Source organism: Mesobacillus subterraneus, from assembly GCF_023715485.1.
Taxonomy (GTDB): domain Bacteria; phylum Bacillota; class Bacilli; order Bacillales; family Cytobacillaceae; genus Mesobacillus; species Mesobacillus subterraneus_B.
The window spans coordinates 57,672-114,111 of record NZ_JAMBOF010000006.1; the positions used below are offsets into that span (position 1 = coordinate 57,672).

General features: G+C 41.2%; 70 protein-coding genes and 1 other annotated feature (1 of these 71 running past the window's edge). Of the genes, 57 read left to right on the top strand and 13 right to left on the bottom strand.

Going from position 1 to position 56,440, the window contains the following annotated elements; translation table 11 throughout:
* Positions 1-161: 161 nt before the first annotated feature.
* Complete coding sequence (locus tag M3204_RS10075; RefSeq protein WP_251481100.1) at positions 162-1,211, bottom strand: M42 family metallopeptidase; 1,050 nt, start codon at positions 1,209-1,211, stop codon at positions 162-164.
* 151 nt (positions 1,212-1,362) lie between these two features.
* Between M3204_RS10075 and M3204_RS10080 the strand changes: the two genes are divergently transcribed.
* The 21 genes from M3204_RS10080 to selB all read left to right on the top strand — a co-directional run bounded on the left by M3204_RS10080 (position 1,363) and on the right by selB (position 22,525).
* Positions 1,363-2,262, top strand: a complete 900-nt coding sequence (locus M3204_RS10080) for a superoxide dismutase (protein ID WP_251481101.1) — start codon at positions 1,363-1,365, stop codon at positions 2,260-2,262.
* An 89-nt stretch (positions 2,263-2,351) separates the two neighbouring features.
* Positions 2,352-2,663, top strand: a complete 312-nt coding sequence (locus M3204_RS10085; protein ID WP_251481102.1) for a DUF3892 domain-containing protein — start codon at positions 2,352-2,354, stop codon at positions 2,661-2,663.
* A gap of 183 nt (positions 2,664-2,846) precedes the next feature.
* Positions 2,847-4,022 (top strand): acyl-CoA dehydrogenase family protein, encoded by a 1,176-nt coding sequence (locus M3204_RS10090; protein ID WP_251481103.1) that lies wholly within the window; start codon positions 2,847-2,849, stop codon positions 4,020-4,022.
* Positions 4,023-4,070: 48 nt separating this feature from the next.
* Complete coding sequence (locus M3204_RS10095; RefSeq protein ID WP_251481104.1) at positions 4,071-4,835, top strand: beta-ketoacyl-ACP reductase; 765 nt, start codon at positions 4,071-4,073, stop codon at positions 4,833-4,835.
* Positions 4,836-4,852: 17 nt separating this feature from the next.
* Positions 4,853-5,302: a MaoC family dehydratase N-terminal domain-containing protein gene (locus M3204_RS10100; RefSeq protein ID WP_251481105.1), complete on the top strand. Its 450-nt coding sequence runs from the start codon at positions 4,853-4,855 to the stop codon at positions 5,300-5,302.
* On the top strand, positions 5,299-5,706 hold the full coding sequence (locus M3204_RS10105) for a MaoC/PaaZ C-terminal domain-containing protein (RefSeq protein ID WP_251481106.1): 408 nt from the start codon (positions 5,299-5,301) through the stop codon (positions 5,704-5,706). The genes M3204_RS10100 and M3204_RS10105 overlap by 4 nt, the downstream gene beginning before the upstream one ends.
* 243 nt (positions 5,707-5,949) lie before the next feature.
* Positions 5,950-7,092: an acyl-CoA dehydrogenase family protein gene (locus M3204_RS10110; RefSeq protein WP_251481107.1), complete on the top strand. Its 1,143-nt coding sequence runs from the start codon at positions 5,950-5,952 to the stop codon at positions 7,090-7,092.
* 54 nt (positions 7,093-7,146) lie between these two features.
* Positions 7,147-8,352, top strand: coding sequence for an acyl-CoA dehydrogenase (locus M3204_RS10115; RefSeq protein ID WP_251481108.1), 1,206 nt, complete (start codon positions 7,147-7,149; stop codon positions 8,350-8,352).
* Between the two features lie 13 nt (positions 8,353-8,365).
* On the top strand, positions 8,366-9,139 hold the full coding sequence (locus tag M3204_RS10120) for an SDR family oxidoreductase (RefSeq protein WP_251481109.1): 774 nt from the start codon (positions 8,366-8,368) through the stop codon (positions 9,137-9,139).
* Positions 9,140-9,154: 15 nt separating this feature from the next.
* The gene (locus tag M3204_RS10125; RefSeq protein WP_251481110.1) at positions 9,155-10,324 is read left to right on the top strand and encodes a thiolase family protein; all 1,170 of its coding nucleotides are present in this window, start codon (positions 9,155-9,157) and stop codon (positions 10,322-10,324) included.
* Positions 10,325-10,354: 30 nt separating this feature from the next.
* Positions 10,355-11,422: a phosphotransferase family protein gene (locus M3204_RS10130; protein WP_251481111.1), complete on the top strand. Its 1,068-nt coding sequence runs from the start codon at positions 10,355-10,357 to the stop codon at positions 11,420-11,422.
* A gap of 19 nt (positions 11,423-11,441) precedes the next feature.
* Positions 11,442-12,170, top strand: coding sequence for a 2-phosphosulfolactate phosphatase (locus tag M3204_RS10135; RefSeq protein ID WP_251481112.1), 729 nt, complete (start codon positions 11,442-11,444; stop codon positions 12,168-12,170).
* Between the two features lie 34 nt (positions 12,171-12,204).
* Positions 12,205-13,158 (top strand): alpha/beta hydrolase, encoded by a 954-nt coding sequence (locus M3204_RS10140; protein ID WP_251481113.1) that lies wholly within the window; start codon positions 12,205-12,207, stop codon positions 13,156-13,158.
* 20 nt (positions 13,159-13,178) lie between these two features.
* Positions 13,179-14,849: a long-chain fatty acid--CoA ligase gene (locus tag M3204_RS10145; RefSeq protein WP_251481572.1), complete on the top strand. Its 1,671-nt coding sequence runs from the start codon at positions 13,179-13,181 to the stop codon at positions 14,847-14,849.
* Positions 14,850-14,899: 50 nt separating this feature from the next.
* The gene (locus tag M3204_RS10150; protein WP_251481114.1) at positions 14,900-15,763 is read left to right on the top strand and encodes a branched-chain amino acid ABC transporter permease; all 864 of its coding nucleotides are present in this window, start codon (positions 14,900-14,902) and stop codon (positions 15,761-15,763) included.
* Entirely contained in the window at positions 15,763-16,788 is a 1,026-nt protein-coding gene (locus M3204_RS10155) for a branched-chain amino acid ABC transporter permease (protein ID WP_251481115.1), read from the top strand. Before M3204_RS10150 ends, M3204_RS10155 begins: the two co-directional genes overlap by 1 nt.
* Positions 16,789-16,790: 2 nt before the next feature.
* Positions 16,791-17,555 carry an ABC transporter ATP-binding protein gene (locus M3204_RS10160; protein WP_251481116.1) on the top strand — a complete coding sequence of 255 codons (765 nt, stop codon included), beginning with the start codon at positions 16,791-16,793 and terminating at the stop codon, positions 17,553-17,555.
* Entirely contained in the window at positions 17,548-18,255 is a 708-nt protein-coding gene (locus M3204_RS10165) for an ABC transporter ATP-binding protein (RefSeq protein WP_251481117.1), read from the top strand. Before M3204_RS10160 ends, M3204_RS10165 begins: the two co-directional genes overlap by 8 nt.
* An 88-nt stretch (positions 18,256-18,343) precedes the next feature.
* Positions 18,344-19,540 (top strand): ABC transporter substrate-binding protein, encoded by a 1,197-nt coding sequence (locus M3204_RS10170; RefSeq protein WP_251481118.1) that lies wholly within the window; start codon positions 18,344-18,346, stop codon positions 19,538-19,540.
* Positions 19,541-19,736: 196 nt separating this feature from the next.
* A complete protein-coding gene (coaW, locus tag M3204_RS10175) occupies positions 19,737-20,543 on the top strand; it encodes a type II pantothenate kinase (protein ID WP_251481119.1) in 807 nt (268 codons plus the stop codon).
* Positions 20,544-20,641: 98 nt separating this feature from the next.
* Positions 20,642-22,525, top strand: coding sequence for a selenocysteine-specific translation elongation factor (gene selB / locus M3204_RS10180; protein ID WP_285856797.1), 1,884 nt, complete (start codon positions 20,642-20,644; stop codon positions 22,523-22,525).
* A 112-nt stretch (positions 22,526-22,637) separates the two neighbouring features.
* On the opposite strand, the gene M3204_RS10185 is transcribed toward selB, so the two are convergent.
* Positions 22,638-23,180, bottom strand: coding sequence for a DUF3231 family protein (locus M3204_RS10185; protein ID WP_435367695.1), 543 nt, complete (start codon positions 23,178-23,180; stop codon positions 22,638-22,640).
* Between the two features lie 157 nt (positions 23,181-23,337).
* Between M3204_RS10185 and M3204_RS10190 the strand changes: the two genes are divergently transcribed.
* The 3 genes from M3204_RS10190 (at position 23,338) to M3204_RS10200 (ending at position 25,076) form a co-directional block, all read left to right on the top strand.
* A complete protein-coding gene (locus M3204_RS10190; RefSeq protein ID WP_251481120.1) occupies positions 23,338-23,937 on the top strand; it encodes a YdcF family protein in 600 nt (199 codons plus the stop codon).
* 123 nt (positions 23,938-24,060) lie between these two features.
* A complete protein-coding gene (locus M3204_RS10195; protein ID WP_251481121.1) occupies positions 24,061-24,879 on the top strand; it encodes an MBL fold metallo-hydrolase in 819 nt (272 codons plus the stop codon).
* 23 nt (positions 24,880-24,902) lie between these two features.
* Positions 24,903-25,076, top strand: a complete 174-nt coding sequence (locus M3204_RS10200; RefSeq protein ID WP_251481122.1) for a hypothetical protein — start codon at positions 24,903-24,905, stop codon at positions 25,074-25,076.
* Positions 25,077-25,135: 59 nt separating this feature from the next.
* On the opposite strand, the gene M3204_RS10205 is transcribed toward M3204_RS10200, so the two are convergent.
* Positions 25,136-25,339, bottom strand: a complete 204-nt coding sequence (locus tag M3204_RS10205; protein WP_251481123.1) for a thioredoxin — start codon at positions 25,337-25,339, stop codon at positions 25,136-25,138.
* A gap of 240 nt (positions 25,340-25,579) precedes the next feature.
* Here M3204_RS10205 and M3204_RS10210 point away from each other — a divergent pair, with 240 nt between their 5' ends.
* From M3204_RS10210 to M3204_RS10245, 8 genes are all read left to right on the top strand, one after another.
* On the top strand, positions 25,580-26,176 hold the full coding sequence (locus tag M3204_RS10210; protein WP_251481124.1) for a class I SAM-dependent methyltransferase: 597 nt from the start codon (positions 25,580-25,582) through the stop codon (positions 26,174-26,176).
* A 123-nt stretch (positions 26,177-26,299) separates the two neighbouring features.
* Positions 26,300-27,421: a DNA polymerase III subunit beta gene (gene dnaN, locus M3204_RS10215; protein WP_251481125.1), complete on the top strand. Its 1,122-nt coding sequence runs from the start codon at positions 26,300-26,302 to the stop codon at positions 27,419-27,421.
* Between the two features lie 25 nt (positions 27,422-27,446).
* The gene (locus tag M3204_RS10220) at positions 27,447-28,163 is read left to right on the top strand and encodes a class I SAM-dependent methyltransferase (protein ID WP_251481126.1); all 717 of its coding nucleotides are present in this window, start codon (positions 27,447-27,449) and stop codon (positions 28,161-28,163) included.
* Between the two features lie 6 nt (positions 28,164-28,169).
* On the top strand, positions 28,170-28,673 hold the full coding sequence (locus M3204_RS10225) for an NUDIX hydrolase (protein ID WP_251481127.1): 504 nt from the start codon (positions 28,170-28,172) through the stop codon (positions 28,671-28,673).
* Positions 28,674-28,777: 104 nt separating this feature from the next.
* Entirely contained in the window at positions 28,778-29,161 is a 384-nt protein-coding gene (locus M3204_RS10230) for an HIT family protein (RefSeq protein WP_251481128.1), read from the top strand.
* Positions 29,142-29,417: an NUDIX domain-containing protein gene (locus M3204_RS10235; protein WP_251481129.1), complete on the top strand. Its 276-nt coding sequence runs from the start codon at positions 29,142-29,144 to the stop codon at positions 29,415-29,417. Before M3204_RS10230 ends, M3204_RS10235 begins: the two co-directional genes overlap by 20 nt.
* An 8-nt stretch (positions 29,418-29,425) precedes the next feature.
* Positions 29,426-29,614 carry a hypothetical protein gene (locus M3204_RS10240; RefSeq protein WP_251481130.1) on the top strand — a complete coding sequence of 63 codons (189 nt, stop codon included), beginning with the start codon at positions 29,426-29,428 and terminating at the stop codon, positions 29,612-29,614.
* Positions 29,615-29,616: 2 nt separating this feature from the next.
* Positions 29,617-29,787 (top strand): hypothetical protein, encoded by a 171-nt coding sequence (locus tag M3204_RS10245; protein WP_251481131.1) that lies wholly within the window; start codon positions 29,617-29,619, stop codon positions 29,785-29,787.
* Positions 29,788-29,832: 45 nt separating this feature from the next.
* Here M3204_RS10245 and M3204_RS10250 read toward each other — a convergent pair whose 3' ends face one another.
* From M3204_RS10250 to M3204_RS10260, 3 genes are all read right to left on the bottom strand, one after another.
* Positions 29,833-30,573 carry a class I SAM-dependent methyltransferase gene (locus M3204_RS10250; RefSeq protein ID WP_251481132.1) on the bottom strand — a complete coding sequence of 247 codons (741 nt, stop codon included), beginning with the start codon at positions 30,571-30,573 and terminating at the stop codon, positions 29,833-29,835.
* A 272-nt stretch (positions 30,574-30,845) separates the two neighbouring features.
* Positions 30,846-31,286 (bottom strand): hypothetical protein, encoded by a 441-nt coding sequence (locus M3204_RS10255; RefSeq protein ID WP_251481133.1) that lies wholly within the window; start codon positions 31,284-31,286, stop codon positions 30,846-30,848.
* A 169-nt stretch (positions 31,287-31,455) separates the two neighbouring features.
* A complete protein-coding gene (locus M3204_RS10260) occupies positions 31,456-31,593 on the bottom strand; it encodes a hypothetical protein (protein WP_251481134.1) in 138 nt (45 codons plus the stop codon).
* Between the two features lie 280 nt (positions 31,594-31,873).
* On the opposite strand from M3204_RS10260, the gene M3204_RS10265 reads away from it, so the two are divergent.
* From M3204_RS10265 to argS, 4 genes are all read left to right on the top strand, one after another.
* Entirely contained in the window at positions 31,874-32,419 is a 546-nt protein-coding gene (locus tag M3204_RS10265) for an RNA polymerase sigma factor (RefSeq protein ID WP_251481135.1), read from the top strand.
* The gene (locus M3204_RS10270; protein WP_251481136.1) at positions 32,403-33,311 is read left to right on the top strand and encodes a hypothetical protein; all 909 of its coding nucleotides are present in this window, start codon (positions 32,403-32,405) and stop codon (positions 33,309-33,311) included. Before M3204_RS10265 ends, M3204_RS10270 begins: the two co-directional genes overlap by 17 nt.
* Positions 33,312-33,427: 116 nt before the next feature.
* Entirely contained in the window at positions 33,428-33,901 is a 474-nt protein-coding gene (locus M3204_RS10275; protein WP_251481137.1) for a GNAT family N-acetyltransferase, read from the top strand.
* A gap of 41 nt (positions 33,902-33,942) precedes the next feature.
* Positions 33,943-34,157 (top strand) — a binding site (T-box leader).
* Between the two features lie 42 nt (positions 34,158-34,199).
* On the top strand, positions 34,200-35,897 hold the full coding sequence (gene argS, locus M3204_RS10280) for an arginine--tRNA ligase (RefSeq protein WP_251481138.1): 1,698 nt from the start codon (positions 34,200-34,202) through the stop codon (positions 35,895-35,897).
* A 48-nt stretch (positions 35,898-35,945) separates the two neighbouring features.
* On the opposite strand, the gene M3204_RS10285 is transcribed toward argS, so the two are convergent.
* Positions 35,946-36,242, bottom strand: coding sequence for a HesB/YadR/YfhF family protein (locus M3204_RS10285; RefSeq protein WP_251481139.1), 297 nt, complete (start codon positions 36,240-36,242; stop codon positions 35,946-35,948).
* Between the two features lie 1,010 nt (positions 36,243-37,252).
* Positions 37,253-38,413: a TIGR04053 family radical SAM/SPASM domain-containing protein gene (locus M3204_RS10290; RefSeq protein ID WP_251481140.1), complete on the bottom strand. Its 1,161-nt coding sequence runs from the start codon at positions 38,411-38,413 to the stop codon at positions 37,253-37,255.
* A 312-nt stretch (positions 38,414-38,725) separates the two neighbouring features.
* On the opposite strand from M3204_RS10290, the gene M3204_RS10295 reads away from it, so the two are divergent.
* The 9 genes from M3204_RS10295 to gloA2 all read left to right on the top strand — a co-directional run bounded on the left by M3204_RS10295 (position 38,726) and on the right by gloA2 (position 44,184).
* Positions 38,726-39,196 (top strand): hypothetical protein, encoded by a 471-nt coding sequence (locus M3204_RS10295; RefSeq protein ID WP_251481141.1) that lies wholly within the window; start codon positions 38,726-38,728, stop codon positions 39,194-39,196.
* A 129-nt stretch (positions 39,197-39,325) separates the two neighbouring features.
* Entirely contained in the window at positions 39,326-39,529 is a 204-nt protein-coding gene (locus tag M3204_RS10300; protein WP_251481142.1) for a DUF1657 domain-containing protein, read from the top strand.
* 57 nt (positions 39,530-39,586) lie between these two features.
* A complete protein-coding gene (locus tag M3204_RS10305) occupies positions 39,587-39,790 on the top strand; it encodes a DUF1657 domain-containing protein (protein WP_251481143.1) in 204 nt (67 codons plus the stop codon).
* 14 nt (positions 39,791-39,804) lie between these two features.
* Complete coding sequence (locus tag M3204_RS10310) at positions 39,805-40,665, top strand: DUF421 domain-containing protein (RefSeq protein ID WP_251481144.1); 861 nt, start codon at positions 39,805-39,807, stop codon at positions 40,663-40,665.
* Between the two features lie 105 nt (positions 40,666-40,770).
* The gene (locus M3204_RS10315; protein ID WP_251481145.1) at positions 40,771-41,193 is read left to right on the top strand and encodes a hypothetical protein; all 423 of its coding nucleotides are present in this window, start codon (positions 40,771-40,773) and stop codon (positions 41,191-41,193) included.
* A 545-nt stretch (positions 41,194-41,738) separates the two neighbouring features.
* Positions 41,739-42,758, top strand: coding sequence for a LysM peptidoglycan-binding domain-containing protein (locus M3204_RS10320; RefSeq protein WP_251481147.1), 1,020 nt, complete (start codon positions 41,739-41,741; stop codon positions 42,756-42,758).
* 256 nt (positions 42,759-43,014) lie between these two features.
* The gene (locus M3204_RS10325; protein ID WP_251481606.1) at positions 43,015-43,380 is read left to right on the top strand and encodes an STAS domain-containing protein; all 366 of its coding nucleotides are present in this window, start codon (positions 43,015-43,017) and stop codon (positions 43,378-43,380) included.
* Positions 43,381-43,384: 4 nt separating this feature from the next.
* Positions 43,385-43,786 carry an anti-sigma regulatory factor gene (locus tag M3204_RS10330; protein WP_251481149.1) on the top strand — a complete coding sequence of 134 codons (402 nt, stop codon included), beginning with the start codon at positions 43,385-43,387 and terminating at the stop codon, positions 43,784-43,786.
* 11 nt (positions 43,787-43,797) lie between these two features.
* A complete protein-coding gene (gloA2, locus tag M3204_RS10335) occupies positions 43,798-44,184 on the top strand; it encodes an SMU1112c/YaeR family gloxylase I-like metalloprotein (protein ID WP_251481151.1) in 387 nt (128 codons plus the stop codon).
* Between the two features lie 115 nt (positions 44,185-44,299).
* Here gloA2 and M3204_RS10340 read toward each other — a convergent pair whose 3' ends face one another.
* The gene (locus M3204_RS10340; RefSeq protein ID WP_251481153.1) at positions 44,300-44,434 is read right to left on the bottom strand and encodes a BA3454 family stress response protein; all 135 of its coding nucleotides are present in this window, start codon (positions 44,432-44,434) and stop codon (positions 44,300-44,302) included.
* Positions 44,435-44,630: 196 nt separating this feature from the next.
* Here M3204_RS10340 and M3204_RS10345 point away from each other — a divergent pair, with 196 nt between their 5' ends.
* Together M3204_RS10345 and M3204_RS10350 are read left to right on the top strand one after the other, a co-directional pair.
* Positions 44,631-44,780 (top strand): hypothetical protein, encoded by a 150-nt coding sequence (locus M3204_RS10345; protein ID WP_251481155.1) that lies wholly within the window; start codon positions 44,631-44,633, stop codon positions 44,778-44,780.
* A 174-nt stretch (positions 44,781-44,954) separates the two neighbouring features.
* On the top strand, positions 44,955-45,557 hold the full coding sequence (locus M3204_RS10350; RefSeq protein WP_251481157.1) for a hypothetical protein: 603 nt from the start codon (positions 44,955-44,957) through the stop codon (positions 45,555-45,557).
* A 38-nt stretch (positions 45,558-45,595) separates the two neighbouring features.
* Here M3204_RS10350 and M3204_RS10355 read toward each other — a convergent pair whose 3' ends face one another.
* The gene (locus M3204_RS10355) at positions 45,596-46,489 is read right to left on the bottom strand and encodes an ABC transporter permease subunit (RefSeq protein WP_251481159.1); all 894 of its coding nucleotides are present in this window, start codon (positions 46,487-46,489) and stop codon (positions 45,596-45,598) included.
* Positions 46,486-47,439, bottom strand: coding sequence for an ABC transporter permease subunit (locus M3204_RS10360; RefSeq protein ID WP_251481161.1), 954 nt, complete (start codon positions 47,437-47,439; stop codon positions 46,486-46,488). Before M3204_RS10360 ends, M3204_RS10355 begins: the two co-directional genes overlap by 4 nt.
* A gap of 345 nt (positions 47,440-47,784) precedes the next feature.
* Here M3204_RS10360 and M3204_RS10365 point away from each other — a divergent pair, with 345 nt between their 5' ends.
* The 3 genes from M3204_RS10365 (at position 47,785) to M3204_RS10375 (ending at position 49,053) form a co-directional block, all read left to right on the top strand.
* Entirely contained in the window at positions 47,785-48,168 is a 384-nt protein-coding gene (locus tag M3204_RS10365; protein ID WP_251481163.1) for a hypothetical protein, read from the top strand.
* The gene (locus M3204_RS10370; RefSeq protein WP_251481167.1) at positions 48,165-48,302 is read left to right on the top strand and encodes a hypothetical protein; all 138 of its coding nucleotides are present in this window, start codon (positions 48,165-48,167) and stop codon (positions 48,300-48,302) included. The genes M3204_RS10365 and M3204_RS10370 overlap by 4 nt, the downstream gene beginning before the upstream one ends.
* A 286-nt stretch (positions 48,303-48,588) precedes the next feature.
* Positions 48,589-49,053 (top strand): STAS domain-containing protein, encoded by a 465-nt coding sequence (locus M3204_RS10375; protein WP_251481169.1) that lies wholly within the window; start codon positions 48,589-48,591, stop codon positions 49,051-49,053.
* A gap of 216 nt (positions 49,054-49,269) precedes the next feature.
* Here M3204_RS10375 and M3204_RS10380 read toward each other — a convergent pair whose 3' ends face one another.
* Positions 49,270-49,695 carry a CBS domain-containing protein gene (locus M3204_RS10380; RefSeq protein ID WP_251481171.1) on the bottom strand — a complete coding sequence of 142 codons (426 nt, stop codon included), beginning with the start codon at positions 49,693-49,695 and terminating at the stop codon, positions 49,270-49,272.
* A gap of 136 nt (positions 49,696-49,831) precedes the next feature.
* Here M3204_RS10380 and ltaE point away from each other — a divergent pair, with 136 nt between their 5' ends.
* Positions 49,832-50,857, top strand: coding sequence for a low-specificity L-threonine aldolase (ltaE, locus tag M3204_RS10385; protein WP_251481172.1), 1,026 nt, complete (start codon positions 49,832-49,834; stop codon positions 50,855-50,857).
* A 46-nt stretch (positions 50,858-50,903) separates the two neighbouring features.
* On the opposite strand, the gene M3204_RS10390 is transcribed toward ltaE, so the two are convergent.
* Entirely contained in the window at positions 50,904-51,692 is a 789-nt protein-coding gene (locus tag M3204_RS10390; protein ID WP_251481174.1) for a GNAT family N-acetyltransferase, read from the bottom strand.
* A gap of 191 nt (positions 51,693-51,883) precedes the next feature.
* Between M3204_RS10390 and M3204_RS10395 the strand changes: the two genes are divergently transcribed.
* The 6 genes from M3204_RS10395 to M3204_RS10420 form a co-directional block, all read left to right on the top strand.
* Entirely contained in the window at positions 51,884-52,189 is a 306-nt protein-coding gene (locus M3204_RS10395) for an antibiotic biosynthesis monooxygenase family protein (protein ID WP_251481176.1), read from the top strand.
* 5 nt (positions 52,190-52,194) lie between these two features.
* Positions 52,195-52,551 (top strand): hypothetical protein, encoded by a 357-nt coding sequence (locus tag M3204_RS10400; protein ID WP_251481178.1) that lies wholly within the window; start codon positions 52,195-52,197, stop codon positions 52,549-52,551.
* A 14-nt stretch (positions 52,552-52,565) separates the two neighbouring features.
* The gene (locus M3204_RS10405) at positions 52,566-53,228 is read left to right on the top strand and encodes a cobalamin B12-binding domain-containing protein (protein WP_251481180.1); all 663 of its coding nucleotides are present in this window, start codon (positions 52,566-52,568) and stop codon (positions 53,226-53,228) included.
* Complete coding sequence (locus M3204_RS10410; protein ID WP_251481182.1) at positions 53,215-53,961, top strand: hypothetical protein; 747 nt, start codon at positions 53,215-53,217, stop codon at positions 53,959-53,961. The genes M3204_RS10405 and M3204_RS10410 overlap by 14 nt, the downstream gene beginning before the upstream one ends.
* A 736-nt stretch (positions 53,962-54,697) precedes the next feature.
* On the top strand, positions 54,698-55,972 hold the full coding sequence (locus M3204_RS10415; protein WP_251481183.1) for a S8 family peptidase: 1,275 nt from the start codon (positions 54,698-54,700) through the stop codon (positions 55,970-55,972).
* 187 nt (positions 55,973-56,159) lie between these two features.
* Positions 56,160-56,440, top strand: the start of a protein-coding gene (locus tag M3204_RS10420; RefSeq protein WP_251481185.1) for a helix-turn-helix domain-containing protein. It continues 940 nt past the right edge of the window; only the first 281 of its 1,221 coding nucleotides appear in the window; its start codon is at positions 56,160-56,162; its stop codon lies beyond the right edge, outside the window.

The following is a 56,440-nucleotide window of genomic DNA, read 5'->3' on the forward strand; positions in this document are numbered from 1 at the left end:
CTGCATTGCCCGTAATTCCCTAAAGCGGTAAAAGCAACTATACCTGATTATTAATTCGATTCTTTTTAACTAAAACAGCTTTCATCTTGTCGAGAATGAGGTGTACGAACCAAAAAAGGTGATCGCTTCATCAAATATCAGAAGCTGATCACCTTTTATCTTTATAATATCATTTCAGACAGTACGTAGTGGTACAGCAGTTTGGCTGTATTTTCAATTGAATCTTTGTGTGTTCGTTCGAATGCATGGGATGAATCGATTCCCGGTCCAATCAAGCCATGAATGATGTCATGTCCTGAACGGATCGCGGCTGATGCGTCTGATCCGTAGAAAGGATAGATATCGAGTTTGTAGCCGATTCCATTGTCGACGGCAAGTTGTGTCAGCCTTTTCCTCAGCTCGTAATGGTAAGGTCCGCTCGCATCCTTTACACAGATGGAGACGGTGTACTCATCCGTTGACTGGCCATCACCCATTGCCCCCATATCGACCGCAAGATACTCAACGGTTTCCGGTGTAATATTCGAGTTGCCTCCATAGCCAATTTCTTCGTTATTGGAAATCAAAAAGTGTGTTGTGTATGGCAATTCGATGTTTTCATCCTTAATTTGTTTGATCAACTGAAGCAGGATGGCGACACTTGCCTTGTCATCAAGGTGACGGGATTTGATGAAACCTGATGGAGTAATCTGTACCCGCGGATCAAATGATACAAAATCGCCCACTTCGATGCCAAGTGACCTGACATCTTCAGCATTAAGAACTTTTTCATCAAGACGGACTTCCATATTATCCTGGTTGCGTTCTGCTTTCCCGGCATCCTTATATACATGGACAGAGGTTTGATGCATTAATATTGTGCCTGTGAACTTTTTGCCGCTCGAAGTTTCAATTTCACAGTATTCGCCTTCAATGGAGTTGTATTTAAAACCGCCAATCAAATCAAGCTTAAGTCGTCCGCTCGGCTTGATTTCTTTTACAATCGCTCCAAGTGTATCGACATGGGCAGTCAGCATTCTGTGATTTTGCTGGTCCTTCCCGGGAAGAGTCGCAATCAAGCCGCCTTTGCGATTCCTTTTCGTTTCCACCTTCATTTCATTTAAAAACTTTTCTACATATGTAATGACTTCGTTTGTGTTTCCCGAAGGACTTGGAATGCTGACTAATTCCTTCAATAAGCTTATTGTTTCATTTGTGTTCGGGTATGCCATTTTAAAACTCCTCTCATATAAAATCTTCCATGTAAATCATATTATAAACTTTTTTCCTGAATCAAAGTAACCATTTATATTGTATTCCTGTAATCACAAACCTGGTCTATTCATATTTTGATTATGGATGCAGTTTTGGGGAGGGATTAAAATGAATGGATATTGGTTCAGGTATTCGTTGCTGGAATGGTGCAGGGAGATGGAAGCGGAATGGGCTTCAGTAAAAGGGCAGCTTAGAGAATCAGAGGAAGAACAAGCATTAAAACTATGGGAAGAGAACCTTTTAACACTTAAAACAAAAGCGGAAAATTCCATGGAAGAGGAAACGTTATACGCTGAAGCAAGAAACTTATATGATGAGTTTGCGAATTATTTGAGCGGTCCTGAGGCAGAAAATGAGCGTCAGCAAGGCCAAAGGCTGCAGCCAGTCCCTATCGGAGGACACAAATTGCCGCCCTTGCCATATGCGTATAATGCACTTGAGCCTGTCATAGCAGAGGAAATCATGAGGCTGCACCATTCAAAGCATCACCAGAGCTATGTGGATGGATTGAACAAAGCTGAAAACGAGATGCAGAAAGCACGGCAAAATGGAGATTTCGGGTTGATTAAACATTGGGAACGGGAAGCAGCTTTCCATGGGGCCGGCCATTATCTTCACACCATCTTTTGGAGCATCATGAGTCCGAATGGCGGGGGAACCCCTAAAGGGCAGCTCGGAAAAGCGATCAATGATTCTTTCGGCAGCTTTGAAAAGTTCAAAAAGCATTTTTCAGAAGCCGCTAAAAATGTTGAAGCTGTTGGCTGGGCAATCCTTGTTTGGTCTCCTCGTTCGCACCGGCTGGAAATCCTCCAGGCAGAAAAGCACCAAAACTTATCGCAATGGGATGTTGTACCGTTACTTGTGCTCGATGTTTGGGAGCATGCTTATTACCTGCAATATAAAAACGAGCGGGCTAAATATGTTGATAACTGGTGGCGGATTGTCAATTGGAATGAAGTCGAACAGAGGTTCAACAAGGCACGCACAATCGCATGGCAGCCATTTTAGTAAAAGGAAGGGTGACATGATTCCATCCTTCTCTGTATAAAAAACCCCTTCCTGCTTAAACTAAACATATGTTCGGGAGGTGTTTTTTTATGGAAAACAAGGACTTTAACCAGATTTACAATGAATACAAGGAACAAAGCATGGGGCAAGCGGAGTTGGAAGCCAACGCACAACTATCAGGAAAAGAGCAAATAGTAGCCGTCAGGAAAAATGATGACGGCGACCTGATCGCATTTAAAACAGAAAGCGGCAGGGAGCTCGATTATATTTCTGCGCTATCTGAGGCTAAAACGGGAAAGCTGGCACATGTTGATGTATTCCATAAATATGGCCGTGATATTCTCAGGAGTGAACCTGATGGAATTAAAGAAAATAACCTTGATAATTTACCACATTTCTAGCAGGGAGGAATCCCTGCAATTTTTTTGTTCGTTTCTCCTATAGATTAACAAATAACTTGATTTTTCTGAAATTTCAATCTAAAATTAAAGGTAACATACCAACCGGTAGGTATGTAATACGTAGTTATGACATACATTTTTAATAGACTATCAGAATTGAAGAATAAGATGGGAGTGACTGGAATGCATTTACGGCTTACGGAAGAACAGAAAATGGTGCAAAAGACAATTCGACGATTTGTAGAAAAGGAATTAATTCCGCTGGAAAATGAAGTACTTAGAAATGAAAGAGAAGGACGTCCAAGCCTTCCTCCTGGAAAAATGCATGAACTACAGATGAAGGCTAAAGAAGCAGGGTTCTGGGGAATCAATACACCGGAACAATATGGAGGTGCAGATCTGGGGCAGATGATGATGGCCATCGTCCTCATGGAGGTATCCAAGACATTTGTTCCTTTCCAGTTTGGTGGGTCGGCAGACAACATTCTTTATTATGGCAACGAAGAGCAAAAACGGAAGTATCTGATCCCAACCATCAACGGGGAGAAAAAATCGTGCTTCGCGATGACAGAGCCAGGTGCTGGCTCGGATACAAGAAATATTAAAATGACGGCTGTGAAGGACGGCAATGAATGGGTGCTAAATGGCGAAAAAACTTTCATAACAGGCGGAAATGAAGCTGACTTTGTTATGGTCATCGCGATCACCGATAAAGAAAAACACCGGGCAACAGGGCGTGATGGTGTGACTTGTTTTATTGTCGACCGGGATATGGGCTGGAGATCAGAATTCATACATACGATGGGCGAATGGGGGCCGGCGGGGCTGGTGTTTGATAACGTCCGCGTACCAGAGGAAAATATTTTGGGAGAAGTCGATGGCGGCTATAAATTGGGACTGGAATGGATCGGTTTTGCAAGATGGGTAGTTGGCGCCAGAGCGATCGGATCCGCGGAACGCTTGCTGCAAATGGCGATTGACTATTCAAAAGAGCGAATCACGTTCGGCAAGCCGATTGCTGAAAGACAAGCTATCCAGTGGATGATTGCCGATTCAGCAGTCGAAATCGAAGCCGCAAGATGGCTCGTGCTTAATGCCGCTTATACACTTGATGCCGGTGAAGATAACAGGCATATGGCATCGATGGCAAAATTGTATGGCTCCAACATGGGGAACAGGGTTGTCGACCGCGTCATGCAAATTCATGGCGGCATGGGCTATACAAGGGAATTGCCAATCGAGCGCTGGTATCGGGAAGCGAGACTTTGGAGAATTTACGATGGAACTGATGAAATCCAGCGCATGATCATCGCCAGGGACCTATTGAAAGGGCATGTGAAAATCGGCCAGTTTGTATAACCAACAAATGAAAGCGTTAACAGTTTAGTGGATAGAGGAGGAACTAGAATGGCAGGAAGATTTGATGGAAGAGTTGCTTTTGTGACAGGAGGCAGCAGAGGAATCGGAAAAGGAATTGTTCAGCTTTTCGCAGAGGAAGGAGCAAAGGTTGCATTTATAGACTTGAATGAGGAAGCATTAGCAGAAACAACGAACGAGTTACGTGAGAAAGGTTATGAAGTTTACTCCAAAGTAGCAAACGTGACAGATTATGAGCAGGTGGAACAAGCAGTTAAAGAAGTACATGACACTTTTGGTTCTGTTGATATCCTTGTGAACAACGCGGGAGTTATCCGCGATAACCTGCTTTTCAAAATGACGGATTCCGACTGGCAAACGGTCATGGACGTCCATCTGAAAGGTTCATTCAATGCAGCGAAAGCAGCTCAGAAGTATATGGTTGAACAGAAATATGGCCGGATCATCAATATTTCGTCAACGTCCGCACTTGGAAACAGAGGGCAGGCAAACTATGCAGCGGCAAAGGCAGGTCTCCAGGGTTTCACTAAAACACTTGCAATCGAACTTGGTCGTTATGGAATCACAGCCAACTCGGTCGCTCCAGGTTTCATCGAGACGGAAATGACGAAAGAAACAGCAGCGCGAATCGGTATTTCGTTTGATGACCTGATTAAACACAGTGTCGCGAGCATTCCGGTCGGCAGGAGCGGTAAACCGGCAGATATCGCCAACGCAGTTGCTTTCTTTGCTGATGAAAAATCTTCCTTTGTCAACGGCCAGGTCATTTATGTGGCTGGCGGTCCGAAAAATTAATGTGAGGTGAAAAGTCAGTGTTTAAAGAGCATATTGGCAAACAGTCCAATAAAGTAAAAAACATTGTGGAACGTGGCGCTGTCAAGAAATTTGCTGAGTCCATCGGAGATCTACACCCCATTTTCATTGATGAGGAAACCGGCAAAAACTCTCGCTATAACAGGAACATTGCCCCGCCTACTTTTCCGAGGGTTTTTGATTATGGAACAATACAGGGACTAAATCTTCCTAATAAAGGCTTGATCCATGGGGAACAGACTTATCATTACGAACGCCCTTTACTTGTAGGTGAAGAAATAACTTGTTATTCGGTAATCAAAAATTATTTTGAAAAGAAAGGAACCCAGGGTGAAATGGGCTTCCTTGTATTAGAAAGCTTTGGTGAGGACGAAATGGGAAAGGTTGTTTTTACCTCCACACAAACCGTCATTATTACGGAAGCCGTAAGGAAGGTGCTAATCGGATGAGTAATTTAGCAGAATTGAAGGTAGGCGAGGCCCTGAAGGAAATTCAGCTGGATCCGGTTGACCGGATAACTCTGATTAAATACGCCGGTGCATCAGGAGATTACAATCCAATCCATACAATCGATGAAGAAGCGAAAAAGGCTGGCCTGCCGGGGATCATCGCTCACGGCATGTGGACAATGGGCAACCTGGCTAAGCTATTTACCGAATTTTATGAGGAAGGATTCATTCAAGACTATACGATTCGTTTTAAAGGGATGGTATTCCTGAATGACGTCGTCACCCTCCAGGCAGAACTTGCAGAGGAAAATGAAAACATCCTCACATTCAAAGTTCGTGCGGTCAATCAAAATGGCAATGAAGTCATTATGGGAGATGTGCTGTATCATCGGTATGCTTCTTAATAACCAAAAACCCGGCAGAGATTTGCTGGGTTTATTGCTATAGCATGGGCTTTGAATGCCATTTAGGAATATAACGGGATTTTAAGGAATAAAAAGAGTGATTTCAGGAATATATCGAAAAACTAAGGAATAAAACTGCAACTTTCAGTAATAAACACAAATTTTAAGGAATATCGGCTTTTGATTATGTAGTTGTATCTGGAATTTCTAATTCAAAAAGAAGAAACGAGGTGTTAAACACAAGTGAACTTTGATTTTGACGAGGATTTACTGGCTTTAAAAAGAAATGTCCGTAATTTTATCCAGAGTGAAGTAGAGCCTTTTGCGATGCAGATCGAAGAAGAAGACAAAATCCCTGAAAACATCATTCAGTTGTCCAAGGAAATGGGCCTCTTCGGACTAAGCATACCGGAGGAATACGGCGGGCTGGGAATTGGCATGGTGGAGAAATGTGCACTGTATGAGGAAATCGGCCAGACTCATAATGGCTATACGACTTTGATTGGCGCCCATACCGGGATTGGCACAGTCGGGATTGTCGAGTTGGGCAATGAACAGCAAAAACGAAAATACTTGCCTGCAATGGCCAGCGGAGAAAAAATCGGTGCCTTTGCCCTCACAGAACCTGATGCCGGTTCGAATGCAGCAAACTTGAGAACGACAGCTGTGAAAAAAGGCGATAAATATGTTTTGAATGGTTTGAAGCACTATATAACGAATGCAATAGAGGCGAGTGTTTTTACAGTGATGGCAGTGACAGACCCTGATAAAGGGGCGAAAGGAATCACTTCATTTATTGTCGAGAAGGACTTTCCAGGCTTCAAGCTCGGCAAAGTTGAAAAGAAGATGGGTCTTAAGGGGTCACATTCGGCTGAATTGGTGTTCGAGAATTGCGAGGTCCCAGTTGAAAATATTCTTGGGACTGAAGGCCAGGGTTATGTAAATGCATTGAAAATACTGGCCAATGGAAGGGCAGGTCTTGCAGCGAGAAATTTGGGGTCATCACAGAAGCTCCTTGATATGTCTGTTGCCTACGCCAAGGAGAGAATCCAGTTCGGGAAGCCGATTATCAAGCATCAGGCAGTTAGCCATATGCTGGCGGAAATGGCGGTTGAAATCGAAGCGCTCAGGTCTTTTACATACCGGGTTGCCTGGATGGTTGATTCCGGCCAGAAGGTTATCAAGGAAGCTGCCATGCTAAAGCTTTATGGATCAGAGGTTTACAACAGGGTCGCCGATAAGGCAGTTCAGGTTCACGGCGGTCTCGGTTATATATCAGATTATCCAGTCGAACGATTTTTCCGGGATGCACGGATTACTAGGATTTATGAGGGTACGTCGGAAATTCAGAAAAACATCATAGCGGCACAGCTGGAAAAAGAATAGTAGCTAGTGAACATACCAACTAGTTAGTATCAAAAAAAGAAAGAGGTGGTTTGGATGAATTTTAACCATACTGAGAAGGTCAAGGAATACCAGGCCAGGCTGACAGAGTTCATGGATGAAAACATTTATCCGAATGAAAAGCTTTATAAAGAACAAATCGATAAACATGATCCATTCTCTAAAGTTCCCCCAATAATGGAAGAACTGAAGCAAAAGGCGAAAGAGAAGGGACTATGGAATCTGTTTTTACCAGAGAGTGAATACGGTGAAGGTCTCACCAACCTGGAATACGCGCCACTTTGCGAAAACATGGGAAGGTCCAGCATCGCCCCGGAGGTGTTCAACTGCGCCGCTCCTGATACGGGCAATATGGAAGTGCTCGTACGGTACGGAACGGAGGAACAAAAGGAGCAATGGCTAAAACCTCTCCTGGAGGGTGAAATCAGATCCTGTTTCTCGATGACAGAACCTGAGGTTGCTTCCTCTGACGCAACAAACATCCAGGCAAGCATTGTCCGTGATGGAGATGAATATGTCATTAACGGAACGAAATGGTGGTCTTCAGGTGCTGGAGATCCACGGTGCAGGATCGCGATTGTGATGGGTAAAAATGACCCCGATGCCCCGAAGCACGAGCAGCAATCTATGATTCTTGTTCCGCTTGATGCACCAGGTGTCACAATAAAGAGAATTCTTCCTGTTTTCGGGTACGACCACGCCCCGCATGGACACGCAGAAATAGAATACAAGAATGTAAGAGTACCTGCCTCCAATATGCTTTGGGATGAAGGAAAAGGCTTTGCGATTGCCCAGGGCCGGCTTGGGCCGGGGAGAATCCACCATTGCATGAGAACGATCGGTGCTGCTGAAAGAGCTCTTGAAGAAATGTCAAAACGTGTTCTTCAAAGAACTGCATTTGGTAAAAAGCTTGCACAGCAGGGTGTCATCCAGGAATGGATTGCGGAGGCCAGGATTGATATCGAACAGGCGAGACTCCTTACATTAAAGGCTGCGTTCATGATGGATACAGTCGGAAACAAAGAAGCCAAAGCTGAAATAGCGATGATCAAAGTGGTTGCGCCTAATATGGCACTTAAAATCATCGACAGGGCAATTCAGGCATTCGGAGCAGCAGGTGTCAGCGATGATTTCACTCTCGCAGCTGCGTGGGCGAATATCAGGACACTACGACTCGCAGACGGGCCTGATGAGGTGCATAAACGAGCGATTGCAAGATACGAGCTGAAAAAATATATGTAAGGAGGATTCATCAATGCATGTATCAGAACTGTTTTCACTAAAAGGAAAAGTAGCGATAGTCACAGGCGGGGGACGAGGCCTTGGAGAGCAAATCGCGATTGGTTTCGCAGAAGCGGGTGCAAATGTTGTGGTTTGCTCACGGCGAGTAGACGCCTGTGAAGAAGTCAGCGGGAAGCTGAAGGAGATCGGAGTTGAATCCCTGGCTTTGAAATGTGACATCACCAACCCGGAAGATGTGAAAAATGTAGTAGAACAGACCGTTGAGAGATTCGGCAGGATCGATATCCTTGTCAATAACAGCGGAGCCTCCTGGGGCGCACCGGCGGAAGAAATGCCGCTTGAAGCATGGCAAAAGGTTTTGAATGTCAATGTGACAGGAACGTTCCTCATGTCTCAGGCTGCTGGCAGGGTCATGCTTGAGCAAGGATCAGGAAAAATCATCAATATCGCCTCCGTTGCTGGGCTGAAGGGTTCCAATCCAAAGGTTATGGATGCTATTGGCTATAACGCCAGCAAGGGTGCTGTCATTACTTTTACAAAGGACCTGGCGGCAAAATGGGGACCGCGCGGAATTTATGTCAATGCGATAGCACCAGGCTTTTTCCCGACAAAGATGTCAAAGGGTCTGCTTGAAAAAGGCGGCCATGCAATTCTTGAAGGTACTCCGCTGCGGAAATTCGGCTCTGATACTGACCTGAAGGGTGTAGCAGTATTCCTGGCAGCATCAGCATCGGATTATATCACAGGTGACGTTGTGATTGTCGACGGCGGAACACATGTACTCTAAAAGGAGGCAGCATCCATGAACAGAGATGCAGTGATTGTATCTGCAGTAAGGACTGCAATCGGCAGACAGGGCGGATCACTTGCTACGGTACCTGCCCATGTCTTCGGTGCAGAGGTCATCAAGGAAGCAATCAGGAGGGCAAATGTACAGCCTGAAATGATTGAGGATATCATCATTGGGAATGTCATCAGCGGCGGCGGCAACATTGCCAGGCTAACGGCTCTGCAAACAGGACTCTCACTTGAATTGCCTGGCCTGACGATTGACCGCCAGTGCGGGTCGGGAATTAATGCAATCAACCTTTCCGCCCAGGCAATAAAGGCGGGGACTGGTGATGTCTATGTTGCTGGCGGCATCGAAAGCATGAGCAGGGCTCCTTATTTAATGGATAAACCGGAAAGATCCTACAGCCCTGTGCCTCCTAGCTTCAGGAAGTCCCAGCTGTCACCGAAAGAAATCGGAGATCCGCCAATGGGAATCACAGCGGAAAATCTAGTAACAAAATATTCAATCAGCAGGGAAGAGCAGGATGAATTCGCACTGGCAAGCCAGCTAAAAATGGCGGCAGCGATGGCTGAAGGGGTGTTCGACGAACAAATTGTGCCTATTACGATACCTGTTCGAAAAGGGACACCAGTCATTTTTAACAAGGATGAGCATCCTCGGCCGCAAACGACTTTGGAAGCATTGTCTCAATTGAAGCCGGCCTTTTTACAGGGCGGGACAGTAACAGCGGGGAGCAGTTCCGGATTGAATGACGCAGCCGCGGCACTAATTGTTATGTCAAGGGAGAAAGCACAAGAATTGGGTGTGAAACCAATGGCGGTCGTAAGGGAGCAGGCAGTAGCCGGAGTAGATCCAAATATCATGGGTATTGGCCCAGTCCCTGCAGTCAGAAAAGTGCTTGAAAAGTCGGGTCTGACTCTAGATGATATGGACATCATCGAAATTAACGAAGCATTTGCTGCACAGGTGATTGCTTGTGACAGGGAGCTAAACATGGATAGGGCCAAAGTCAATGTCAATGGCGGGGCGATTGCTCATGGACATCCATTGGGAGCAACAGGAGCAATACTGATCACGAAAGCTGTTTACGAGCTTGAGAGAAGAGGCGGGCGGTACGCGCTGATCACTGCATGCATCGGCGGCGGACAGGGAATCGCCACAATCATTGAACGAGAATAACAATTTCACCTTAAAGGAGGAATGCTACTTATGGCTTCTGATACGATTCCCATCAGGCAAGGGGAAGAACTTGATACCATTGCGATCGAAAACTACTTAAGGGAGCAATTGACAGATCTTCCTGAAGAATATCTGACGATCCAGCAATTCAGCTTTGGAAAATCGAATTTAACCTATCAGCTGAAGATGGGAGAGTGGGAAGCGGTCCTACGGCGTCCCCCGCTTGGTCCTGTTGCACCTAAGGCACATGATATGGAACGGGAATATAAAATCCTTAAAGAAATCAGCCCTCATTTCTCGGCTGCTCCGAAACCATATTTGTTTGCAGATGAAAGTGTTATCGGCAGTCCATTTTTTGTGATGGAAAGAAAGCGTGGCATTGTCCTTGATACTGATTTCCCGGAAGGTATTATGCCTGGCAGAGAGAGATGCAAGTCTCTGTCAGAAACGATGGTCAACCACCTTGTAGAGCTGCACAGCATTGATTATACGAAGACAAAGCTTACGGAAATGACCAAACCCGAAGGCTTCATGGAGAGACAGGTCGTAGGCTGGATTCGCCGGTATGAGCGGGCGGAAACGGATATCGTTGAAGGCGTGGAGCAATTGAAACAATGGATGCTAAAGAATGTGTCTGAATCTAAGTCTGAATCTAAAACGCCATCAATCATCCATTATGATTACAAATTGAACAATGCCATGTTCAATGAGGAAATGTCTGAAATGGTTGGATTATTTGATTGGGAGATGACGACTGTAGGTGATCCGCTTGCCGATTTGGGTGTCGCGATGAGCTATTGGATACAACCCGACGATCCCGATCTTTTGAAAAAAGGGATGGGAAAACCGCCGGTCACGGTAACACCCGGTTTCATGACTCGTGATGAATTTATGGAGCATTACGCAAGAAATAGTGGCAGGGATCTGGCTAACATGAACTTTTATCAAACATTTGCTTATTTCAAGCTTGCTGTCATTTGCCAGCAAATCTATTACAGGTGGAAAAAGGGACAGACGAAGGATCCCCGGTTTGCGCACCTTGACAAGTTTGTCAGCAGCCTGATCCAATATGCTCTTTACACCGCAGAAAAAAAATGACAGAAAGGGCTGAATACTGTTGAAAGTTCATCTTTTGCTAAAAAAAGAGGACATTGATAAACGGAAAATGGCTGACAACAAAATCGCTGTTGTTTTCGATGTTCTGCTGGCTACTTCCACTATCGCGTCAGCACTTGAGTTCGGTGCGAAAGAAGTGATCCCAGTCCTGGATGGAAAGGCAGCCGAACAGGAAGCTGCCGGCAGGGAAAATGACAGTTTCGTTCTGGTTGGAGAGTATCAAGGCAAAACAATCGACGGGTTTCTATCGCCAAATCCACTAGAATTGAAAGAGAAGATTGGAGGGAAGTCTGTCATTCTTTCTACCACTAATGGAACAGTTGCTCTCAAAAACTCCGCCGATGCGAATGCGGTTTATGCTGCTTCGCTACTGAACTGCGAGGCAGTCGCCAATCATATTTTAAAAGAATATCAGGGAGAGACGATCGTGGTCGTCTGCTCGGGTTCTTCCAATGAATTTAATGTCGAAGATTTCCATGGAGCGGGCTGCTTCATCGACTGCCTCATCAAGCAATTCGGTGACGAGTTCTTCCTAACTGATTCAGCCTATGCTGCGCACAGTTTCTACCATGGGCACAATCAAAATAGTGATGATATCCTAAAAGCTTCCCGAGTAGGTCGAATGCTGAGCAAACATGGATTTGACAAGGAGATTGAATTCGTTTCCCAGCAAAATATATTTAATAAGGTTCCTATGCTTATAGATAAAAAAAGAATTATCGCAGTATAAAATGATAACGCTTACATAAAAAGGAGGACAGATTATGTCATTAAAACCGGAAGTAAAGGTGTTACTTGAAGCATTTGCCAATAACCCTGTTTCGCCACTAGAACAGCTGCCATTGGAGGAAGCCAGAAAGGGATATGAACAATCTTCAAAACTAATGAGCAGGGCTGATAAACTAGCAAAAACGGAAGATCGGAAAATCAATGGATTTAAAGGAGAAATTGATATCAGGATCTATACACCTCAAGGAGCTGGAGAGTCAAAGCTTCCAGCCGTAGTTTATTATCATGGAGGCGGCTGGGTTATCGGCAGCATCGAAACGCATGATGCTCTCTGCCACACATTATCTAATGAAGCTAAATGTATAGTAGTTTCAGTGGATTACAGCCTCGCACCAGAAAGTAAATTCCCGGCTGCAGTGGAAGATTCATATTTAGCAGCAAAATGGGTATTTGAAAATGCTGCTGAGCTGAATATCGACAAAAACTTTATCGCAGTGGCAGGCGATAGTGCAGGTGGTAATCTTGCGGCTGTTGTCAGCTATCTTGCAGTAGAGAGGCAGACACCATCGATTGCTTACCAGATGCTGTTTTACCCATCAACAGGCTTTGAATATACTCCATCCTACGAAAAATACGGCGAAGGCTACTATCTTACGAAGTCCACAATGAACTGGTTCCGTGAACAATACTTGAACACACCAGCAGACACACAAAATCCTCTGGCCGCACCGATGCTGATTCCAGATGATATCACTCCACAGCTTCCGCCAGCTTTTATTATGACAGCAGAGCTTGACCCATTATGTGATGGCGGCGAGCATTATGCCATGAAACTGCAAAATGCCGGAGTTGAAACAGAATATGTCTGCGTCCCTGGAATGCTCCATGGCTTCCTCGGAATGACCGAGTTTCTGCCGGACGGAAAGAAAGCAATCAAGGATGCTGCAGAAGCCTTCAAGAAAAGAAGCTCCCTAAAACCAGTTGAGTAAAAAGTTAGGAGGAATGAATGATGCCTAATCTTCACTTTGAGCATTGGCCGAAAATCTCTAAATCACTGAAATTGCCTGAAACATCACTCTATCAAAATTTACAAGTCAGTGCAGCTAGATATCCAGAACAGAGCGCTATCTACTATTACGGAAATACAATTTCCTATAAGGAGCTTGATGAAGAGGTCAACGCTCTTGCAGGTTTCCTTCAGCAAAAGCTGGGTGTTGCCAAAGGGGAAAGAGTGTTGTTATTCATGCAAAACTCACCACAGTTCGTGATTGGGTTCTATGCGATTTCACGAGCTGACGCAGTCGTAGTGCCAATCAACCCGATGCTGACCGCAGATGAGCTAAGCTTTTACATCAAGGATTGTGGAATCAATACCGCGCTTGTCGGCCAGGAGCTTTATGACAAGGTCGGGCCACTCGTAGGAACAACTCCATTAAATAATGTGATAGTTGCCGCTTATTCTGATTATAAAGGGGATAGTTTCAACGGAACAGTGCCCCCGGAGGCAGAGGCAGCAAGAAAGATTTACAACCAGCCGGGTCACTTCCACTGGAAGGAAGCCATCGCGGCACAGTATGAACCTGGAAAGCATACGACCAGGGCAGATGACCTTGTTGTGCTGCCTTATACTTCTGGAACAACTGGCCTTCCAAAAGGCTGTATGCATACTAACCGCACTGTTCAGGCGAATACAATCGGTGCGTATCACTGGTCGAGCTCCACCACCAGTGCAGTTCATTTAACAACACTTCCATTGTTCCATGTTACCGGAATGGTCCACAGCATGCATATGCCAATCTTCTCCGGAAGTACGATGGTCCTGATGACAAGGTGGAACCGCGAGGCGGCGGTAGAAATGATAAAATCGCAAGGATGTACACATTGGGTGGCGATTGCGACAATGATCGTTGACTTCCTTGCGAATCCAAAACTAAATCCAGAGGATCTCGCTACGTTAACTTCAATTTCAGGTGGCGGTGCAGCTCTTCCTGAGGCTGTTGGAGAGAAATTATACAAACTCACAGGCCTCCGGTTTGTTGAAGGGTATGGACTTTCAGAAACTATTGCCCAGACGCATTTTAACCCGCCTGACAGGCCAAAAATGCAATGCCTTGGCATCCCTTCCTTTGATGTCGATGCAAGAGTTATTGAACCCTCAACCGGAAAAGAACTTAGGGCGGGAGAGATAGGCGAAATTGTCGTGAATGGCCCTCAGGTTATGGTTGGCTATTACAACAGGGATGATGAAAACAGGAATTCATTTATTGACATAGACGGCAAAAGGTTTTTCAGGACAGGAGACATAGGACGCTTCGATGAGGAAGGATACTACTTCATGGTCGACCGTGTCAAAAGAATGATCAATGCCTCAGGTTATAAGGTATGGCCAACGGAAATTGAATCTTATCTTTACAAACACCCAGCCATACAGCAGGCAGTGGTGGTTGGTATTCCAGACCCAAGAAGAGGTGAATCCGTAAAGGCTTTTGTCATTCTCAACGAGGGTTACGATGGGAAAATAACTGAGGATGAAATAACAGAGTGGTCCAAGCAGCATATGGCAGCCTATAAATATCCTCGTGATGTGGAATTCAGGACAAAGTTCCCAATGACAAGCAGCGGCAAGATTTTATGGAGGAAATTGCAGGAGGAAGAACGGGAAAAGGCCGGAAACAAGTGAGGTAAAAGCACTCATTCGAAGGCAGCTATCAAATTTTAAGGAGGATCTTGATGGAGATTTTGGTTCAGCAGCTGTTCAATGGGCTTACCATTGGAAGTGTTTATGCACTAGTGGCCCTTGGGCTCACGCTAGTGTACGGTATCCTTCATATCCCGAATTTCGCCCACGGTGCCTTGTATATGATGGGTGGTTATATCACCTTGATGATGATGGTCCAGTACGGTCTTCATTATTGGCTGGCTATCCTTGTCTCTGTCATTGTTGTTGGATTAATTGGCGTGCTGATGGAACGATTGGTTTTTTACCCATTACGGCACGCCCCGCCGATCCACGACAAGATTGCGGCAATAGGAATCCTGTTGTTTCTTGAAGCTTTTGCCCAGTTTATCTGGGGAGCTGACTACCAAACAATGCCCACACCATACGGCCAGGTCGTACAGTTATTCGGACTGACCTTTACCATGCAAAGATTGCTGATCATCATTGCGGCGATCGCCGTCATGGTTCTGCTATACCTGTTCCTGAAAAAGACCTTTACAGGGGCATCCATCATCGCAATGTCGCAGGATCGTGACGGAGCTAACCTTGTAGGGATCAATACGAACCGGGTGGCGATGCTGACGTTCCTGATTTCCGGAGGGCTTGCAGCGATCGCCAGCTCACTGGCAGCGCCCATCAATTTGGTTTTTCCTGGCATGGGACAGTTGGTCATCTTAAAAGCGTTTGTCATCATCATTCTGGGGGGAATGGGCAGCATTCCAGGAGCCATCATCGGCGGCTACATTCTAGGGTTCAGCGAAAGCCTGGGAGCAACGTATATTTCAAACGATTATAAAGACATCATCGCTTTCATCCTGCTGGTGGTCATTCTATCCGTAAAACCAACAGGCCTTTTTGCAAAGGGGGGACACTAGTGGCAAAAATCATTAATAAAAGATTTATCATTCCAGTACTCATACTGTTTGCCATCGTCTTTCCATTTGTGACCCAAAATGACTATTTCATCCATGTCATGACTCTCTCTTTTATCTGGATGATTGGTGTGTATGGGCTTAATCTTCTGGCCGGTTACACAGGATATCTATCATTGGCACATGCTGGATTCTTTGCGGTTGGGGCATATTCCTTAGGGCTTTTGACAGTAAAAGCCCAGATGAATTTCTGGCTGGCTTTTGTGCTCGCCCTGATTATTACCAGTGTTCTTGGCTTTTTGATTGGCCTGATTGCACTCAGGACGAAAGAGCATTTCTTTGCCATCTATACGCTATGTGTAGGGTATATCCTTTACCTTATCATTGATAAGTGGGATAGCTTAACAGAAGGAGTCCGAGGTCTTATCGGTATACCAGCACCAGGAAATATCGGGCCGATTTCCTTTGAAACACCATTATCACAATATTACCTTGTCCTTGCGATTCTGCTAGTTGTGATTCTGATTATCTACCGTATCGTGCATTCCCTGACCGGAAGGACTTACATTGCTATTCGCAATAGTGAGGACCTCGCCCAAACAATCGGTATATCGACAATGAAAAATAAACTCGAAGTATTCGTACTCTCGACTTTTTTTGCCGGATTATCAGGAGCACTATACGCCTCTTTCATCCGCTTCATCGGTCCTGATATTGGCAACATCGTCATCACGTTTGATTTGCTGACATACCTGCTGATTGGCGGAATCGGCACGCTGTCAGGCCCGATCGTGGGAACAGTTCTGGTCGTTTGGATTTCACAGCAGCTGCAATTTCTCCAGGATTACCGCATGCTTATTTTTGGCCCGATCCTTACACTGCTAGTGATCTTTTACCCACGAGGAATCGCCGGTTCGATTGCCGGGTGGAATGTAAAGCGAGCTGAGAAGAAGATTGCAAAAGCCCAACAGGACGAACGATTTTCACAAAGCCCAATCTCTGCAGAAAATCAGGTGAAGGAGGGATAAGAATGTTCCTTGAAACTAAGAGTTTATCGAAGAAATTTGGCGGCCTGACAGCAGTGAACAATGTGGATTTTACAGTTGAAAAAGGGAAGATCAATGCCATCATCGGTCCTAATGGCGCCGGCAAGTCAACGTTTTTCAATTTGATAAGCGGCTTCCACCCTCCGAGTTCAGGCAGCATTATTCTGAAAGGTCAGGATATCACGAGGTTGCCTCCTAATAAAATAGCTGAAATGGGAATTGCACGCACCTTTCAAACTACCAATCTGTTTGAACAGTCAACTGTACTTGACAACGTGGTCGTCGGACACAGATTAAGGACAAAGTCCAATTTGCTGGACGCTGTTTTAAGAACAAAGAGGTTGAAAAGAGAAGAAGAACAATGCCGTGAAAAGGCCCTCGAAGTTATAAGGTTTACCGGGCTGGAAAAAGTTGCAGGGAAATTGGTTGGCAGCCTGACTCAGGAAGAAAAAAAGCGAACGGCCTTTGCGCTGGCTCTGGCGACAGAACCAGAAATTGTTTTTCTTGATGAGCCTGCAGCCGGAGTCAATCCTGATGAAACAGAGGGTCTGGCCCAATTAATGAAGAAAATGGTCGATAAAGGGATTACTGTCTGCCTGATTGAACACAAAATGCAAATGATTATGAAGCTGGCAGACAAAATTATGGTTCTCAACTACGGCGAGAAAATCGCGGAGGGTACTGCTGAAGAGATCCAGAATGATCCTGCTGTCATCAAGGCTTACCTGGGAGGGAGCGCAAGTGCTTAAACTGGAGGACGTTTCAGTAAAATACGGAAGCTTCACAGCTGTCCATAATGTAAACCTTGAAGTCTCTCCTGGACAAATCGTTGTTTTGCTAGGGGCGAACGGGGCAGGAAAGAGCACAATATTCAAGACGATAAGCGGGCTGAACAAGGCGTCTTCTGGAAGAATCGAATTTGAAGGTGAATCCCTTAACAAACGCTCTCCAGATAAAATTGTCCAGTCAGGCATTGTCCAGTGTGCAGAAGGGCGTAAACTCTTCCCATCAATGACAGTAGAAGAGAATTTGAAGATGGGCGCCTATGTCCACAGAAAGAATAAAAAAGGGATAAAGGAATCGATGAAGCACGTATTCGAACTTTTTCCTATTTTAGAAGAGAAGCAGGATGATATGGCTGGTTCACTAAGTGGAGGCCAGCAGCAAATGCTTGCCATCGGGAGAGCACTCATGGCTAAACCGAAGCTGATGCTTCTCGATGAACCATCAATCGGGCTTGCTCCGTTGATTGTAGAGCAGATGTTTGAAGTAATCAAAACCATTAATCGCGAGGGTACCACGATCCTCCTGGCAGAACAAAATGCGAATGCAGCCTTGAAAATTGCCGATAAAGGATATGTTTTTGAAAATGGGGCGGTTGTGCTCGAAGGTACTTCAGACGAACTGTTTGCGAATGATGAGATTAAGAAAGCTTATATCGGTGCTTAGAACAACTTCTGTCTATAGGGAGGTGGTTGCGAAGCGGTCTTTAATAATATTTCTGAATATTAGGAAAACAAATTAAGGGGGAAAGCAAATGAAGAAGTCTAAACTGTTAGTGGTCTTAAGTGTGATGTTTGCTTTGATTTTCAGCCTTGCCGCTTGCAACAGCTCTGAAAAAACGGATACGGGAGGATCGGATGGCGAAGCATCAGGAGAAGGTACTATTAACATAGGATATACAGGGCCGTTAAGTGGACCTGCAGCCTTTTACGGAGAACGGACATTGAACGGTGTACAAATGGCAGCCGAAGAAATTAACAATGCCGGCGGAGTTGAGGTAAATGGCAAAAAATATAAATTCAATGTCGTCTCGCTGGATGACAAATATTTGCCAAATGAGGCAGGAGCGAACGCCAAGAGACTGATGCAGGAAAACAAGACACCGATTATTTTCACACCGCACAGTGGCGGAGTGGCTGCCATGCAAGTGTTTAACCAGCAGGAAAAATTCATAATTGGCGCATACACCAGCGAACCTAAAGTAACAGAAGGAGGCAATAAATTAACAGTCAGAATCCCTCCTCGTTATGATGGCTATCTTGAGCCATTCACAAATTATTCAATGGAGAAATTCGGGAAGAAAATCGCCTTCCTGCCGACTGCCTCACAATACGGTAAGGACTGGGCAGAAAAGCTGCAGCCTCATTGGGAAAAAGCAGGCGGAGAAGTAGTGTATAACTCTTCTATTGACTTCGCGAAAGATACTGATTTCTTTACGATCATAACCAATGCCCTGAAGGAGAAGCCTGATGTATTATTTATCGGCGGACCGTCAGAGCCAACCGCAAAAGTTGCCAAACAAGCGAGAGAACTTGGCTTCAAAGGCGGATTCATTGTCATGGACCAGGCAAAGTTCGACGAAATGAAGAAGGTTACCGGCAGCTATGATGTCCTTAATGGAGCGATTGGAGTAATGCCGCTTGTTAATTCTGACAGTCCAGGCATTCCGGAATTCGTGAAGAATTATCAGGCAAAATATAATGAGGACCCAGGTTCAGAAGCTGGCTTGAATTATATTGCTATGTATGTTTTCGCTGAAGCGATAAAAGCAGCAGGATCAGTAGATGATCCAGAAAAAATCATGGCGCATATGCAGGATGGTTTGGATAATCTTCCAGAAGACAAAAAAGTATATGTCATTCCAAAGATCGACCCTAATGGTGGATTTGAAGCCGAGCTGATCGTCGCAGCAATTGAGGATGGGAAAGTCGTGCCAATCAAGGTTGAATAGAATGCAGATAATTGGATTGTTACTGGCCAATTGTATCAAGTTATGGGGTTTTGCTATAGTAACAAGCCAATAACCCATGTTAATGAACTAGAAAGCGGCAGTGATTAATAAACTACCGCTTTTTTCTTTGTTTTCAGGATCTGCAAGCTTACAATAGGGGTAAAGCTTAGGGTATTTTCTCTACAGGAGGCATCTGATGAAAAACAGTATTGGCATAGACGCAGGCGGGTCACTATTAAAAATAGCTTTTGAAGAAAATGACAGATTGCACTTTCGGAAATATCCCATCGAAGATATAAATGAGGCTTTAGAGTGGCTTAAAATGATTGCCATAAATAAAACAGTCTACCTAACAGGAGGTAGAGCAGGAAAGATAAAAGCAGAATATTTTACCAATGCAGAGATTGTTGATGAATTTACCGCTGCATGTGAAGGCGCAAAGTATTTAATGACGCAGGAGGGAGTACTTTTAAATGAAAAGTCCTTGCTTGTTAACATTGGTACAGGTACATCGTGGTTTACAATTGAAGGGGAACATTATGAACGCGTTCTTGGAAGCGGAATAGGCGGCGGGACATTCATGGGAACTGGAAATATCCTTGCCGATTCAAAGGATTTTTCAACTCTGGTCAACTTGTCTGTTAACGGTGAAAGAGGAAAGGTAGACTTGTTGGTTAAGGATATTTATTATCCAGAAGAGCCACCTATTCCTGGAGAATTGACTGCGAGCAATTTTGCGAAGTCAGTGGCAAATGCTTCAATCTCTCCGGCAGACCAAATGGCCTCAGTTCTCAATATGATATCGGAAACAATTACTCTTTTAACGGTACAAACAGCGGCTTTGTACAGGATAAAGAAGGCCATTTTTATTGGCAGTACTCTGGCCGGAAACAAACCGTTGCAAGATAGCCTGGATATTTACTGTAAAATGTCGGGCATTGACCCATTCTTTCTGCCTAATGGTCAGTTCAGTGGAGCAATTGGAGCGATGCAAAAAAAATAAACAACAAACAAATCGATTTGTTCTAATTTCCGTAGCTTGAACTATTGCCGTTTTAGCGATAGAGTAATTTTATACATATAAAAAGAAGGTGTCATCATTTGAGCAAGAGGTATTTTACCATAGGAATGGCCGGACATATTGACCACGGAAAAACGTCGCTGACGAGGGCATTGACGAACGTGGATACCGACCGGCTGAAAGAAGAAAAAGAACGGCAAATTTCTATTGAACTCGGCTTTGCCCCATTATATGAAGATGAGGACCTGCAAATTTCCGTCGTTGATGTGCCTGGACACGAGCGTTTCATCCGGCAGATGATTGCAGGCGTTGCTGGGATCGATCTTGTTGTGCTTGTTGTCGCTGCAGACGAAGGCGTCATGCCGCAGACCCGGGAGCATCTTGATATTCTTGGATTTCTTGGGATTCGCACGGGAATCATCGCGATTACAAAGATTGACAGAGTTGAAGAGGAATTCGTTGAACTTGTGAAGGACGATATCCTTGGAGAGCTTGAAGGAACGGTATTTGAGAATTCTCCATTCATGATGGTCGACAGCATATCCAAAAAAGGAATTCAGGAATTGAAGGAATTGATCATCCAAACTCTGAAAGAACAGGAGATGCGTGACGCCAAAGGCGCTTTCCGTCTTCCGATTGACCAGGTCTTCACAGTAAAAGGACAAGGGACAGTTGTCAGGGGAACAGTCTATGAGGGAACGGTTGAGGAAGGACAATTATTGAAGGTGCTGCCTACTGGAAGTGAGGTTCGCGCCCGCCAGCTTCAGGTCCATCATCAACCAGCAAAGATGGCTTTTGCCGGCCAGCGTGCAGCAATTAATCTTTCTGGAGTTTCCAAGGACGACCTCGAACGTGGTGAAGTCCTCGTTTCATCTGATCACTTCATTGTAACTAATACGATTGATGTTGCCATACGTGTTGTAGAGGATTTAGATCACCTGGTAAAACAGAGAACTCCAATCAAATGCCATATTGGAACTGCTGAAGTAATGGGCAGGATTGTTTTCTTTGACCGGAATGAGCTGAAAGAAGAGACAGGGGAAATTCTTTGTCAGCTCAGACTTGATGAAAAAATTGTCACGAAACGCGGGGACCGGTTCATCATCCGCAGGCCAAGCCCACAGGAAACGATTGGCGGAGGATGGGTCATCGATCCGCGGGGAAATAAATACCGTTTCGGCCAGCAGACGATCGAAGAGCTGGAAAAAAAGAAGGTTGGCACCCCGATCGAAAGAATCAATGCTGCTTTATATGAAGCGAAAAGCCTGTCTATAGAAGAGCTCATCAAACGGACAGCGCTTGATGAAGCAACTATTCAGTCCAATCTTGAGGATGACCAGTTCGTCCAGATTTCCAGCAAGGAATATACACTGGCATCATTGATTGAAGTAATAGAGGCAGATATAAAAGACAGACTTGACGATTTTCATCAAGATAATCCGATGCGTCCCGGATTTAACAAAGCAGAATTGCTTCAATCCATGCAAAAGATTTTCCCTAAGATTTTGCTTGAATTCATTATTGAAAACGGCATTGGTAAAGGGGTATTTTCCAGGAAAGAGCAATTTATTTATCTGGCTAATTTCCAACCCCATGTTCCAAAAAATTGGCAAAAGCGAACAGAAAATCTGCTTAATGAGCTTAAAAGAGATGGCTTAAAAGTAGCCTATTTCAATGACTATATTAAGAACGCAGGCATACCAGATTCTTTGGTTGTGGAGTTAAAACGTTTCCTGGAGGATCAGGGAAAAATCGTTCTGCTTGATGATCAATACGCCTGGCACGGTGAGCACTTTGCAGAGGCAGTCCAGACGCTGAGAAGTCACACTGGTGATGAATTTGAAGTGCCACAGGCAAAGGAAGCTGTCGAGTTATCACGAAAATATATGATACCATTCCTTGAGCGTCTCGATGCGCTTGGTTACACTAGAAGGATAGAGAACAAGAGGGTATGGAAAAAATAGCAAAAACAGCAGACCAGGATGGTCTGCTGTTTTTATCGTTCTAACTAATATTCAAGAAATTCGATTCATCATATAAAAGGAACTTATTAAATCTCAGCTTTACATAATATTATTATGCTTTCTCTGTTGACTTTACTTGCAGCGGAGGAGGGACCAGCCATCCTTTTGTTTTATTTAACTTAAGCATCTTTGCGCCAAATTGCGCTTTTGCCATATGGAACTGACCATACATTACAGCGATATCTTCCCTGATGGATTGTCCAATCATCGTGCTGGCGGCTACTAATCCTTCAGCGACATCCTTTGAAACAGCTGCTGCAATTTCAGGATCACTGAACCTTGCACCTGGGGGAATGTCTTCTAGATGGGCAACAGGACGTTCAGGCGGTGCAGGCGGAAGTCCTATTCCGTTAGTTTTAAGTAATTCCTCAACCTGGCGATTTTCTTCCTTCATGGCCTCAATTGCTTCCTGAACAAGTTTCTTTAGGTCCTCATCACCAATATGATTTACAAAGGTTTGATAACCTGCGATGAGTCCATGATTTACAGATAGGTGGGTCCATGTTCCAAATACTTCTCCATAATGCATCGGTTCATCTTTAGGATTCCCGCTTAAAATTCCCATGATCGCACTCCTTATCGTGTTTATATTCATATTTTTCTCCTTAAGAAAGGAAATTGGTCACAATGGTTATTTTGCTTCATGTGCAATCATTGATACGTTATTTCATTTGGGAAAAGAAGGGAACCACGCTAATCTGAAGAATATTAATACAAATAAAAATATTTCTAAAGTTGCTGAGGTAATAAAAGTGAAAATTTCCGATCTGAATCCTAATACACTTACTGATGAACAAATCTCCGAGCTTTTATTTGAGAAAATATCCGATGACCAAGAGATAGGTGATTGCATCGTTGTCTTGGGAAGCAGCAAAGCGCTCCAATACAGACTTCCAGTTGCGATTAAGTTATACAATGCAGGAAGGGCGAACAAGATTTTGTTTTCAGGCGGAGTCACTTGGCCAGGATCAAGGTTTACGGAAGCGCATTTACTGAAAAATAAAGCTGTTGAAGAAGGAATTCCTGAGGAAGATATTTTATGTGAGGATATATCGTTAAGTACAAAAGAAAATGTATTAGCTTCCTCGCTTGTATTGGATCGTTACTTTGAATTGCATAATATAAAACGTCTGCTGATTGTTACCTCGACATATCACATGAGGAGATCGTATTTAACCTTCAAGACGTATTTGCCAGATTGGATCAAGCTTACTCTTTGTCCAGGGGATGACCTTCACACAAGGAAGGATAATTGGTTCTTATCGGAGTTAGGGAGGAAAAGGGCCACGACAGAGGCAAAAAAAATCATTGAATACATAGCTATGGGCGGCTTATTGGATGATGAGCTCTAAAAATGCGTTCTTTTTCAAGTTCAGTCTAAAGTTGTATGCAAGGTACACCATCCTGACGATGAGGTTTATAAATGGATCACTTAAAATGAAGGTACCAAAAGAACTTCGAGGAAGGTGTCTAAGATGGACCATTTTATTTGTAATACTTGTGGAGTACAATATGAAAAATCAGCGCACTACCCAGAAATATGTTCGATCTGCAGTGATGAAAGACAATATGTGAACCCTGAAGGGCAATCGTGGACCACCTTAAACAAAATGATTGACTCAAGCAATTATGCCAATAAGATTATAAACCATGAGGATGGCCTGTATAGTATTACCACCACACCGGCTTTTGCGATTGGACAGACAGCTTATATTGTCCAGAATCCCGGCTTCAACATTATGTGGGATTGCATAACATATATTGACGACCAAACGGTTGAGGAAATAAAGCACATAGGAGGAATTGATGCAATTGCTTTGTCCCACCCGCATTATTATTCAACACAGGTTGAATGGGCAGAAAGGTTTAATACTGTCATTTACATTCATGAAGATGACAGACAATGGGTAACAAGACCAAGCGAACGAATTATTTTCTGGTCAGGAGAATTTCTCGAGCTTGATGAGGGGGTTACCTTGCACCGTCTCGGAGGCCATTTTGATGGTGGTACTGTCTTGCATTGGAAAAAGGAACAAGGTGTATTACTGACAGGGGACATCATCCAGGTTGTCGCAGATAGACAGTGGGTTAGCTTTATGTACAGTTATCCGAACCTCATTCCTTTGCCTGCTACACAGGTTAAAGAGATAGCAGCAAAGGTAAAAAAATTAAAGTATGAAAAACTTTATAATGCCTTCCATAGAGTAATTAATGAGAACGCCCACGAGACCGTTCAGAAATCTGCTAAAAGATACATCGATGCATTGGAAGGAAGATTCTCGAATAGGATATAAAAACCTGTTGATAGGGGGATACAATGGCCTGGCTATTCATTTTCATTCTTAGCATATTAGGATTCGCTCTAATCATCGATTATAAGCGGAAGAAAAATAATAACAATCCTCCTCATAAAACTCATCCTCACGCTAAGCCTGGAGACAGCTCGAATTACATTATGGGAGACAATAAGCATTCAGACAGCGGGATGTAATTCTAAAAGAAGAGCCTGGAGTGCTGTTTCCAGGCCGATTCTATTTAAAATAAAAAGGCTTAGTTCCCAAAAAATCCTTCATAAATCTTTGCAACGTCCTCCCTGAACTTCTCAACCTGAACAATCCGTGCTTCTCTTAAATATTCTCTTCCATCTGCATAGAGGACAAGGACTGGGACGGTGAAAGCCATCAGGAATCCGGCGATTTCTTCGACCTTTCCCGCATTTACTAAACCTGTCTCAATTTTCGGGAAATCCTTCATAACTTCCTCAACCTGAGGAAGCAAACCATGGCAGACACTTCATCTGTCGGTCAAAACATAAATAAAGCTTAATTCATGGTCATTGATCAGACTTTTCACTTCTTCAATCGACGTCAACTCTTTCATTTTAAAACAACCTCCTCACATAATTGATACCCATTAAAAAATAGGATAGCCTCACCTTCTTTAATCATACTAAAAAAAGGGTATTGGGTATAATGATTAGGAAGGGGTGATCACATGGGGAATCAATGGCATGAGCGATTCGGCAGTGAGAATTATGTGTACGGTGAGGAGCCGAATCAATTCATTGAGGCACAAGCATACAGATTAGAAAACGGGAAGAAAATTGCTGCTTTTGCAGAGGGTGAAGGCAGGAATGCAATTTACCTTGCAAGAAAAGGCCATATAGTAACTGCCTATGATTACGCACTAAATGGTTTAAAGAAAACCGAAGCGCTTGCTGAACGCTTCGATGTACAAGTAAAGACAGAACAGAAGGATTTAATCCATGATTCCGTACCAATTGAGAAATTTGATGGAGCCATAATGGTATACGGACATTTTGCAAAAAACGATCAAAAAATCGTGTTCGATAAGTTGGTCTTAGCTGTGAAGCCAGGGGGCCTCATTATGCTAGAAGTGTATTCTGAGGACCAGATCCGTTATGGAACAGGAGGGCCAAAAACGGTTGATATGCTCTACGATCCTTCAGACCTGTTGAAATGGATTAAAGAATATAACGTACTGCATTTCTTTTACGGTGAGCAGGAACGAGTGGAAGGTGAACTGCATACTGGAGTGGGTCATGTGGTTCAGGCAATCTTTGAAAAATAAAGTGGTTTTTAGGGTAAAGCGATTCTTCTAAAAAGGAGGTCGCTTTTTTTCTATTTTTACAAGGTTTTTCCATATTTTTGTCGAATTTATTTATAAGAAAAAGATTCCGAAAGGGCAACCATTATGAAATTTAGTATAGATAATAGTTATTTTTACTCCGTAATTTCAGAGTTAAGCAGAAGTGTTTCCGCAAATTCAGATTCACATATGCTTAACGGAATTAAGATCACTGCCCATCCTGAAGGGCTGACATTGGTCGTAAGTAATCGTGATTTTTTCGTTGAAAAAACGATCCCGAATAATTCTGATGAAAAGCTGTTGATTTATGAATCAGGCAGCGTTGTTGCGCCTGCTAAATATTTTGTCGAATTGGTAAAAAAGCTGCCTGAGGAAATCATGATTGAAGTACATGAAAATAACAAGCTATCCATTCGGTCAAAGGAAATTAACGTTAATTTAAGTGGTTTTGACTGTGAGGAATATCCTGTTCTCCCACTAATGAATTTCAGGGATTACATCCATATGCAAGCGGAACCTTTGCTTGAAATGGTCAGACAAACCGCATTTGCAGCATCGGTCAGTGATGCACGACCTGTACTCACCGGAATACTAATTTCCTTTCAGAAAAACAAAGTCACTTGTGCAGCGACTAACTCTCACAGATTAGCCCTGCGAGAGATTAATATCGAAGCTGTCATTGAAGGATCGTTCATTGTGCCTCAATCTTCAATTAAAGAATTGATAAGATTATTCAGCAATTCACAAGAAGCGATTTCAATATATGTTTCTGAGAATTACCTGGTTTTCAAGACATTTAAACTTTCTTTGTACACCAGACTTATCGAAGGCAACTATCCTAATCTATCCAGTCTCATTCCCTCAGACTCCAAAACAGTAGTCACGATATCGAAGAGCAATTTATTAAAAGGAATCGATCGAGCCAGTCTATTTGCCAGGAATTCTAGAAATAACAACGTAAAGCTGGAATTGATAAGTCATAATCGACTTCGAATTTCTTCACATTCTTCTGACTTCGGAAAAATTGAAGAGATCCAACAAATCGTCAATATTCATGGAAATCAAGATCTTTCAATTTGCCTAAACAGCACTTTCTTACTCGAAGCTCTTAAATCGATTGCAGACAAGGAGGTTACTTTGAGCTTCTCAGGGTCAATGAGACCGGTACTGATTAAACCAAACAGCAGCAACCACCACCTTCATCTTATATCACCAGTTAGGGGATAAATCAGGATACATTAGGAGGAGTTAGATGAAAGAAACAATTAAAACCTACGATGATTTATTAAAAATGCTTGATGCTTTTTTAAAAGAGGAAAGTCAATTCAGCTGGGACAGCTTTTACTCCGATAGAGAAAGAAAAGTGCCTTTTTTTGAAAATCATCCTGATGAAAATCTAGTAGAGTATTTTGAAATGAAGAAACTAAGGCCTGGAAAAGTATTGGAATTAGGATGCGGTCCTGGAAGGAATGCAATCTATTTGGCTCAAAATGGTTGCTTTGTAGACGCAGTCGATCAATCCGAAGAAGGGTTGAATTGGGCAAGGGAAAGGGCAATGAACCAGGAGATCAAAGTCAATTTTATTCAGCACAATATTTTTAATTTGGATATTGAAGAAGGTACATACGATCTTGTTTATGATTCAGGGTGCTTTCACCATATTCCGCCGCACAGAAGAATGAATTATATCGATCTCGTAAAAAGAGCGTTAAAACCCGGCGGCCATTTTGCCCTAACATGCTTTGTCCTGGGAGGAGAACTAGGTGGCGCAGAAATTTCTGATTGGGAAGTATACAGGCTTAGAAGCATGAAGGGCGGGCTTGGCTTCACAGAAGAAAAACTAATGCAAATCTTTCACGATTTTGAGGCTGAAGAAATCCGAAAAATGAGGGACATGAATCCTAAGGACGCCCTCTTTGGAAAATCAGCATTATTAGCTGGCCTTTTTACAAAAAAAACAATGGAGTGAAATTAGATGGGGTATGTCAGTGAACTAAGAAAACTTGTAGGCAACAGACCGCTTATTCTGCCAGGAGCGGTTGTGTTGATTTTTAATGATAAAGATGAATTGCTGCTTCAGCATCGGACAGATGGCGGCTGGGGCCTGCCAGGCGGAATAATGGAATTAGGAGAAAGCTTAGAGGAAACAGCTAAAAGAGAAGTTAAAGAAGAAACCGGCCTCATAATCGGGGACCTGAAGCTTGAAGGTGTATTTTCAGGTTCAGAGTATTTTTTAAAAGTGGCGAATGGTGACGAACTCTATTCAGTAACGGCAGTGTACTCTACACGCGATTTTGAAGGTGAAATTAAAATGGATGAATCCGAGTCAGTCGATCTCCAATTTTTCAGCTTGGAGCAGTTACCTGATGGATTGCAAAAAAGTTACCTGGATTATATAAAACATTTTCTCAAAAATAAAGAACTTAATGCGGTGACAGAGTTAAACAAGGAAAAGAAAAAAGGGTTTTTAAATGCCTAAAATATACTTACATCGAAAAAAGGTAAATAAGAAGCCTCTGCATTGCCCAAAAGTAAGTTCCGGAGTATAAAAAGGTAAATAAACGTCCTGAGCGGGAGTGTTCGATGATGGCTGAACAAAAATGGGAAGATTTTTATTGTGACGAGGTTTTAACAGGTAAAACTCAAGTTGAGAAGGTGTTGGAAACGGAGCATAGCCTCGCTTTTTACCACACTCGACCGTATTATGAGGTTCATATAATCGTCATTCCAAAAAAACACATCTTATCTTTCTTAGCAGTTACGATAGAGGAAACTGACATTATGGTGGATGTCCTCCAGGTTATAAGGCAGGTTGCTGCGAAACTAGAAAACGAGCATGGTGCTTGCACGATATCTACGAACATTGGAAGCTACCAAAGCAACAAGCATATGCATTGGCATGTTCATTACGGCGCGAGGATTCGTGACGAACAGGGGCGATTGCTGAATGATCAGCAGGCAAAATAATGGCTTTGATTTTATTGAGTTTATAAGAATCTCTCATACGAAAATGGAGCAGTACCTACCGCTTGCAGGTTCCTATGCCATTATAGAGATAATCGGCAAATACCTCCTTTGTTACAATAGCATGCGGAGGCAATGGGAATTACCTGCCGGCAAGAGAGAAGAGGGTGAAACCCCATTGGATTGTGCAAAAAGAGAACTGTTTGAAGAAACTGGACAATCAGTTACAGACCTTGAATTTTTGGATTGGCAAAGGTGAAAAATATTATGAATGGAATGGAGAAGTTTAATCCGGTATTCTATTCTTCTATTCATTACTTGCAGCCTTTCATAGAAAACCAGGAAACTGACGGAATAAGACTATGGGATGTAAAAGAAGCTGTTAACATCGACCAGGTGGATTTGGCCATTTTAGAGTATGTAAAAAACATGAACTTATTGAGATCAGGGAGTTAAACATGAAAAAATTAAACTTTTCGCATGGCCACTTTACAGCGTTTTCTGTTGCAACTTTCCTTACAATGGCTGACACAATGATAGATTGGAATAACAGGATATATTTTGGCATTTTTGCTTTTTTTATAAGTTTAACTGTTTCTTTTATAGCACAAAAAATCATTAAGGATTAACGAAAAAAGGACTTTGGAACAAGTCCTTTTTTCGTTGGAAAAGCATTACAATTTTTCGCATTTAAAAATAATAGTAGTTGGCACTGACTGGACTTTTGTCCAGTTATACCATCGGTTCTCATCCCTGGCTTTAAGTTCTTCAGAAACTCTGACATCTTCAACCATCTTAACAATCTTAAAGCCAGTGTTTATAAGTGAATTGATATATGTGCTTACCTTATACTGCTGCATGATCGCAGGATGGTCCCATGCCTGGTGTTCGTAGGAGCCTTCCTCCTGATAGGATTTATTGAATGAAAGGCCATGCTCTGTATTCTGGACTCGGCTAAAGATCGGATGCTCCCAGCTGAAAATGAATGTTCCGCCCGGTTTTAAGTATTTATGTATATTTCTTAATGTTAAATCAAGATTAGTGGTCCAGCCCAGGGCGAAAATAGAATATACGACATCAAAATAAGCATGGGGCAGACCGGGGTTCATCTCCATCGGTGAATCAAATAATTTTACATTTATATCTTTTAGCAGCTCTGTTGCTGCTGCAATTTGGGAGCTTGATAGGTCCACTCCCCACAATTCAGCGGCTTTATGCTCTTCCATGTATTTTAAGGAATGGCCGCTGCCGCACCCGATCTCCAAAACCTTCTTGCCGCTAACATCCCCAAACAAATTAAGTTCATTTTCATTAGGAGCAAATGGTCCATACTCAGGCAGCGCCGTTCGTCCATAAAAGCGCGGCGCCACTTCATCCCAGCTCTTCTTATTGATCAACAAAGTATCATTTAGCAATCTACAAACCTCCATTACTAGATAACATATTATTCTCTATGGACGAGTCATTTCCTTTAAATATTTTTGACCAATTTTATCTGCGCGAAATCCATAAAATAGCTGTCATTTGGAAGCCGTATTATGTTTTACATTGAAATTTCATATATCATCTTCATTCTAGTAATTGAATAAAATGATAGGATTAAAACAAGTAGGATGTTAGCTGCAAGTTTTTATATTTAATATAAATAGAGTCCTCTCATCGGTTAGATGAAGGACTTTATTATTTTTTACCGTCTTCTGCGACGTTTTAGGATTTGTATTTCCGTTTCAATCTCTTTCAATTGATGATCCTTTTCCGCTATACTATTCTTCGTTCGTGCTAAATCTTCTTTTACTTGGTTTAGCTCAGCTGTTAGCTCTTGGATTGCCTGATTTAAATTTGCTGTCTCAGCATTGCCTTTTCCTTTTGTCTCAGCCTGATTAACTGTTTTTGACAATAGTGATAAAGTAGTTGGATTTACAATACTTTTTGCAGTTGTTAGCAGTGAATCCAGGGAATTTTTGTTCAACTGTTTGGCTGTGCTCGTCATTTCGCTTTCTGCCGCTGTCTCGTTACTTTTCATTTCTGGTATTTTGGTAAGTAAGCCCTGAGCAATGTTAAGTATTTCATTTAAAGAGGGGTCTTTTTTAATAAGATCAATCTGCGGCTTAATAGGTTCATCCTTCATTCAGCATTATCCTTTCTATTATTGAATTGTTTATAGGTTAGTGACTAATCCTTATTGATTCACAACATTCTTAAAACAGTAACTAAGAATAAATTGATAATCTCCCCGGCCAATACCGGTATAGCCAGGGAGACTGTAAGGTGTTCAGGTGTCAAATCGTTCCAAGGGATTAAGCAGCACCGTTTTCAAAACCAATTACTTCGCCGATGCAAGTGTAAAGAATGTTAACCAAGTCTTCCTGGTTAAACAAAAATGCTACGAATAACGCAATTACCAGCAAAAGCAAAACAATAGAGGTGATAAGCATCTCTCCACCCCCTTCCTTTTTAGAAGATAGGTAAGATTCGAACCTTACAACAACATCATATGTAAAAAAATCGGACGAGCATCAGCTTGTATCATAGAATTAGAAAGAAGGGCGGCCTATTTTTGCAGAAAGTAAAAGTTGAAAAATCTTATAAAATAGTCTTCCTTTCAGGATAATCAATACCCAATCTAAAGAAAATCGTTGATAATAAAGTGAGTTTTTAAAAAAATGTCACACTTTTAAGTCTGATTCGACTTATTGTATAGAGAGTAGAAATGAGGTGGGAGAAATTACTGACCATAAAAAAGAACAGCTGGTTATGGAATGGTATGAAGCGTATTATAAAGACATTTATCGTTTCATCTTTTTTATGATGGGAGACCAGCAATACTGTGAGGATTTTGTTCATGACACTTTCCTGCGGGCCTATACTTCTTTTGAGCGGTTTGAAAACAGAGGTAATGTGAAAACCTGGCTTTTTAGCATCGCAAAGCATCTCGTAATGGATGAAATACGCAAGAGAAAGCGAAGAAGAATTTTTCCCATCTTCTCAAGTGAACAGGACATTCCATCTTCATTTAACGTTGAACAATATATTGAAAACAGGGACACGGTCGAGAGAACGCTTAAAGCAATCCAAAAGCTTAAACCTGAATACCGGCTCGTCATTACGTTGAAAAAAATTGAAGAGTGCTCAACAAAGGAAATTGCCGAAATCCTCGGATGGTCTGAAGCAAAAATCAGGAAGACTTTATCCAGAGGATTAAATGCCGTAAGAAAAAAGGAAGTCGCGGAAGGAGGCGGTCATTATGAACAAACATTCTAATGAAAACTGGGAGCTGCTTAAAACAATCTCTCCTCCTGAAGAACAGAAAAACAGGATTCGTAACAGGCTCATATCCTCCATCCGAACTCAGAGACCAGCAAAGCGAAACTATAGAATATTTGAGCTGAAAAATTTGGTTCTTACTGCGTTATTCCTATTAATCTCCGCCGGACTCTTGTTTCAATTGCAAGCAAAAAATCAAATCTCCGATGAAACTGGTGGCCATCAGGCAGGCTCCTATCCTGACTTCACCTGGGAATTAGAAAATGTGTATAGCGAGAAGACTTCAAACGGCTATGTTTTTTATGAAGATGGCAGCCCCGAACAAATTGGAATTGCTGAGAAGGTGACTGTCAAACGCAGGGATGAAATTATTAAGTCTCCTGGTATGAATGTAAAAGAAACAATGGAGAACTTTCCCTATCCAACGACTTTGTATATCGAACACGTAAAGATGATGGATGTAAGCTTACGCTACAATTTCTTCATTCAAGCTGGCAAAGAAACCATTCATTTCAGTTTTGATTATCCAAAACTTGAATATGCTGAGATCTTCCAAATCATAGCATCCTTGGATTTTAAGAAACCTGAGCCATATAAACACGATGGTCTTCTGTATGTCGCTCATGGATATGGAACATTGCCCTTTCCAGTAGGCTTAAAACCAATAGAGATTAAAGGAGACACGGAAACATATATTTGGGAACATGGCAGCAAGGATGATTACAGGGATTATATTGAAAAGATAAAATCAACTGGAGGATATAAGGAAACAAACAGTGATGGTTTATCCTATATATTTGAATCGGCGAATGGATCACAAATCGTTAAGGTATCCCTGATTGGAAAAGAAATCACCTATGAATTTTCATATCCGAACCGGGAGGAGTAGGTGGAGCCTTTTAGGGATCTCTATTTTTCCGCTTGGATTAAAAGGGATTTCATATTAAAAAAACGAATAATTTAATATAAAGCCAAGATATTTAAAAATTCTAAAGGAGAATCCTTGTGATCAATCTAGTGCGTGTAAAACAGGAGGACGAATTAACACTCCACAATCTGATCCAATTTTATATTTATGAATTTACTTTATTCCAGGAAATTAAGCTTGAGGAGAGTGGAAGCTATGCTCCTTTTGATTTGAAGCCATATTGGACTGAACCGGATCTCCATGCCTTTTTTATCTTATATGAAGGAGAGCTGGCAGGGTTTGCATTGATCGAGAGTGGGGAGCCAAATGTCATCCTTGAATTTTTCGTCCTGAGGAAATTTTATCGAAGAGGTTTCGGCAAAATGGCGGCTATTAAACTGTTTGACCAATTTCCAGGCAAATGGAGTATTACGCAGGTTGAGAAGAATCAACCAGCAAGGTGCTTTTGGCGTAAAGTAATCGGAGAATATACCGGGGGAAACTACACAGAACGGATAGATGATCAAAACCGGTCAATCCAGGAATTTCATACTGCATTAATTGTGAAATAATCGTTGAAAGAAAAATGTCAGTTGTATATAATGGTAAAAATATCTAATCGATGACAAAGAGAGTAATTATTCATTGTTTGCGATAGCGAGCTGGGGACGGTGGAAGCCTGGTGTGACAGAATAATGAAGCGCACTTTTGAGATGCCTACCTGAACCCAGTAGGGAAGGCCGGAATGGATTTCCGTTATCATTGCAAGAAGGTTCCTATTTAGGAACAATTAGAGTGGTACCGCGGGCTTAAACTCTCGTCTCTTTTTTAGAGGCGAGGGTTTTTTATTTTATACAAGGGGGCTTACTAATGAGTTTCGAAAAAACGTTTGCAGAAATACTCGACTTATTGCTGGATGGCGTCATTTCTTTAGAGGAAATTGAACGGTCAATTGAAAAACCAAGGTTTATGAACCACGGTGATTTAGCCTTCCCATGCTTCCAGCTGGCTAGAACGTTGCGGAAACCTCCTGTTATGATTGCCGAGGAATTAAGTCATCAGCTGCAAAATCGCGGAGATGATTCGTTCGAACGCATCGTAGCGGCAGGGGGCTATGTTAATGCGTTTCTAAACAAATCAAAGACTTCTAAAAAAGTTTTAACGGAAATACTTGAAAAGCAAAATTCTTATGGGAATTTGAATCTTGGCAAAGGCAGTACGGTGACAATCGATTTGTCATCTCCCAATATCGCCAAGCCATTCTCAATGGGACACCTGCGGTCAACGGTCATAGGCAATTCACTGTCACTGATTTTAGAAAAATGCGGATATAAGCCGGTGAAAATAAACCATTTAGGCGATTGGGGAACACAATTTGGCAAGCTGATCACAGCTTACAAGCTTTGGGGATCGGAAGAAAAAGTGAAAGAGACTCCAATCAAGGAGCTTCTTGCGCTTTATGTGAAATTTCATGAAGCGGCCGAACGTCAACCAGAACTTGAACAAGATGGGCGGGACTGGTTCAGACGGCTGGAAAATGGAGATAAAGAAGCACTTCAACTATGGGAATGGTTCAGGGAAGAATCGTTGAAAGAGTTTAAGAAGATTTATGATTTAATGGGTATAGGTTTTGATTCCTATGCTGGAGAAGCTTTTTATAATGACAAAATGGAAAAAATCGTTGAACTCTTAGAAAAAAAAGGTCTGTTGGAAGAATCGGATGGGGCACAGGTAGTCAGACTTGATGAAGCAGGCCTTCCACCTTGCCTGATAAAAAAATCTGATGGAGCAACATTGTACTCTACACGTGACTTAGCTGCCGCGAAGTATCGGTATGATGAATATGCTTCTGCGAAATCCTTGTACGTCGTAGGTAATGAACAAAGCCTCCACTTTAAACAGCTTAAAGCGGTTTTGGCGAAAATTGGGTTTGATTGGGCGAATGGCTTGATTCACATTCCTTTTGGCATGATGCTGAAAGACGGAAAGAAGATGTCCACCCGGAAAGGGAAGGTAGTTTTACTTGAGGAAGTCCTTAAGGATTCGATTTTATTGGCACAAAAAAATATTGAAGAAAAGAATCCGTATTTACACTTAAAGGCGGAGACTGCAGAAGCCGTTGGAACCGGTGCAATTATATTCCATGACTTGAAGAATTTTCGCATGAATGATATCGAGTTTTCATTGGAGGACATGTTAAAGGTTGAAGGTGAGACGGGTCCGTATGTTCAGTATACGAATGCTCGGGCTCAGTCTATTTTGCGAAAAGCTTCATTTAATAAGCAAAATGTTCAAATTCACTTGAATGGAGAAGCAGATTGGCCAGTAATCACAGAACTTTTGGGATTCCCGGAGGCTGTCAAACGTGCTGTCGAAAATAGTGATCCATCTCAAATAGCAAAGTATGTATTGGATCTTGCCCAGGCATTTAATAAATACTATGGGGAAGTAAGGATACTGGAAGAGAACGAAGGAAAACAATCGCGTCTCGCTCTAGTGCAATCTGTCAGCATTGTTCTAGAGGAAGGCCTAAGATTGCTAGGAATTAAGTCACCAAAGGAAATGTAATAAAAAGCCTCTGGAAAAGTCCAGAGGCTACCTTGAATAACCAATATTTTAATGATGTTCTTTATACGAAGCAAAAATCTCTTTAACTGCATCGCTATATTTAATCTCGACATCCGTTTCTTCAAAGAACCAGGTGTCATTCGATTCAACATAAAAGGTGATTCCATCAATCTCTTGCTGTTGGGCGGCAATGGCAGGCGTTTCTAGCGAGAAAGCTAAGCTGTAACCTTTGTTCTTGTCGCCAAACCCAGCATATTGAGGGTAAAGGCGGATGTAAAACGGCTTTGGTGTATCAAATTCTTGTTCAAACCATTTGTATGCGTTTTGATCAATCGAGATTGTCATTTTTGCACCATCCTTTCGTTAGTTTTATTGTAAAACCTAACTAGCTCCTAAGTCCGTGCTTTATGTCACAGAAAAGAGGATGTCATGAAAGTGTCAAAAATATCTGCCTTTGCTCAAAACAAAACATTTAATATCCTATGCTTATGAATCATGTCGATTGGATTACTGCACATAACAAAGTACACCTGAAGGACACTAAAATTAACTAAATAAAAAATGAGCAGCTCCTGTTCCGAAATTCCGGGGTCTCTTTTAAAGTGCAAAACGTGAAAAAAAGCACAAATAGCATGCTAAATCGCATATGGTTAAGCATGCTGTTTTTTGTTGGTTTATAAGTATTTATGCCATATTAACATTAAAAAAATCGAACGGTAATTAGCATACCAATTATTAAAGTGGGAATGTTCATACTCATGCTGTTATTTTATATGGTAAAACGTGAAATGGAAAGGCATTATAACTCGTAAAAAACCCAGTTAGCGGTTTTTACTTTTGGTAGTGAAAGCAACAAAGTGGTTGCGAAAAGAGCCTTATTAAAACAGAAATAACAAATAAAAAGATATCCGCCCTTCTTTTGGGAGATCAACTTAGCATCCAGTCTGATCAATAGACGGAAAAATTTCTCTTAATTCGTAAATTGAAATGAAAATAGCTTATTTAGACGGAGAATTTCCGCCTATTCGCTCGAAAACTGATTAAAATGGGATAGTTGGATTTGCATAACCGGAAAATCTCCGCTTATATACCTCGAAACGAGCTCTATTCAGCGTTTAACCGGAAATCCTCCGCTTATTTAACTAACGTAGAGTTGCTCAAGCACTGTTGTAAAGAATCGTGCCACTGTTCATATCAGATATGAATTCTCTCGGATAGTATTGGAAATCGAAAAAGCATGATGATTTATTTGCTAATCATCATGCTTTTCACTAAGTTATTTGTAGTGTTATTTATGATTTTGCACCCCAAAAGAGAACCTGTTATGTTCCAAAAAGGAGCTGCCCAAAATATATTTAAACTGTTGGAGTTTTTTTACGCATTGCTTCAGGAATGTAGACGCAGAATGGCTCGCTGCCCATATAATCTCCTGTTACTGCATAAGTTCGAGACCGGGAGCCTCCGCAGACGTAACGGAATTCGCAGACACCGCATTTTCCTTTGTACTTATCTGGGCTTCGCAGGTCTTTGAAAACAGGCGAATTCCTATATATATCAGCTAAAGATTTCTCTCGGACGTTTCCTCCGACAAGTGGCAGCAGTCCAGAAGGCATGACGTCCCCAGTGTGTGATATAAAGACAAAACCATTGCCATCATTTACACCTTTTGGAGCGCGCTTCAAGCCATCAATTACAGAAGCCATATCTTTTGTCAAAGTATCTTCATAACGGATTTCGCCCATTTGGACCATATTTTCTCTGGCTTTTTGCTGAAACACCACGCGCCGGTAATGCTGTGCAGCTGTTGTTTTAATATCATATGGAGCTGTTTTGCTTAATTCGTAAAGCCAGCGAAACACCTTTTCGTGCTCAGCAGGAGTAAGGCAAGCGTCAAGCTGGCCCCGACCCGTAGGCACTAACAGGAAAATGTACCACATTACAACCTTCAGTTCTTTCATTAATTCAGCCATTTGCTCCAGATAATCATAGTTATAGCGAGAAATAACTGTGTTTAACTGCAGTGGCATATTCAGTTCATTCAAATACCTTACCTTTTCAATCGTCAGATCGAATGAGCCAGGTGTGCCGCGGAAGTGATCATGGATTTCTGGGGTAGGGCCATCAAGGCTGAAAGCCCATCTCGAAAGTCCAACTTCTTTGGCGCGTTCCATTTTTTCTTTTGTCACATTGTCAGTCGCACTTGGTGTCATCGATACCCGCATGCCTTTTTTTATAGCATAGTCAGCAAGATCGAATAAATCCTCACGCATCATGCAATCCCCGCCAGTGAATACAAGCATAGGATTGTTCATTTCGTAAATTTGGTCAATTAATTTTATTCCTTCTTCAGGCGTTAATTCCAATGGATCAGGCTTGTTTTGTGCATCAGCCCGGCAATGTACACACTTCAGCTGGCAAGCCCTGGTAACTTCCCATATGACGATGTAAGGATTCTCATTAAAATCGATCGAAGCAGGATGACCTCCCATGCTGCCTTGGAGTCCTATATTATGCATAAATTATCACCATACTTTTCCTAATATTTATATATTAATTATAAAATTGACAGGATGATTTGGATGAAGGGATTGTTACAATAATTCTACAATCTGAGTATTGGATTAATTTCTAATCAATAAATACAAAAAGAGACCACTAAGCTTGCCCTCTAAACGATAAAAGTCTGTATAAATGTAATTATTAAAAATCACTCTATATATTTACGTTCTTTTTAACGAAAAATATTTAGGCTATTCTGAAACTTATCATTCGTGCAAATCGTCTACTTATTGGATATACACAGGCGAACTTGAAATGAGGGATGTGCGGTGAAAAAGACAGTATTGTGGGGGATTGGGGCCTTTTTACTTCTTCTAACGATCTCTGGATGGGCAGGATATAGCCGCTATGAACCTGAGCCGCCAAAATTGGAATTAATTGTTGATCAAAAGTCAGTCGTAATTGAGCCAATGACGTTTTCACTGCAAAAATGGGGAAGGGCTGCAGCAGCGGATACTTACTCAGAACCAGCCGCATTGGTAAAAGAAGATACTCCGGTCAGCATTAATACATCTGAGAATTTTAAGCTAACATTTGAAGATGCTCCTGAATCAGTCAAATATTATTTATGGGATATCAACACCGGTAAACTTGCCTATAAAGATTTAAATGGGTATCCGCTAAATCTTAAGAACTCTAATGTTGCATCAGGTGACTATGCCATGGAAATCCGCGCTAAATGGGCAAACGGATATGTATTTTATAATATAAGGATTGTTGCTTACAACAACAAAAAATGATAGTAAGCCATTGGTTCCGTAAATATTCGGTAACCAGTGGCTTTTTTTGGTAAAAAAGGTCAAGTATATATGAAATAGATTTAGTCAAACTAAAACAGTACCAAATATCATAAGAAAGAAGGAATCTTCATGACTGTTGGAGCTCAAGTAAAACAAACTATTGCAGGATTGAAAAGTGCCCAAGCAAGCCTTGAAACCTTCGCACTTGGTACAGAAAATCAGCAAGCTAAGCAGCTTTACCAAACAGCTGCTCAACAAACTCAATCGATTATCGATAGCATAAAGCCTCGCTTGCAGGAGATTGAGCAGGAAGAGCCACAATATAAAGAGTAAATTCAGGGAGGGCAGGGGCAACCCGCCCTTTTCCTATATCTAAAGAGGTGAAGCTAATTGACAGTTGCAGCGAATGTTAACCAGTGCTTATCCACATTAAAAGGAATTGAGGCTCAATTATCTTCTTTTGCCATTAACTCCACTGTTCCCGAAGCAAGCAAGATTTTTCATGAAACGATGATGGTTATTGGTGAAATAAAAATGGACTTGGAGCAACGCAAAATCCAATTGGAAAAAGAAGAGCCTCAATATAAAGGGTAGACAGGAGTATAAATATGAATGATTATACGCATATAATTGTCGCGTCTATATTATTTGTAGTAACCTTATTTACAATTACAAAAATCGGCGGTAAAAAGCAGCTTTCAGAGTTGTCTTTTTTTGAATATGTATCAGGCATCACGATTGGCAGTATTGCCGGCGAAGTCATTATGGGACTTGACGGAAATTTGTTACATGGAGTTTTAGCGATTATGATTTTTGGCTCGTTTACATATTTACATGACCTTATAGGAATCAAAAGCAAAAAATTCCGGGATTTTTTTGAAGGCAACGCGACTGTCTTTATAAAGGAAGGCAAGGTACTCGAAGAAAATTTGAAGAAAGAAAAATATACTATTGATGAGCTTAATTCATTATTAAGACAAAAAAATGTTTTTAAAACAGCAGATGTTGAATTCGCAGTTCTTGAACCTAAAGGTGATTTAAGCGTCTTGCTAAAAAAAGAACTGCAGCCGATTACTCCAAAGGACTTGAATATGACCGTTTCACCAGAAAAAGAAGCCCATACAGTCATAATGGACGGAAATGTGTTGAATGACCAACTAACAGCTGCAGGCAAAAATCGAGGCTGGCTTGATACAGAGCTGTCAATTTTAAATGTTACTCTTGATAATGTTTTCATGGCCCAAGTGGATTCTTATGGAAAATTGACCATTGATACCTATGATGATCAATTACAAGTGCCTTCTCCACAGCCACGGAAGCTTTTGCTGGCCATGCTTAATAAATGCCAGGCCGACCTGGAATTGTACGCTCTTGAGACAGTTTCAGATGAAGCAAAGCAAATGTACAATAAGAACGCAGCAAAATTACAGACAGCAATAAAAAAAATCAAGCCCTTTTTAAATGAGTAGATTATGATCTGTAAGCTTTTTCCGGAATAATGGCTGGCAGAAACCAAATACTAAATAGTGGAGGGGCATGATTCGTCCTTCTAATTTAAAAAGGGGTGCTGCCGAATGAATAGATCCGCATGGATTTCAACGTTGATGAGATCAAATTTACCTCAAAACCTAATGAAAACGTTCGGATATAAAAGAAAGAAAAATCGTTCCATGACCTTTTCGCTAATGGGGGTTGCTGCAAGTGCCGCTGCAGCATATATTTTCCGAAATCAAATGGGTGGAATGAGGCAGCTTTTCCAAAGGTCCAATATGCAAACGTCATTTAATAAGCCTATGGCTGCTGGTATTACAGAGTTTGCGAAAGAAATTACTTCCGGATTGGATGCAAAGACAAAAACAACAGGTTATCATTCAACCAGTTCCACGAACCCGGAAAGCAGCCAGATCATCAATCAAATTGCATCGACCGTTAAAGAAACTGGTAACGGACAACAAGTTGATGAACTGACCAACAAATTAATTAAACATAACCTTTAACCAAAAGCCCGCTAATTATGCGGGCTTTTTTTGAGCTACTCTTAATTTTTCAAGAAAAGAGGCTATGTTAAAGATCAATGATTTTCAGCACCTGTTGATTGGAGCGGAGGGGACTCGACTCCAGCGGGATCACAGGACGCACCGCGGAAAGCAAGTGACCGGAGCTGAAATCAACAGTGTAAATTTAACACTGCTAAAAGGAAAAAATTTCCGAACTTGTATAACGTTTGCATTAAAGTTCACTTTCTGTCCATATAAATAGTCAATCCATCCCTTGTAGATAAAGCTAGTTAGGTATAGTGGCATATGATAAATAGGTTACAGAAACATTAAGCTTATATTTCATAAATGTTACAAAAGTGATATATAAAAGGAAAAAAGAGCCTAAAAACCCTATAAATAATAGGTTTTGGCTCTTTTTTGCATGAAAACGTTATTTTTCCCAGAGGAAAACAATTCCTCTCAAACCAAAATTTATAGATTCAAAACAAGTTTGGGAAACTCTACTATTAATTTGTAATCGAAATCAAAGGAGTTGCTCTAACATGAAAAAACAGCTTTTGACGGTGGCTGCAACGGCCGGATTTTTATTTACATCATTTAATGGTTCTGCAAGCGCTCATGAAAAGTTACACACAGTACAAACTGGTGATTCTTTATGGAAGCTTTCCCAAACATATAATGTTGCTATAAATGATATAAAATCTTGGAATAAATTATCGAGCTCAACCATCTATGTAAATCAAAAACTATCGGTACTTGCACCACACAGCCATACTACCACAGCTAGTACAAGCACTGTTGCCGCTGGAACTACGTATGTTGTGAAGTCAGGCGATACTCTATGGGGAATTTCAAAGTCATATGGTTTGTCGATCAGTGGACTAAAATCATTAAACGGATTAAGTTCAGATGTCATCTATCCGGGACAGACACTAAAGATTTCTGGCACTGCTGCAAACACAGTAACTGCTTCACCAGCAAGCACTTCCAGCAGCACATATACGGTCCGCAGCGGTGACAACCTATCTACAATTGCTGCTCGCCATAATTTATCGCTATCACAATTGAAATCTATCAATAACTTAACTTCAGATCTTATTTATCCTGGACAGGTTTTAAAGGTTTCTGGTACTGCCTCAACACTAGTTGCGACAAATGTATCAAATACCACTTCTCCTGTCATGGTAACGTATGCATCCACATCAAAAGTAAATGCCCTTATTACTGAAGCAAAAAAATATATCGGTGTTCCTTACGTTTGGGCTGGAAGCTCTCCATCAGGATTTGACTGCTCTGGATATTTAAACTATGTGTATGCAAAAGCAGGTATATCAATTCCACGTACAGTGGCTTCCATTTGGGATGCTACAAAGCCGGTATCTTCACCACGTGTGGGAGACCTAGTATTCTTTGAAACTTATAAAGCAGGTCCTTCACATGCAGGAATTTATCTTGGTGACAACAAATTCATTCACGCAGGATCCTCAAGAGGCGTTGAAATTAGTGACATGAACAATACTTACTGGAAGCCGCGCTATCTTGGTGCAAAAACTACCTTTTAAACCTTGTTTTTACCTATACCCATCTTCTAAAGAATGAAAACCTCCTTTTTGGAGGTTTTTCAATTTAGGTAAAATTCTTTTGCAAGGTGTAACTAAAATGACAAATGATGATTTTAAATTTGTAAATACCTTTGTTTTTAGCGTATAATCCAATTAAAATCTTATTTACTAAGGTGCAAGTCTGCAGCTGTACACCATCTTGATTTTCCGTGTATTTGTACATAGTGAATTCTGGTGAGTTTAATGATTTGGAGGCATACGTGACGTGAGAATTCCTATTTTAAAATTGAAAGATTATCTGTTAGTTTCAATCCAGGTTGAACTAGATGACCAGACCGTGCTGACGTTTCAAGAGGATTTACTTAATAAAATAAAAGATTCTGGAGCAAAAGGGGTAGTAATCGATCTGACATCCGTAGATATGATTGACTCCTTTATCGCAAAAGTCTTAGGTGATGTCATTGTCATGACCAGTCTCATGGGAACGAAAGCTGTGCTGACTGGAATCCAGCCAGCTGTCGCAATCACATTGATTGAACTAGGCATAACATTGGAAAATGTTCATACAGCTTTGGATCTTGAACAAGGAATAACGATATTAAGCCAATTGTTAGAGGGTTAGACATATGACAGAACCGATTGTGATTAATATTAATAATGAATTTGATATAGTGCTTGCCCGACAGAAAGGGAGAGAGGTTTCGAAAGAGCTTCTATTTGGCGGTGTCGACCAGGCAAGGATTACGACTGCTATTTCTGAACTCGCAAGAAACATCTACCTATACGCTGGCAGTGGACAAATAACAATCAGTATTCTTGAGGATAACGGAAGAAGAGGGATACAAATTTCCGCCTCTGATAATGGGCCCGGTATCAGTGATATCAGAATGGTACTACAGGACGGGTTTTCAACATCAGGAGGTCTGGGTGCTGGTCTTCCAGGCGTTAAGCGCTTAATGGACACCTTTGACATCGATTCAGTACCGGGAGCCGGGACGACTATCACAATTTCAAAATGGGCTAGGTAACAGGAGATAATATGGAACTGAAGAAAATACATCATGTCGCAATAATTTGTTCCGATTATGAAAAATCTAAGGATTTTTACATAAATGTTCTCGGGCTGAAAATGATTTCAGAAGTTTTCCGAGAAAATCGGAACTCATTTAAATTAGATTTAGCAGTAGGAAACCATTGCCAAATTGAGTTGTTTTCCTTTCCAGAGTCTCCTGAACGGCCAAGTTATCCTGAAGCAGCCGGTCTCAGGCATATCGCTTTTTCTGTAGAAGAGTTAGCAGCGGCCGTAGACGATCTTTTATCAAAAGGGGTAGAGGTCGAGCCGATTCGAGTTGATACAATAACGCAGAAAAAATATACATTCTTCGCAGATCCAGACGGGTTGCCAATCGAACTTTATGAAGTTTAATGAAAGATAACTTCGATATATTCCCCCAAAAGGGTTTACTTTTAACTTATCCCCTATCACTTTTCAATCAATAAAAAAGGATGTTCTGCCACATGCGGAACATCCTTTTAGTTATTTATAATGTCCACTGCTTCATTACTTGATCACGAGCAATCTCAAGGATTTCTTCGTCAGGGGTGTCATGGTCAGCAATCACATTGGTTAAATAATTCTTTCCCTTTAAATCTACAGTCACGGTAACTTCTCTCATATACATTTTCCTTTCTATTATGTTTTCCATGATGATTTAATTTACCATGTTATTCTAATACCATCATATTGAAGTGAGTAAACCACTGGGACTTACTCTAGGGTAAAATTTAATTTTCACAAAAAAATTAACACGTTTGATTCTCTCGTGACAGGGAAATTGACAATTATCACTTCAAAAAGGGAGGGATAATTGGATGAGTAATGAAAATAAAAATCAGCAGAGCCTTGCAGAATACGAACGAGAAAAATTGGGCAACGCGAAAAAAGTGGATGAATTCAAGGATCAAGGAACCGTTCCCGACCAGCAGAATCGATTGAAGGACAAGGAGAATTTAAGAAAGTAATATGCTAACGAGCCGGCGCTATTTCATTGCCGGCTTTTTTAAATTTATGGCTGTGTTAATGCTCAACTTCCGGAAGAAAGTGATCTATTTTAAAATTAAAGAAGGAAAATATTTACTTAAAGTTGAATATATATTATAGAAAAATAGAGTATATAGAAAAGGGGAGCGTCAATTTTGAAAGCACATAATGCAGACCATGCAGGGAGTCTGTTGGTTACTGCAGCGGTTATCTTGTTTTTTGCATCTGTACCAATGGGTATATTTATTGTAAGTTTTGTTCATCAATCATTTTATTTAGACAAGTCATATTGGTATTTCGATAGTCCGATGTCATCTTATATCATGATGGTTTCGATGTTTTTGGCAATCCCGGTGTTGTTAATAATAATTGCCATATATCTTTTCAAGACCTATGAGTCAAAAAAGCGCAGTATTAATTTGATGATCGCCTCTACTATTACATTGGTGATTATGGGTTCCGGCGTTTATCTAAGCCTGGATAATTTTTATTATATGGACAAGAATGGGCTTTATTATGATGAACTTTGGAAACTGGACAAAACAGTCTATTCCTGGGACGATATCACGGCTATGAAGCAGGTTAATAAAAATGTTGGCGGGACTTTAACCCCTGAAAAAGTCATCTTCACGTATGGCAAAGAAAATATTGAGCTGCCACTTACACCTAAACTCCGAAATGAAATTGAGCCTGTACTCGACTATATCGAAAACGCTAAAGGGGTAGAGCTGGTCATGGAGACTGTTGCAACTGAATAAAAATAACCCTTTCGTCAATTGATGAAAGGGTTATTTTTTTATACCATCATACGAAACTTCCGCTTAAAGTACCGCTTAAGACCTTCTGAAAGCAAGAAGAACGTTATAATCAACACAGCAATGAATAACACAGTATAATAAGGAATCCATGTATGAACCCAAATATCTCTAAGGATACTTTGGAGCAGCACTGGATAGGAAAGGGAGGTGGAGATATTTTGGTATGCACCCCCCAATGTAGAAACAAACTCTCTATATACAAAGATTTGAATTACGCCGAGCTGAGCCATTAGAAAAAGAACGCGGCCTAAGTCTGCTGCAAAAGATGTGAAGACTAGCGGACGAAGGTGGGGCCAATAATGTCGCTTGAACATATTGCTTTTGTTGGTACCAGAGGTTACGGCTGCTTCAACAAAATCCCTGACTGACAGTTCGGACATTTGGCTTCTGATAATTTCAGCAACACGCCCCACCTCAACGATTGCCAAAATAAAAACATACCAGAAAAAAAGATTTTTAGAAAAATAAATAAATGGCAACCCAATAATGAGGGCAACTAAAAAAATCGGCGGAATAAATGAGAGCAGGTAATTCCAGCTATCCAGTAACCAGCGAAAAAATTTAAAATTTGCAGCAGCTGCCCCAAGCGGAATTGCAAGCAAATATCTGAAGCCAGCAATTAAGAAGACAAGGATTAGCGTCTCTCTTGTCCCAATGACAAGAAGGCTTAAAAGATCTCGCCCGGACTTGTCGCTGCCCAGCCAGTTCTTTTCCGAAGGTGGATAAGGAGGAATTGACAATCCTGATTCATCACGTCGCATTACTTCATCCTTCAGTTCTGAATCCACGAATGGCAGGTAGCTTCCGCCAACAGCAAAAATCATATATATGGACAACAGCATACTCCCTAATAATAAAGGTATATTTCTCATAGCTTGTCCCCCAAATCGTAGGGTGTTGATTTATAAACAGCAACCAAACTGATGATATGAACAATCAGGATGAATGCTGTAAAGATTAATGTGTAAGCAATTGCCAGGGTAGGCATGGCTAAATTCCTATTGCTTCCTACCGCAAATGAAGGCCCTAAATAGACGGCATTTAAAAAATAATAGCCTGCTCCACGGTAATCAGTGAATCTTTCAATTATAAAAAGATTGGAAAGCATGTAAAGAACAATTGTATTAAAATGGCGGATGATTTTAATACGAGCATTGGCAAGGATATGGCGGTACACAATCATTTTCTCTCTTATCCCTTTTGACCGGGCTGTTCTTATATAATCCTTACCGGTCTCTTCCTCAATTGCAGAGGAGGTAATGGCCGCCATATAAAAAAGAGGGTAAATCGTTAAATAAACGATTTGCATTATTACATTATCTCTGTCATCGCTGCCAAACAGATCTATATGCGGAGCGAGTCCCATATGAAATAAATCCATAAGAATAATTTGTAATGTTATTACGATAAAGAAATCTGGCAAGGATAAAAAAAACCAGGTGGAGCCCTTTCCGACAAATCCCCACTTGCTAATTGACAATCGATGATCGAAAATCCCCTTTAGGATTCCAAGAAAATAACCAAATAGTAAAGCGGGAATTACCGTCATCGCACTCAGTTTGACTGTCTTTATGATAATTTCTCCAACCGTATAATCAGGAGAAAAATTGCCCAATGACTTGTTTTCTATTATAAAAGTATATAAAGAAACAAATTGAGCCACATGCTTCTCAAATGAATATTCATACTCTACATCTACAAATACCCCTGCATCTGTACTGATATAGCTGACGTCACGTGGAATCAAAATTATGAAAACAATAAGAACTGAAGCTAGCGCCCAGATAATCACGCTTTTTAAAATCCCTTTGACAAGTTCCAAATAAATTCCAACCCCTTATTACTTTTTGACTATATTAAAATACGCCATTGGGGAAGAGAATCCCTTTATTATTTACGGTAAATGGAAAAAATCCAGAACGGTTATCGTCTGGATTCTTTGAAATAATATTGAAAACCATATGCGAGTATAGCAAATGAATAAATAATGCTAAAGAAGTAGAGAGGCTGTAATCGTTCTAATTTATAAATGTTCATTTTTCTGAACATCGCACTAATTGGATAGGCCAAAATAAAATCGATTACAAAATTAATCCCAAGGTACTGCCATATATTCCCATAAGCAAGACGAAAAACCCAAAGGTTTGTTGCAAAAAAGGGGCCGAGAGTGAAAGCCAAGTCATTAAATATTTTTGCACCTAAGCCTCCAGTTACCCGCCAAAGTTTAAGAGGATTTGACAATATTAAAAGAATGGATACGAGAAGTGTAACAAAAACGGTTACAGGTAAAAACCGTTTAAAAGCTCGCTTAGGGTATAACAATAATGTAGACCAGGATATCAAGACCATCCCCAGTCTGAAGATATTGAATAACATAAAGACTCCTTTCGACAAAAAACAGTATTATTTTTTAGTTTCATGCATAGTTTCTCCATTTTTACAAAATATAATAGTAAGGATACCTATTGTTTTGAATTGTCTTTATAAAAGATTTATGTTAAATTTAACCACAGACACGACTTTTGTCCTATTAAGGAGAATTGTGCCATGATAAACGAAGAAGAAAAGTTAATTTTTTTAAAAGAACTTGGTCGATTGATCGACGATTATAAAAAATGCTGTGATGACGAATACCAAGAACAGATTTACGAAGATATCATGCATTTAATCAGTGTTATTAATTAAGGTGAAAAGCATTTTCGAATCGGCAGCCATGATTACGTATCATGCATTTAATCAGTGTTATTAATTAAGGTGAAAAGCATTTTAGAATCGGCAGCCATGATTACGTACTTATGCTATTTTAAAATACTTGCTATAACCTTCTCTGGTAGAAAATAAACAGTTCGTGCTTAGACTGCTTCAGTTTTGAAGTGGTTTTTATATTTTCCTATACAAAGATTTAGGTGAAGGGTAAGATAGATAAAGATACATTTTACATGTATGCGCTTTATGGGGAGGTTAATTAAACTTGGAAAAAGAAAGACTGCAAGAGCTTGAGAAAAAAATCCAAGAGTATGAAACAATTATTTCTGAGATGTCAGCACCAATTATTCCTTCCATTCTGCCTGAAACAATTCTGGTTCCGATTACTGGTTTGATCCGCGCTGAGCGCTTTGACAAAATTCGAGAAAAGCTCCTTAATTATATCCACAATAAAGAAATTCAAACAGCGATCATTGATCTTACTGATATAACAGGGGAAAGAGTCGAGGATGTCTGCCTTGAGGAAGTAGGAAGAGAGCTGCATGAAATGGCGTCCTCAATGTCATTGATGGGAGTCAGGACATTCTTCGTAGGAATGAATACAGAACTCGTAAAGCGTATGGTACTTGATGGAATTAAATTGGAAGCACAAACGTTTTCAACCTTTCAATCCGCATTAAAGTACTTAATGAAGGAAAAGGGTCTTGAATTCAGGAAGATGGTTGAATGAACAAAAAGCGCAAGCGCCTCGTTCAGCCCCGACAAGCGCTGGAGGGCCGACCGGTGAAGTCGTTCTTTGACTTCATTGGGCGGACCGAAGCGACTCGAGGGGCTAGGCGCTGGAGCTGGATTAAGAATACTATATGTGGTTATCCACAACTAAATAATTTTATACTTCACTAACAAAACCCGCTGATATCAAGTTCAGCGGGTTTTTAACTTTGCTTTATTTTTCGGGTTCAGAAGGGGTGGAAATCTCTTCTAGTGCCTGTCCAGCTTCATCATCAAGTTTTTCAGTTACTGCAAGATCGCCTAGAGAGACAATCCCGATTAATTTTCCGTCTTCGACAATTGGCAGCCTGCGGATTTGCACGTCTGCCATTAAGTCTGCTGCTTCCTGTGCTGTCATATGGACTGTTCCGCGAACGGGATCAGTCGTCATAACTTCTGAAACTGGAGTATCCATTGAAACGTTCTGTGCTACTGCTTTTAGAACAATATCACGATCAGTAGCAAGTCCTGTAAGCTGTTCTCCATCACAAATGGGAATAACACCTACATCTAAATCCTTCATTTTTGCTGCCACTTCATGAATCGGTGTATCAGGACTGCAAAATTCCACATCTCTAGTCATCACTTTTTCTATATTCATTCTAATTCCTCCTCTTTTGGTACATAGTTATGAATTACCCGAAGGCTGAAAAAGCAAAACTGTTAGTTTTTTGCAGATTGAGTTGGTAGAATGGAGACAAAGCAAATTTTGCAGATTGGAAAGAGGGGGATTTTCAATGATTGATTTAAGGAGCGATACAGTTACTAAGCCAACCGAAGAGATGCGTAAAGCAATGTATGCTGCAGAGGTTGGAGATGACGTTTACAAAGAAGACCCAACCGTTCGTGAACTAGAAGAAACCGCTGCAGAAATATTAGGCAAAGAAGCAGCCTTGTTTGTCACCAGTGGAACACAGGGAAATCAAATTGCTGTGCTTACACATTGCCGTCCTGGCCAGGAGCTGTTATTAGAGGAAGAGTCCCATATTTTTTATTATGAATCGGGTGCTGTCGCAGCTCTTGCCGGCGTCCAGACCAGGACAATACCTGGAAACCGGGGTGCGATGGATCCTAGGGATGTTTTCAATGCGATCCGTACTGAGGACATACATTATCCTGAAACAGGGTTGATTTGTTTAGAAAACACCCATAATCGTGCAGGTGGGGCAGTTATCCCCGTTGCCAACATGGCTGAAATATATAATATTGCCAAGGCGAATAATATTCCGGTCCATCTGGATGGTGCCAGGCTTTTCAATGCCGCCGCCGCTGCTGGTGTCGATGTTAAAGAATTCGCTAAAAGTACGGATACCGTACAGATTTGCCTTTCAAAAGGACTTGGCGCTCCAATCGGATCGATCATAGCAGGAAGCTCTGATTTCATCAATGTCGCAAGAAAATGGAGGAAACGCCTTGGCGGAGGAATGAGGCAGGCAGGTGTCATCGCAGCCCCGGGATTGATTGCTCTGACGAAGATGAAGGACCGGCTGGGTGAAGACCAATGGAATGCAAGGGTACTGGCTGAAGCGATAGAAGCGATTCCAGGAATGAAACTTGCCAGTCAGCCAGAAACGAATATCGTTGTGGCTGATGTTGCCGAGTTAAATATCACTTCAGATGTTTTCGTCGAAAGGCTTCGCGCTGAAGGAGTTATTGCTGGAACTTTTGGGCCGACATATGTAAGGTTTGTTACACATTATGATGTCACCGAGGATCAAATACAGCAGGCTATTGATGCCATTTCAAGAGCAACAAAGCAATAAGAGAAAAGCTGGATGTTCAATCCAGCTTTTTTTAGTAATTCTTTATCTATCGGTGCATCGTCCATTTGCCAATATCCTTGAATCCCAGCCGTTTATAAATACGCCCAGCATCAGGATTATCGTAGAAGAGGCAGAGGATCTTTCCTTCATCCATAACATCCTTGAACAGTTTCTGCATAACAGCCGTAGCCAGACCCTTCCGGCGAAACTCTTTATGTGAACACACACCCACTATCATCGCGGACATTGAGTTTTCTGCCGCCGTAGAAGCAGACGCAACCATTTTGCCATCCTGCTCTATAAAGTATGTGCGTCCGGTTCTGCTTTCCATCGACTCCACCAGGATTTTCCGTGCATTTGGATTTGGAATGAATTCTTCAATACTTCTTCTTAACTCTAGGATTTTGTCTACGTCTTCCATCGTGGCTACTTTTATATCAAAGGGACTGACACCAATAGAGTCTTCGGAAATGCATTCTGCAAAATAAGTAACTTGTTTCGGGCCGATATTCAATCCTTCAATCCCTTCAAATCTCTCAACCAATGAACTTTTTCCTGATAAAAATATCTTCTCCGAAAATGACTTCATAATATCCGCAAATTCTGTAACAGGCAAATCACTCTCATTTAATGAATAGGGTATAAATGAATTGTGAAAACGAAGCAATACTGCCTTGATTTCTCCAGTCTCATGAAATTCCCCCCACAACTCCTGAAAATCTGCATCAAATCCAAACGCTTCAATGTCTCCGATGATGAACAAATTGATGGAGGGTTCCTGTTTTAAAAACTCCATAACACGATCATTATCTGATTGTACAAGTTTTTTGACCATGACAATTACTCCCTTTTTATAGCTTTTTAGTATCATATTTTAAAAAGATAAAATTTTCAATAGTTAATTAGTAAATTAAGTATGTTGTGTTAACAATATGCAAATAGTGGCATTATTTGATAGCCCCACCTTATAAGGGTATAATTGATATATGTTTTTTAAGATAGAAACAGAAATGGGGGAGTTTTTGTATGTATATAGTTCATTCAACCGTGAACATTCCAGAAGGAAAAGTCAACGAGGTAATTGGCATCTATCAAAATAGATCTAGATTAGTAGATGAATATGAAGGCTTTCTCTCCTTCCAATTGCTGCAAAACGAACAAACCCCATCAGAATTAACAGTACAAATTTGCTGGGAATCGAAGGAAGACTATATAAAGTACATTACAAGTGACGCTTATAAGAAAGTTCATGAGCTGGAAAAAAATTACCCTGATCAGGAACTCGCTTCCATCCGTCCCAAGGTCGATCGATACAAGGTCGTAGCAGTATGAACAAAGTGACCATGAATGAAATTATCGAAGAAGTCACTGAAGGAATATACAAGGATTATCCAGTGCTCCTAGAAAAGTACGGGGAGCTGGGACGCCAAAAATGCCGCGAAGATAATGAACACCACATAAAACATCTGCAAACCGCTGTTTCCATGGTGGATGAAAAATTCTTCATCGATTATGCTCATTGGCTAAATGGAATCTTGACTTCAAGAGGAATGAAAACAGAGCATTTAGTCGATAATTTTGAGAGATTGCAGGTTGCATTTAATAAAGCTGAGACCGAAGAAAATAACAAAGATTATATAAACATACTTAAAAATGCAATATACTCGTTAAAACACAAAGAGAATCATATATAGGGAAGGGTGAGTGAATGGAAAAAGGAATCGAACTTTCCCAGCATTTGCTTGATGGCAATCAGGAAGCTGCCTGGCAGATTTTAGATGAAGAACGAAAAGCAGGAAAGAATAGCTTATATATTTATGAATCTTTAGTAACGAATGCTATGAGGCATATAGGCTATTTATGGGAAACCAATAAAATAACCGTCGCGGATGAGCACCTTGCAACTTCAACCTGTGATTTTCTGCTGGCTCGTTATCTCTGGCAAAAACAAAGAGATCTGGATGCTCCTTCTATCGGCAAAAAAGCCATGTTTCTTTGCGTTGAAAATGAACAGCACTATCTTGGATTGAAGATGTCCAGTCAACTGTTCTCCGAAGGAGGTTGGGAAACCAGGTTTCATGGACCGAACTTGCCTCTGGAATATGTTAAAAAAGCAGCTTTGGATTGGAAACCTGATGCCATCTGCATTTCTTTCTCAATTCTATATCATGCAGAACATCTTGAACCCTATATAAAAGAATTAGAAAAGCTGCCTAACCGTCCTGCAATCATTGTAGGTGGTAGACTGCTTGATAAATATGAATTTTCCCGACACGGATCTGAACGGACATTATTCATTAAAAATCTGGAAGGCGTTAAAGATTGGCTGGACCGTCATCCGCATGGAGTGAAATCGAGTGTCGGATATTAAATATTCACCACAACCTTATTTTATAATTGATCGGGATTATCAAATCCTTGCTTTTTCGGATAGAAGTGCAGAAACTTTCAATATCAGCAGGAATTTCATTGAGTTAGTCGACTGGGAAAGCAAGGAGAAATGGGACACCCTTTTTGGAAAGGCGAACTGCAGGGCTGAAGGCGAGTTGATCATGAAAACAAAAGAGTCACCCTATGCACTCTTAGATATAAGGATTAATTGGAATGAGGACGAAGGTCACCTTATTTGTCTTGAAAAGGATCATCGCCTTGCGGAACTTGAAAGCATTGTGGAAAAGCACCGACTTAGATTGGCAGAAACAAATCTCGAATTGCTTGAGAAGAAGGAACAGGTGGAAAAGACTTTATTTGAAATTAAAAATCTTTCATGTCCCTTTATAAAATTAACAAAAACAGCCGCACTTGTACCGCTATTTGGCAATCTTGATGACGATCTAATCAGACAAAACGAAGACCGTGTCCTGCTCAAATCCCAGGATGGCGGTTATGAGGAAATATTGTTTGATTTTAACGGTGTCGGAGACTTTACAAATGAAGGGGTAGAAACTTTCGTCATGTTAATAAAAGAACTGCAAATCATGGGACTATCCCCAAGCATAATTGGCATCAAGCCGAACCACGCATTTTACCTTAACAGTTCAAATTCTAAGCTTGAAGTCCCTTTTTTGAATAGCCTGAGCAAAGCATTTAAAAAATCATTGTAAGAAAAACACTTCGAATAAAATCGGAGTGTTTTTCTCTTTTTGACTGCAAAAAACCAAAGTTCAAAGAGGTGAAATTTTTTATTATGGACTGTTTTCGCATAGATTGCTATTTTCAAGCCAAGTATTCATTCCGTATTTCTTTTGACATCAAGCTCTTAATCGAAGATGGTTTCTGAACAGAGTATATATTAAAACTCATCATACTTTTGGTTATGAAAGCAACAAAGTTTACGAAAAGAGCCTATATTAGACCCATGGTAAGGGGAAGAGTCAATTTTATAATTAAGTATTTAATCACATGGACCATAAATGATTTCGCGAATTTTGCCGATTTCTGTGAGAAATTAAAGCAATATGCTACCGATCGTTGTCCTATGAAGGTACACAAATGGGCAGAAATCCGCTATTTAAGCAACCGGTTTCCCAATAAATATAACTAATTTATTTCCAGTTTGATAGTTTAAGAAGGCCATTTAAACTTATTTGATATTAGCACTTTATCTATAGAAGAAACAACCCTTTTATGAACTCACCAAACTATATTCTCCAAGAATCAACAATTGGTAATTCTCATGGAAATACACTTCCAAATAAACTGCAAATACCTCATAAAACCCATCATTTTTCCCAATCTTAAAGGCTGAGTTATTGATTGATATAGGCAGAAAATTTGAAATATACTTAACTCGCAGCCAACAAACTGCCAAATTTTTTCGAAGGTGAGAGGAGCAAAAGGATGAAGAAGAAAAGAATACTCGGCTCTGCAGTACTTAGTTTAGCAATGGGCGTCTCTATGTTTGCAACAGGGGCTTTTGGCGCAGGATCGTCAGATAGCCAAGATACTTATCGAGTTTTAATTCAGGGTCCGAGTTCCGAAAAAGCGAAAGTGCAAGAGCAATTAGGCAAACGCTGGGATTTTGGCAGCCAAGGTTTTACAACAGAAGTAAACAGCAAACAGTACCAGGCATTACTGAATAACAAAAATGTAAAGGTTTCTCAAGTAGAGAAGCACTCAATTGATGCACGTGTTCAAGGTAATGGCAAAGGCAAAGGTGATTATACGGCACAGGCCTCATATCCATCTGATCAGACGCCATGGGGTATCCAGGCAATCTATAATGACAACTACATTCAGGCTACTACCGGCGGAGACGGAATCAAAGTGGCTGTCCTCGATACTGGTATCAATCGAAATCATATTGACTTGACTGACAATGTTGAGCAATGTAAAGACTTTACGCAAACAAGTTCTTCAATGGTAAACGGCACATGTACTGACCGTCAAGGCCACGGTACACACGTTGCTGGAACAGCAGTCGCAAACGGCGGATATGACGGCGCAGGAATTTATGGTGTAGCTCCGCAGTCAGAATTATGGGGTTACAAAGTTTTGGGTGATAATGGTTCTGGATATTCTGATGACATCGCGGGAGCAATCCGTCACGCAGCGGATGAGGGTGTTCGAACAGGGTCTAAGGTTGTCATTTCCATGTCTCTAGGTTCAAGCGGCAAAGATTCAATGATTGCTAGTGCAGTAGATTATGCTTACAGCAAAGGAGCACTAGTTGTAGCTGCAGCTGGAAACAGCGGTCCTAGCGCGAACACAATCGGCTATCCAGGCGCTTTGGTAAATGCAGTAGCTGTTGCTTCTCTTGATAACACATTTGTAAACGGTACGCATAAGGTTTCTGACTTCTCATCTCGTGGAAACCCGAATACGGATGGAGATTTCTATATCCAAGAGAAGGATGTTGAAGTATCTGCACCAGGCGGCGGCATCTACTCTACAGCTGTAGATGGAAACTATACGACAATGAGTGGTACATCAATGGCTACACCGCACATTTCCGGACTTGCAGCGAAGCTTTGGTCTTCAAATAAGTCTTGGACCAATGTTCAGCTTCGTTCTGAAATCCAAAGACGTGCAAAGCTATATGACATCAAAGGCGGAACTGGTGCAGCTACAGGTGATGACTATGCTTCTGGCTTCGGTTTCCCTCGCGTAAAGTAACCTTTTAGTAACACCCAACATTGCCAGCCATCCGGGTTGTTTGATCCGGGTGGCTTTATTTAATCAATTGGTGTAGTATTTAAGTTAAATTATTTATAATATAAAGAATTTTTAAAAAATAGTACTTTTGGACTGTTTAAAAAAAATAAAATGATGGTAGATTAATAAGAAAACGGCAGGTGAACGTATGCAATTTGGACCGCTAATCAAATTTTATCGTATTCAACAAGGTTTAACCCAAAAGGAACTGGCTAACGGCATATGTTCGGTTCCCCATTTAAGCAAAATCGAAGGCAACTCAAAGGAAGCAAACGAAGAAACCATGGGCTTACTTCTTGAAAGACTTGGAGTAAACCTTTCATCCATTACGGAAAATGAGGAACAGATCAAGCAATTAGTATCCGAGCTTAATGAGAAAATAGATTATTTTTTAAATGAAGAAGCAGATGAGGCAATGCTTAAACTAGA

What these genes read in the sequence shown, in the direction of transcription:
- M3204_RS10075 (WP_251481100.1), bottom strand. Translation starts at nt 1,211, where the DNA reads ATGGCATACCCGAACACAAATGAAACAATAAGCTTATTGAAGGAATTA.
- M3204_RS10080 (WP_251481101.1), top strand. Translation starts at nt 1,363, where the DNA reads ATGAATGGATATTGGTTCAGGTATTCGTTGCTGGAATGGTGCAGGGAG.
- M3204_RS10085 (WP_251481102.1), top strand. Translation starts at nt 2,352, where the DNA reads ATGGAAAACAAGGACTTTAACCAGATTTACAATGAATACAAGGAACAA.
- M3204_RS10090 (WP_251481103.1), top strand. Translation starts at nt 2,847, where the DNA reads ATGCATTTACGGCTTACGGAAGAACAGAAAATGGTGCAAAAGACAATT.
- M3204_RS10095 (WP_251481104.1), top strand. Translation starts at nt 4,071, where the DNA reads ATGGCAGGAAGATTTGATGGAAGAGTTGCTTTTGTGACAGGAGGCAGC.
- M3204_RS10105 (WP_251481106.1), top strand. Translation starts at nt 5,299, where the DNA reads ATGAGTAATTTAGCAGAATTGAAGGTAGGCGAGGCCCTGAAGGAAATT.
- M3204_RS10115 (WP_251481108.1), top strand. Translation starts at nt 7,147, where the DNA reads ATGAATTTTAACCATACTGAGAAGGTCAAGGAATACCAGGCCAGGCTG.
- M3204_RS10120 (WP_251481109.1), top strand. Translation starts at nt 8,366, where the DNA reads ATGCATGTATCAGAACTGTTTTCACTAAAAGGAAAAGTAGCGATAGTC.
- M3204_RS10125 (WP_251481110.1), top strand. Translation starts at nt 9,155, where the DNA reads ATGAACAGAGATGCAGTGATTGTATCTGCAGTAAGGACTGCAATCGGC.
- M3204_RS10130 (WP_251481111.1), top strand. Translation starts at nt 10,355, where the DNA reads ATGGCTTCTGATACGATTCCCATCAGGCAAGGGGAAGAACTTGATACC.
- M3204_RS10140 (WP_251481113.1), top strand. Translation starts at nt 12,205, where the DNA reads ATGTCATTAAAACCGGAAGTAAAGGTGTTACTTGAAGCATTTGCCAAT.
- M3204_RS10145 (WP_251481572.1), top strand. Translation starts at nt 13,179, where the DNA reads ATGCCTAATCTTCACTTTGAGCATTGGCCGAAAATCTCTAAATCACTG.
- M3204_RS10150 (WP_251481114.1), top strand. Translation starts at nt 14,900, where the DNA reads ATGGAGATTTTGGTTCAGCAGCTGTTCAATGGGCTTACCATTGGAAGT.
- M3204_RS10160 (WP_251481116.1), top strand. Translation starts at nt 16,791, where the DNA reads ATGTTCCTTGAAACTAAGAGTTTATCGAAGAAATTTGGCGGCCTGACA.
- M3204_RS10170 (WP_251481118.1), top strand. Translation starts at nt 18,344, where the DNA reads ATGAAGAAGTCTAAACTGTTAGTGGTCTTAAGTGTGATGTTTGCTTTG.
- coaW (WP_251481119.1), top strand. Translation starts at nt 19,737, where the DNA reads ATGAAAAACAGTATTGGCATAGACGCAGGCGGGTCACTATTAAAAATA.
- M3204_RS10185 (WP_435367695.1), bottom strand. Translation starts at nt 23,180, where the DNA reads ATGAATATAAACACGATAAGGAGTGCGATCATGGGAATTTTAAGCGGG.
- M3204_RS10195 (WP_251481121.1), top strand. Translation starts at nt 24,061, where the DNA reads ATGGACCATTTTATTTGTAATACTTGTGGAGTACAATATGAAAAATCA.
- M3204_RS10200 (WP_251481122.1), top strand. Translation starts at nt 24,903, where the DNA reads ATGGCCTGGCTATTCATTTTCATTCTTAGCATATTAGGATTCGCTCTA.
- M3204_RS10205 (WP_251481123.1), bottom strand. Translation starts at nt 25,339, where the DNA reads ATGAAGGATTTCCCGAAAATTGAGACAGGTTTAGTAAATGCGGGAAAG.
- M3204_RS10210 (WP_251481124.1), top strand. Translation starts at nt 25,580, where the DNA reads ATGGGGAATCAATGGCATGAGCGATTCGGCAGTGAGAATTATGTGTAC.
- dnaN (WP_251481125.1), top strand. Translation starts at nt 26,300, where the DNA reads ATGAAATTTAGTATAGATAATAGTTATTTTTACTCCGTAATTTCAGAG.
- M3204_RS10220 (WP_251481126.1), top strand. Translation starts at nt 27,447, where the DNA reads ATGAAAGAAACAATTAAAACCTACGATGATTTATTAAAAATGCTTGAT.
- M3204_RS10225 (WP_251481127.1), top strand. Translation starts at nt 28,170, where the DNA reads ATGGGGTATGTCAGTGAACTAAGAAAACTTGTAGGCAACAGACCGCTT.
- M3204_RS10230 (WP_251481128.1), top strand. Translation starts at nt 28,778, where the DNA reads ATGATGGCTGAACAAAAATGGGAAGATTTTTATTGTGACGAGGTTTTA.
- M3204_RS10235 (WP_251481129.1), top strand. Translation starts at nt 29,142, where the DNA reads ATGATCAGCAGGCAAAATAATGGCTTTGATTTTATTGAGTTTATAAGA.
- M3204_RS10240 (WP_251481130.1), top strand. Translation starts at nt 29,426, where the DNA reads ATGAATGGAATGGAGAAGTTTAATCCGGTATTCTATTCTTCTATTCAT.
- M3204_RS10245 (WP_251481131.1), top strand. Translation starts at nt 29,617, where the DNA reads ATGAAAAAATTAAACTTTTCGCATGGCCACTTTACAGCGTTTTCTGTT.
- M3204_RS10255 (WP_251481133.1), bottom strand. Translation starts at nt 31,286, where the DNA reads ATGAAGGATGAACCTATTAAGCCGCAGATTGATCTTATTAAAAAAGAC.
- M3204_RS10260 (WP_251481134.1), bottom strand. Translation starts at nt 31,593, where the DNA reads ATGCTTATCACCTCTATTGTTTTGCTTTTGCTGGTAATTGCGTTATTC.
- M3204_RS10270 (WP_251481136.1), top strand. Translation starts at nt 32,403, where the DNA reads ATGAACAAACATTCTAATGAAAACTGGGAGCTGCTTAAAACAATCTCT.
- argS (WP_251481138.1), top strand. Translation starts at nt 34,200, where the DNA reads ATGAGTTTCGAAAAAACGTTTGCAGAAATACTCGACTTATTGCTGGAT.
- M3204_RS10285 (WP_251481139.1), bottom strand. Translation starts at nt 36,242, where the DNA reads ATGACAATCTCGATTGATCAAAACGCATACAAATGGTTTGAACAAGAA.
- M3204_RS10290 (WP_251481140.1), bottom strand. Translation starts at nt 38,413, where the DNA reads ATGCATAATATAGGACTCCAAGGCAGCATGGGAGGTCATCCTGCTTCG.
- M3204_RS10300 (WP_251481142.1), top strand. Translation starts at nt 39,326, where the DNA reads ATGACTGTTGGAGCTCAAGTAAAACAAACTATTGCAGGATTGAAAAGT.
- M3204_RS10310 (WP_251481144.1), top strand. Translation starts at nt 39,805, where the DNA reads ATGAATGATTATACGCATATAATTGTCGCGTCTATATTATTTGTAGTA.
- M3204_RS10315 (WP_251481145.1), top strand. Translation starts at nt 40,771, where the DNA reads ATGAATAGATCCGCATGGATTTCAACGTTGATGAGATCAAATTTACCT.
- M3204_RS10320 (WP_251481147.1), top strand. Translation starts at nt 41,739, where the DNA reads ATGAAAAAACAGCTTTTGACGGTGGCTGCAACGGCCGGATTTTTATTT.
- M3204_RS10330 (WP_251481149.1), top strand. Translation starts at nt 43,385, where the DNA reads ATGACAGAACCGATTGTGATTAATATTAATAATGAATTTGATATAGTG.
- gloA2 (WP_251481151.1), top strand. Translation starts at nt 43,798, where the DNA reads ATGGAACTGAAGAAAATACATCATGTCGCAATAATTTGTTCCGATTAT.
- M3204_RS10340 (WP_251481153.1), bottom strand. Translation starts at nt 44,434, where the DNA reads ATGAGAGAAGTTACCGTGACTGTAGATTTAAAGGGAAAGAATTATTTA.
- M3204_RS10345 (WP_251481155.1), top strand. Translation starts at nt 44,631, where the DNA reads ATGAGTAATGAAAATAAAAATCAGCAGAGCCTTGCAGAATACGAACGA.
- M3204_RS10355 (WP_251481159.1), bottom strand. Translation starts at nt 46,489, where the DNA reads ATGAGAAATATACCTTTATTATTAGGGAGTATGCTGTTGTCCATATAT.
- M3204_RS10370 (WP_251481167.1), top strand. Translation starts at nt 48,165, where the DNA reads ATGATAAACGAAGAAGAAAAGTTAATTTTTTTAAAAGAACTTGGTCGA.
- M3204_RS10380 (WP_251481171.1), bottom strand. Translation starts at nt 49,695, where the DNA reads ATGAATATAGAAAAAGTGATGACTAGAGATGTGGAATTTTGCAGTCCT.
- ltaE (WP_251481172.1), top strand. Translation starts at nt 49,832, where the DNA reads ATGATTGATTTAAGGAGCGATACAGTTACTAAGCCAACCGAAGAGATG.
- M3204_RS10390 (WP_251481174.1), bottom strand. Translation starts at nt 51,692, where the DNA reads ATGGTCAAAAAACTTGTACAATCAGATAATGATCGTGTTATGGAGTTT.
- M3204_RS10395 (WP_251481176.1), top strand. Translation starts at nt 51,884, where the DNA reads ATGTATATAGTTCATTCAACCGTGAACATTCCAGAAGGAAAAGTCAAC.
- M3204_RS10405 (WP_251481180.1), top strand. Translation starts at nt 52,566, where the DNA reads ATGGAAAAAGGAATCGAACTTTCCCAGCATTTGCTTGATGGCAATCAG.
- M3204_RS10415 (WP_251481183.1), top strand. Translation starts at nt 54,698, where the DNA reads ATGAAGAAGAAAAGAATACTCGGCTCTGCAGTACTTAGTTTAGCAATG.